Origin of the sequence: Lacrimispora sp., assembly GCF_032078915.1 — a bacterium.
GTDB lineage: Bacteria > Bacillota > Clostridia > Lachnospirales > Lachnospiraceae > Lacrimispora.
Window position 1 is genome coordinate 1 of record NZ_DAMAUN010000052.1, and the last position, 42,916, is coordinate 42,916.

Here is a 42,916-nt window from a genome sequence, read left to right on the forward strand (position 1 = left end):
CAGCCTATGCGGTCCGGTATTGGAATCAGCTTCCGGAAGCACTGGCAGAAATGGCTGTTAGGCTGAAAGGTGTGCAGATCGAAAACAGACCAGCGCTGGAGCTGATCAGAGCCTTTGATCATGAAAACGTCCTGATCTACCTGGATCCGCCCTATGTGTTATCAACGCGGGGCCGGAAGCAGTACCGGCATGAAATGTCTGATCAGGATCATGAGGAGCTACTGGATGTAAGTGTTCACAGCCGGGCGAAAATTATGCTTTCCGGATATGATTGTGAGTTGTATGAACGTTATTTGAAGGACTGGTACAAACTGCAGATGCCGGCCAGGGCGCAGAATAATCTTAGACGGGTGGAAACGCTGTGGTTAAACTTTGAGCCGGTGGAGCAGATGAGATTAGAGTCAGAGGCAGGCCAAGAAGCAGGAAGATCTGCGCTTATGCCTGCTACGTAAAATTAAGATTTCCTTGAGAAAGGTGGTATGAATTGAAAATAGTTGATGATTTTAAAATGATACGGAAAGGAGACACTGTCCGAAAATACACAGATAGCTCCATGACTACATATCGTGACTACGAAGTAATCCAGGGCGGTAAAGCAGCTATGGGAGGCTTAATATATATACAAGATATTAAAAGTGGCGGCCCAGAGTGGGTAAATATTTACGATATTGTAAAACTGGTAAACTGAGATTTCATGAGGAGGGTACAGATTGAGAAAATCACCAAAAGAACGCCGGAATCAGTATGTGCAAGCGCAGAGGATCACCACGGCAGAGGCTGCTATAGCAGTAAAGGCGCAGCCTGCCATGACCTTCTCTGCAACACATCCGGCTTATACATATACAAGCTTATGCCCGGATCCGGCACTGCGTGAGCCACCGGCGAAAGGAAAGAAGGTAGAATGTGAGACTAGAAGATAAAAAGAAAATCGTTGTCCAGGTTTATCCTGGCAGGAGGTTTGGGACTGTGATTGGCAGCAACGATGGCCTGATCGGGATCCTGCAGGACAACGGTGAGTACATAGATGTGCCTCAGGAGAGGTTGAGGATTATTTCAGAGGGAGAGGAGGAAAGAGATGAATAGTGTAAATAGCCTTGGAGATATTGGCAAAATTTTCCTATCCGAGCCTGTCAATGATCAGGAAATTAAAAGAGGCGATGTGTATTATATTGCTGCCTTGCAGAGTGAAAAAGATGGTTGTGTGCAGCAAGGTGGGAGACCTGGAATCGTGATAGGTAATAATACCGGAAATCTGCATAGCCCGGTAGCAATCATTGTATATACAACCACGCAAAGAAAATCAAGTCTTCCGACTCATGTCGCTATAAGCAGTTTGCCGGAGGTAAGTACAGCGCTATGTGAACAGATTATTACAGTTAGCAAGAGCCGCTTATGCGAATTTATGGGACGACTGACGGAAGAAGAAATGAAAGGCGTTGATAATGCTTTAAGAACCAGTATTGCCTTAAATCAAAATCAGCAGCTACAAGAAATAGAAGGTGTTCCCTTTTTTGAATGTGGAGAGGATAAGCTCCTACAGGAGGCGCAAAAGAAGGTTATATGCATATCTGAGACAGCAAACCGGATTAATAGGACAAATTCAGCCTTGAAAGCGGTTGTGAATAGTGAGGGTTTCTGTTTTATGGGGAATAATCTCATTGAGCTGGATTCCATTCTTTTTCCCGATGATTTGAGAGAGATTAAAACAACGGCCATTAACCAGATTAAGAAGCGTAAAAAGGCTGATGAGGATATATTGAAAGAGCTTATAGGGGGCTTTAGTTTGGTGCCGGAGAGCGCGCCAGATAAGCAGGACAAAACCAATATTAATACAAAGTCTATACTGCCTATAAAGCGATTAACCGTAAATGTAAAGGAGCAAGTGGGACAGCTTTATAAGGCCGGAAAAGAGATGGAAGAGATCGTGCTTGAAACTGGTATTGATATTGTGCGGATAAGCCGGTACATAAAAGAGAGTGGCCTTGGAGAAGAGAGGTATAAAGGCGAAAGTATACCGAGTGGGGGATCGGCTATGATTCCCACGGTAGGTGCTTTTAGGAAATAGGGAGTGAATAGATGAGTTTTGAGGATTATACCGGAGGAGGTAGAGAAGGCTGGAAAAGACAAGAGCCATATCAAATAACAAGAAATGTCTGTGTTGTGGCAAGTTATATCCTTCTGATACAGATCAGAAAAGGTGTACTTGTGAGCGGGCAGGGTGGCTGTTCGTAATTGGGACTTGGCACCTGCCGAAGATCCAAGGTAAGCATTGACAGCGGGGAGGTGACTGTATATTGACAGTAAAAGAGTATCTAAGCCAGTTGGACGATCTTAATAAAAAGATCAGGCATAAAAAGCAGGAGCTTAAGGAGGCAAAGCGTAACAGGGGAATTGTTATAGTCTCAGATGGAACAGACGGGAAGGTTCAGACCTCATTTACCGGATCCACGGGCAAGCAGACAGAATCCCAGGCGTTACGGATCGTGTCTCTGGAAGAGGATATTGAAAGCAAAATTATTGAATACATGGAATTGAAGCACGAATTAATAGATCAGATACATGACCTTAAGGACGGTTTGTGTATTGATATTCTGTACCACAGATATGTGCGCAGCGAGAAGAACTTTACAAAGATTGCCTGCGATATGGGGTACTCGTATAAATATATAATCAATAAGCACGGAGAGGCTTTACTGGCTTTTGAAAAGACTCATCAGGAGCTGTTTACTGATGAAAGTGGTAAATGATGGAAAACAGATGGAAAAGTTTTTTTAAAGGTATGTTATACTAATAGCGTGGTATTGGGCTTCCGAGAGGAGGCCCTTTTTAAATCCCGACAGGAATTTTGTTATCATCAATTGAAAAGGAGATGGTAACATGAATAGTTTTATTAGTTGGATAGGTGGTAAAAAGCTTTTACGCAAAAAGATCCTGGAACAGTTTCCGGATCCGGATTCCTTTAAACGATACATTGAGGTATTTGGGGGAGCGGGCTGGGTACTGTTTGCAAGTGATAAACATGCAGCAATGGAGGTTTTCAATGATGCAAACGGTGAGTTGATTAATCTATATCGAATTGTGAAGCATCACCCGGAAGCTTTACAGAAAGAACTGGAGTGGCTGCTGATGTCCAGGGAACAGTTTTTTGATGAACTCAGCCGTAATACAAGGGGTATGACTGATATTCAGAGGGCAGCGAGGTTTTTCTGCATGATTAAAGAGAGCTTTGGTGCTGATTGTAAATCGTTTGGTGTTAGAACCAGGGATATGCAGAAAGCGGTTGATTATCTTAAAGGGGTATCAGGCCGGTTAAACCGAGTTGTCATTGAAAATCAGGACTTTGAGCGATTAATAAAGACTTATGATCGTCCAGATGCATTATTTTATTTGGATCCACCTTATTACGAAGCGGAAAAGTATTATCCGGATCGTTTTAATCCAGAGGATCACAACCGGCTGCGTGAGTGCCTTGGTGGCATTAAAGGCAAATTTGTTTTGTCCTATAACGATTGTCCCCGGATCAGGGATCTGTATGAGGGGTATACGCTTGTTGAGGTAGAAAGGACGGACAATCTTGTTACCAAGAGCGAAAGCCGAAAATATAAAGAGCTTATTATCAAAAATTTCTAATTGCACAGGGCTGCAAGCTGTCACAGGTTTGCAGTCTTTTATTATACACAGATCGGAAGGTGAGGTGGTTGGCTCGTGGACATGAAAACCTAATCCCGTTTAATAAACGAACAGAGGTTGAACAGAGGAAAATTGCATCAGCGGGTGGAAAAGCCTCTGGTGAAGCCAGACGGAAAAAGGCAGACTTCCGCAAGACATTGAACGCCCTTCTCACCGCTGAAATAGATAGCCCTGAATGGTCCCCGGTCCTGGAAGCCCTGGGCCTTGATAGTACCCTGGAATCAGCGGTTAATGCTGCTATGATAAAGGAGGCCCTTTCAGGAAATGTAAAAGCCTATGAAGCAATTGCAAAGTATTCCGGCCAGTCTGAGAAGACGGACACAGATCAGGAAGAACAGCAGATACGAATGGCAGCGTCTAAGGCTAAGATGGGCGTTGATGATGAGGAAGAAGTGGAGGACGATGGTTTCCTTGATGCATTAAGCGGATCAGCTGCAACAGATTGGGAGGATTGGGAAGAAAATGAGGATGAAGAGGAAGAAGAGACCGATATTTAAGTTTCAACCCTTTTCTCGCAAGCAAAGAATGGTATTGAACTGGTGGACGAATAATTCCGTAGTTAAGAATATGGATGGGATTATCGCTGATGGAGCTATCCGATCAGGTAAGACGGTTTCCATGTCATTATCATTTGTCATGTGGGCTATGAGCTCCTTTGATGGACAGAATTTCATAATGGCAGGAAAAACGATCAGCTCCTTTCAACGTAACGTACTTACAACATTAAGAACGATGCTAAGCAGCCGAGGATATAAACATGTTTATCACTTGGCAGGCGAGCTACCTAATATGCTAGAGGTAACAAAAGGAGGCGTCACTAATTACTTTTATGTCTTTGGTGGTAAGGACGAAGGGTCACAGGAATTAGTACAGGGTATAACAGCGGCGGGTGTATTTTTGGATGAGGTCGCACTTATGCCAGAGTCCTTTGTCAATCAGGCAACCGGACGATGTTCTGTCAAAGGCTCAAAATTCTGGTTTAACTGCAACCCCGCAGGCCCCATGCATTGGTTTAAAGTTAACTGGATCAATAAGTCCATCGGATACCTTGGGAAGAAGAAAGCCGAAGAGTTAAGGACCTCAAACAAGGAAGTAAAGAACATATTGTACCTTCACTTCACCATGGATGACAACCTTTCCCTGGACGAAGAAATAAAGAAGAGATACCGCAGCATGTATGCCGGTGTCTTTTTTTTGCGTTATATCAAGGGTTTATGGGCGGTTGCCGAAGGGCTTATCTATACCATGTTTACCAAGTCGGCCAACATCTACAACGACGAGACACGGCCTAAGGGATTGGAGTATTTGTCTACCCGCACGATTTCTCTGGATTACGGAACGACAAACCCCTGTGTATTCCTGGATATATACGATGATGGTGATACGATTTGGGTGGATCGGGAATACCGATGGGACAGCCGGGTGGAGAAGGAAGGTCAAAAAACTGACAGCCAGTATGGTGATGCTATGGTTTCCTTTATGGGTGACAATCCGGATCTGCAGTGCGACGTTGTAGCGGATCCATCAGCGGCCAGTTTTATCGCAGAACTGAAAGGCCGGGGCTACATCGTAAAACCTGGGGACAATGAAGTGCTTGACGGAATTCGGGTGGTTGCAGCCCTGTTTCAATCTGGAAAGATTAAGGTGCATGAACGCTGTTCAGGATTGATCACGGAGTTACGGTCCTATGTGTGGGACGATAAGGCAGCACAGCACGGTGACGAGAAGCCGGTCAAGCAGCTGGATCACGGTCCTGATGCCCTAAGATACTATTGCATGACAAAGCTACCGAAATGGAGGAGGAATGTTCAATGATATTAGCTTGTTTGACTGGAATCTGGTTGTTTATTGATTTATTAATGGCATGGCAGTGTTGCAAAAAGAAAGATACTTGTGGAACCATACTCTGGTGTACTTTTGCGCTGCTTATGGCAAGGTTAGTATAGGAGGAGCTTATGGCAAGACCAAAACGAAACCGTCCGCAGAGAGAACGGGCAGAAAATAGAATACAGGTAAACGATGCCTTTTCAAACCCGATCGCACGGTTAGGCTACGGGACGCAGGATCTCCTGCAGGCTACCCAGTACCCGCTTACCCGCTTGACACAGAATTACCAGCTACTTACAAGCCTTTACCGAGATAACTGGATTATCCAGAACATCATATCGACCATTCCGGAGGATATGATCCGTAAGTGGTATACCGTGAAGAGCAACGTAGCACCGGAGTACATTGACGCCTTGCAGCGTCTTGAAAGAAAGGTGCATCTACGAAAGTCGATCCTGGAGGGAATGTACTGGGGCAGGCTTTATGGTGGGGCCGCAGCGATCATTATGGTAAAAGGCCAAGACGATCTATCACAGCCTTTGGACTACGGCTTGATTCTCCCCGGCACGTTCCTGGGATTGCAGATACTTGACAGATGGAGTGGCATCTACCCAGAGATGGGGATTGTAACAGATCCATCTGATCCTGATTTTGGGCTTCCTGCTTACTATACGATCAGGGACGAGGAAAGCGGGGTTCTGGTATCCAGGGTGCATCATAGTAGAGTGATACGATTCACAGGCAGGGAACTTCCCTACAATGAGAAGATAGCAGAGCAGTACTGGGGAGAATCGGAAATTGAAGCCATATACACCGAAGTTGTCAAGAGGGATAATGTTTCTTCCAACATTGCAGCGCTTACGTTCCGGGCAAATGTAAATTACATGGAAACAGATTCCATGGATCAAATGCTTGCGGTTAATAATGCAGAGGCCCAGCGCCGATTCTGGCAGACAATGCAGGCTCAGAGCGTACTAGAAAGCAATTTCGGAACCCGTTTGGTAAACAAAGGTGATGTTATGCACAATACCCAGTATACTTTCACAGGACTTCCCGATGTGTACGATCGGGTGATGATGGACGTTGCGGGAGCTGCCAGAACGCCAGTGACAAAGCTGTTCGGGCGATCCCCCGCCGGTATGAACTCCACCGGGGAAAGCGACATGAATAACTATTATGACTATATCGACGGACTAAGGGAAAATCAGTTCCGGCCATTGCTTGAAAAGATTCTTCCAGTTATGCTGCTATCGGCCTGGGGCGCTGTTCCTGATGATCTGGATATTGACTTCCCGCCACTGCAGACGCCGGATTCCAGCGAGATCGCTGATATAGCTGAGAAGAAAACTCAATCCATCATGTCAGTATATCAGAGCGATTTGATCGACGCTGCTACCGCTCAGAAGGAGCTTAAGGCCCTATCTGATGAGACCGGTATGTACAGCACCATTTCCGACGAGGCCATAAAGAAAGCGGAAGGAAAGACCTATTCAGACTACAAGGCAGTGCATGACCCCCTGGCAGGCTTCACGCTTCCGAGGACTTTTGAGGAGGGTGACGAGTAATGCCGCAGATGATACGCCCTCCCGGAAGTAAGGATGAAACGGCTTATCTTAGAGTGTTATTCCTAAAGACAGAGCAGCGTCTGATCGCAGAGATAAACCGGAAGCGGAGCCAAGGCTATGTTGATTATGCAGAGATGGCCGCCTTAAACAGGACACAGCAGATCCTCCAAGAAATGGTGGACGAGAGCTGGAGTTATGTCCCGGCTATGATCGAAAATATATTCTATAAATCCGAAGCTGCAGCCAATGGGTATAAGAATGCTGCAGGACTCACTGCTTCTCAGCTTGGAATCGTCCAGCAGTTATCTAATAACCTATTGGGTGACATTGTGGAAGCTTCTGTCACTGCCCAGAAGAACATCGAAGAGACGTTTCAAATCGGCAGACGAGAGGCTGACAAGGTAAGGGAAGCAGCCTTAAAGTCAGTAGCTGAAGCAAGGGCTGCAGGGTATGGCTCAGGCAAGGCAGCCGTCAGTATGGCCCAGGAGTTGCGATCCGCAGAAATAACAGCCTTTACTGATAAAGCCGGACGCAATTGGGGCCTACAGGATTATTGCAATATGGCTACCAGGGCAACGGCCAGACAGGCCGAAGTATCCGCGGTATTGACAGCAGATCCAGACCATGATTTATACCGTATCGTTAAGATCGGCAGCACCTGCCCTATATGTGCACCTCTTGAAGGAAGGGTTTACAGCCGATCCGGTACAAACCCGGATTATCCTCCACTGGCTTCTGCCTTTGGCAAAATTGATCCAAGCGGTAGCAATGACTTAAGCAATACATACTTGAATATCCACCCGAACTGTCTTCATGCTCTGGTTAAATACACAACCATTGGAAAGAGCGAGGCACAGATCCAGAAGGATAAGGATTTTTCAAGTTTCAGCAAAAACCCTATCACAGAGGATCCTAGAAGTAAAAAACAGATCGCAGCTTACAAGGAGAAGATCCGGAACCGGCAGAAACTCCTTAGCGATTACAAGCAGCATGAACGATACCGGGCGATACTTGGCAATGATATACCGAAAAACTTTGATAAATTCCGGGAGTTAAAGTATAATGATGGTGAGGGCTGGAAGAGTGCGCAGGCGCTTTACCGTAAGACCAACGCTTACAACAAGATAATTCTTAAAGAACCGGCGATCACTGCTGATCTGGCGCAGATATCTAAGGATACCGGAGTGCCTATGTCGGGTCTGGAATACCGGCTAAAAGCAAAAGATTCCTTCCTGCGTAAAGTGGGAACGGAAAGCGGGCACAGCCTTGATCCTCAAAGGATAAAGGATGTAATTACCTCCACGAATGATGTGATACGTTATACCTACCAGGATAATCCTTTAACGCTTGTAAATTCATATAAGAATATAACGGGAACATTGCAAGGAAAAGGATATGAACTTGTAAGAGTAAAGAATTTCTGGCACAATAAGGGGAATCCCTATAACGGCATTAATTGTACGTTTAGAATGCGAGATCCGAAAGGAAAAGGGTATCAAGACTTTGAGGTACAATTCCATACACCTGAAAGCTATGGGGTGAAGGATCGAATGCACAAGGATTATGAAGCGTGGAGGCTGTTAAGTGCTTCTTCTCCAGAAGCTATTGCACTTAGAAGAAAGATGATGGAGCAGTCACGAGGCATGGAGATACCAGCAAATATCGAAGAGGTGAAAAATAAATGAGTGTGACATATTATCGCATCAAGGATTTGGGTTTGTTGGGGAAAGAAGAGGATTACGTTCCCTATTTGTATAAGCCGGGCAAAGGCTGGGTTGTGGATATTGATAATATCTTGATGGATAGGGTTATGGGATTCGATGATTCAGAGCCGGATAATTCACCATACAAGATCGGTAATTCAAGCACTATGGACCTCGTGAAAGAGATCAGTCAAAAAGAAGCAGATAAGATCATAGCAGATTTGTAGGTACCATCAGTCAGAAAACGGCTGGTGGTATTTTTGTACCCTAAAAAGTTGTGATATCACAACAGAAAGGAAATTAAATGCTTGCATATTATGGATACACCATAAGCCCTAACCAGATTGAAACTGGCGAGGGCTTTTTAATTTGCCGGAATGTTCCTATTGCCCGAACCGGGAGTATGGACTACCTGGAAAGTGAATTGAATCCCGCGGGCAGCTCCACCAAGAGGGTTAAGGTGCTGCGATCTCCGGAAGAAGTGTTTTCCCCTGCGGCATTATCCAGCTTTGAGGGGAAACCCGTAACCAACGAACACCCTCCAGAGCTACTGACCCCAGAAACATACAGTCTTTATGCAAAGGGCCACGCCCAGAACGTAAGGAAAGGAGAGGGCCCGTGGGAGGGCCACATGGTGGCCGATTTACACGTTCAGGATGAAACCCTGATCCGAGAGGTGCAGGAGGGTAAGAGGGAGATCAGCTGCGGTTATGAATGCAGTTACTCTGATAATGGAGATGGAACCTATTCGCAGCACGATATCCGAGGGAATCATGTGGCAGTAGTCACAAAGGGGCGAGCCGGTAAAAATGTTGCGATTTTAGATTCAGTAAAAAAGATAGAGGCCGACCGGCCAGAAAGGAAAGATATTATGAAAAAGAGTTCATTGTTTAAGTTGTTTGCAAGAGCGGCTAAAGATGCCTCACCAGAGGAGCTGGAGTCCATGGCCGTCGATGCTGCAGAGGCATTAGAAGGAGAAACGAAAGCCGAACCGACAACAACTCCTGCAAAAGAAGAAGTAAAGGACTTTTCCAGCCTGGATGCAAAATTGGATAAACTTGTGGAATTACTGTCTGCTAAGAAAGAGCCGGAAGTCGATCAGGATCCACTGGAAGGCCTGATTAAGGCCCTTTCAGGTGAAGAGGAACCGGCTCCCAGTGCGGAAGCAAAGGTGATTCCTGCGGAGGAGCTTGACAAGTCTACCGGCACAGCAGATAAGGCTATCATGGCTGAGGTTATTAAACAGCTCCGCCCGGTAATTGCTGGAATTAAGGATTCAGCTGACAAAAAGGCTGTTACGGATTCACTTATCGCCTGTTTAACGGATAAGGATACTGTGAGCGATATTGCAAAGATTGCAGCCACTACCCAGAAGAATGCAGCCAGGCTGGCAGATAAGCAGCCAGGCATTGATCTGGACGCTTGCCAGTCTGCTTATGATGCTATGAACCCACACAAAAACGGAGGTAAGAAATAATGAGAGGACAGGTTATTGGTAAAAGTATGACACACGGTTATGCCGGAGATTATTCCAGGCAACCGGACATGATTATTGATACGCACCCGCTTGGTGGTGCTGTTGCCGTAAAGTTTGGTACACCTCTGGTCTATGATAGCGATAGCAATGTCGTAGCCTTTGGGGATAGCAATACTGCTGTTGACTTTGTAGGTGTTGCTTCCAGAGAGTTCAAGTCAGCGACGGCTTACCTTTCCCAGTCAGCCGGGCAATACGAGCCAGGAGAAGCAACTAGTACATTTAAGCGCGGTTGCATTAATGTGCTTTGCAATGTAGGCAGCCCCAAATTGGGAGGAAAGGTATATATCCGTACAGAAAAGAATGCGAGCATTCCTACGGGCGTTGTTGGTGGATTTGAAGCGGTTGAGGACACTGGAAAAACCGTGCAGCTTACTAATTGCGAGTGGCGTGGAGAAAAGGACGCAAACGGTGTGGCAGAAATCAGGATTTTATCCTGCAACAGAGCATAAGGAGGGCAATTAAATATGAAATATCAAAATATGGGAACATTCGATGCGGGAGTAGTAACTGCCCCATCAGCAGGAGCCGCGGCTCCCCAGAGATTCCAGGCGATGGATGCGGCAGCGATTGCAAACGGCGGGGCATTCCTGCAGTCTGAACTTGAAAAGAGAGATAATGTTATCAGGCAGCCTCTTACCAGTTTTACATACGGTCGTGATCTCCCGGTTCGTGTAGGGGGTGGCTGGGCTGAATACGTTTCTGCCATGAATGTGGAATACGGCGTCACCGGAGGCAGTGAGGACGGGCCTGTACACGCAGGTGGAGCCAACGGCGTTCCAATGGTGCAGGCTAATTTCGATAAGGAACTGTTTAAAACTCATATCTTTTCTGTTGGTATGAGAATTGGTTTCGTGGATATGCAGCGCGGAAATATGACTGGACGCAGCTACGAAAGCATTTTAAGGGACGGAATCCGAATGGCCTATGATAAGCACATGGATGCAAATGCTTATGTGGGTATTAAAAGGTATGGATCTACTGGAACTATTAATAACCCGAATGTAACAGTTGCAAATGCAGCCACTACAGGAACAGGGAGTTCGACGAAGTTTAGGGATAAAACCCCAAAACAGACCTTACAGGATATTAACGACGCAATTCTCGCGGTATGGAATGAGGCAGAAAATGATAGGAGTGCAATTCCTAATCACATCCTGATGCCATATGAACAGTTTAATTATCTCGCAACAACCGCGGTTTCCGAGTTGTCAGAGAAAACGATTCTTACATTTCTCATGGAAAACAACGTATCAAAGCAAAACGGAGTTGATCTTTACATAGGGGCAACTTCCTGGTGCAAGGGTGCTGGAGTAGGAGGCACTGATCGAATGGTTGTTTACATTAATACGGAACGCTTCATTGCCATGGATGAACTGGCACCGCTTAACAGGGCCATGACACAGCCGAATGCAACGAATCTCTGCTATGATACCGCATATCTGGCTAACATTTCAGAGGTGCAGATGTTCTATGATAACATCATGCGCTACGTTGACGGAATTTAAGGAGGGCTATCATGTTTATAAACAGTAAAAAGAACTTTGAGATCTGCGAGGGAGAGAAGAAATTTCTTATCCCTCGTGATTATATTGGAGAGGTACCGGCCTGGGTTGCTAAGCACTGGCTGGTGCTTGCCGCCATTAAAGACGGGTCCATTGCCACTCCTAAAGGAAAGAAAGATAAAGCACTAGAGCAGGCGGATGGAGAAGCCGAGGTAAAGGCGGACGCCGCCGACAAGCGGGAAGAATAAGGAGGATACGGCATGTGTGAGCAGTTTCATGGTTTAATATCCGCAGCGGCCAACATGCCGCAGCCGGGAGAGATTGGGTCTTACACGAAGGAAATGTTTCTGACTGATTTTCCTCAGTTCACAAAAAAGAAGAACAGCCAGGGAGAGGAAGAAGAGAACCAGATCATCAGTCTGGTTCCTGATCCTATGCTGCAGGTATTCATTAACAACGCTAATGCAAGTATTTTACCTAGCCGGTACTGTGAAATATGGAGATATGCCGCCGGGCTTTATGTGGCCCACTTTTCTGCGCTATACTTGAAAACTTACTCTGACGGATCCGTTACTCCGGCCAGAGCTGCTGCAACTGGTCAGCAGACCGGACTTGTGAAAGAGGCCACTATGGGCGATACGACCATAAGCTATGACAATGCGGCCATCACAGAGGCAAGTGCCAAATGGGGAGCCTGGAACGCTACCCAGTACGGCCAGCAGCTTGTGACCATGGCCCGCATGATCGGAATGGGAGGGATGTATGTTATTTGACAACCCAATCTTTGAAAACTGGTATACAGATTCCATGAGCATTTCCCGAAATGTTAGTTATAAGGTTGGTAATATTGATAAAAAGAGACGGGAAGAGATTTATAAAGATATTCCATGCCGGGTTTATAGTACAAAAAGAAACGGTCCTTCATGGAAAGAGACAGCCGCCACAGCTACCGCCACAGATAAAGTGGCCTGTGATGTGGCCGTGGACTTAAAGGCAGGGGATATGCTTATGATTGTAAGAGGCGGACTCTTAGGATGCAACCGGGAGCCTGAACGGTACTTTGCTGGTCTTCCGCAGCCTTATTTTGATCCGGTGGGCGGAGTTCTTTCCGGACTGGAGCATCAGGAAGCCGTTCTTTTAATGGACGAAGTGATCAAGTAAGGAGGAATTAAGATGTCAACCTTTGGTCAGGCAACCAGAAAGCGCCTGGAACAGCTCCGGAAGCAGGGGCAGAACGTACCTAAGATCATGGAGGAGGTTATGGAGGGGGCCACGATCGCAGCGGTAGAACGGGCTACGGAATTGACTCCGCCAAACGGATCCACTATATCCGGAACCGGAACCCGATCAGGAGACATGGCGCAGGCATGGGAGCTGGATAGCATTACAAAGCCGGTAATGACTGGTGGGAGCGTTCGAACCACTCTTGCAAACAACTTGCAGTACGCTTCTTATGTAAATGATGGCCATCGTATGGATCAGCACTTTGTACCGGGTCTAATCATAAATGGCAATATGCTTGAAAAGGTGGATCCCAAGTTGGGTGGTATTACGGTGGGAACTAATACGCCTTATGTAAAAGGAAAGTATATGAAGCAGGCAGCCATAGGGCGATATAAAAATGTTGTAAGGTGGGAACTTGATAAGCGAGTGAAGGAGAATTTTAAATGACATTTACGCTTACACAGTTAGTAGACTCCATAAGTGGAGCTTTGAAAGAAAGCTATCCAGATATCTCAGTATATAGTAATCAAAATCAGCAGGGGACGGATGTTCCTTGTTTTTTTATATTCTTCATGCCAACCGAGACAGAAAATCGGGTAGGTCGCCGTTTTATGCGGAACATTGGAATTGATGTGGTATATCTGGTTGAAAAAAACGATCCGGATGCGCATGATCAGCTGGTGTCTGTTGCTGATCAGCTGGACTATGCCCTGGAATTTATTCCCTATGAGGACGGAAAGCTACGGACCTATGACCGGGAATGGAAGATTGACGATGGGGAACTGCATTATCAGATCACCGTTAAGGCCATCGTTTCTCACCCGGACAACACACCCACGATTAAAGAAGTAGAATCCTATGAAGGAGGTATAAAACAGGATGTCAATTAGGAATATGCCAGTTAAGTATAAAACAGAGTCCCTGCTTAAGAGTAAAGCGTTCGCAAGCTATCAGCAGGATTTTGCCAGGGCGTTGCTCCCTGATCCGGAGTATGCCATAGAAGAAGCGAAAGAAATATTAAATAAGTTTTTTGGAAAGAAGGAGGGGAAATAGATGGCCGGAGGAACTTGGACCAGTCAAAACAAAAAGCAACCGGGCGTGTATATCAATGTTAAGTCAAACATGACACGGGGAGTCAATGTAGGAGATCGTGGTGTTGTTGCGATTTGCGAGCCGTTATCCTGGGGCCCGGAAGAGGAGCTCATGACGATTAATGTCGGTGATGATTTTGTCCCATTCATCGGATATGATTTTACAAATAGTAAGGCGCTGTTTTTAAGAGAGATTTTCAAAGGCAGCGGACACACAAGAGGGCCTGTTAAGGTCATGTTATACCGCCCAGCCACAACAGGTTCGGCAAAGGCAAAAGCAACTATTGCGCCGCTTACGGTCACTGCAAAGTACAACGGCGTAAGGGGTAATGATATCTCAGTTTCCGTTACTGCTGATCCAGATAGTGAGGGGAGCTTCACAGTTCAGACCATTGTTGGTGGAGCCGTCAAGGACACTCAGGTAGGAAAGGTTGTTACAGACCTGCATGGCAATGATTGGGTGGAGTTTTCTGGGATTGGGGATTTAGCAGCAAGTGCAGGAACAGCCCTTTCAGGAGGCGTAGATGGAACTGTGAACAGTGCGGCCTATTCTACATTTTTGACAATCTTAGAACCCCACACCTTTAACATACTGATCTATGATGGCTCTGACAGCACTGTACAGGCTGCTTATGTGGCCTTCATTAAACGGATGCGGGATAACCTGGGTAAGAAGTGTCAGGCTGTTACGGCGGGCGTCGAGAGCGATTCTGATGCTGTTATTTCAGTAAAGAATGGAGTGGTACTGTCAGATGGAACCACACTCACCCCTCAGCAGGCAACTTGGTGGGTTGGCGGAGCAGAAGCCGGAGCGAATTACAGTGAATCCCTGGTATATGCACAGTATCCTAACGCCGTGAATGTTTCTCCCCGTCTGACAGCTGCTGAGATTAATGATGCACTGAGCAAAGGCCAGATTGTATTTTTCGAGGAGTTTGGAAGCGTGAAAGTTGTTTCTGATATTAACACCCTTACCTCTTATGCGTCGGATAAGGGCGAGGCATTCAGCTTTAACCAGGTGATCCGTACCTTAGACACCGTTGCGAACGACGTTTACAAGAACTTTTCGCAGAATTATATAGGTAAAATCCCTAACAATGCAGCGGGAAGGGACCTGCTAAAGGCTTGGATCGTTGGATATTTGAATGAGATCCAGGCAAACGGAGGTATTCAGAACTTTGTTGCAGATGATGTAGTGGTGGAAGCTGGAGAGGCGATCAATGCGGTGGTCATAACGTTGGCGATCCAGCCGGTGGCAGCCGTTGAAAAGATTTATATTACAGCAACCCTTACAGATTAACAGGAGGTAGGATATGTCATTTTTATTAGAACGCGATGCCTTGAATGGTAAGGCCGGCCGGGCTTTTGCCGTGATTGCTGGTCGAAACGTGGAAATGTTCGGCCTTAAAAAGATTCAGGCAGATGCAGAGTTTCAGGAATCAGACTTTAAAGTGGTAGGAACCAATCTGGTACAGAAGAAGACTTCCGGTGTGACATTGACCGGATCGGCCACGATATATTACGGAACACCGGAGTTTTTAAATATGCTGAAAACGTATTTAAAGACAGGAGCACTTCCGTACTTTACAATTCAGATTACCAATGACGACGGGGGAAGCACCGTTGGAACTCAGACGGTAGCTCTTTACAATGTAAAGCTCCAGAAGCTCCCCATTGCCATGTTAGATGCAGACACAGAGTTTCTGACCATGGATATTTCTTTCAGTTTTACCAACGTAGAAATATTGAACGCATTTGGATCCCCAGCACAGCTGGGAGAATAGGAGAAAAATAAATGAGTAAGCTTAGCGCATTTTTAAAACCGGCAGTTGCCAGCGTTTCCAAGGAAGTAGTTGTGTCAGATCGCTTTCTTGATGAAAAAGGGGAGCCCGCAAAGATTACAATCAAGGGTATTACACAAGAGGAGAACAACAGATTAATTAAGCTTTGTACGCGTACTCAAAAAGATAAGGGTACCGTGTATGAAACTTTAGATAAAGTCTCTTATCAGAACAAGTTAGTCTTGGCCTGTGTTAGTGCCCCGGACTTTGCTAACAAAGAGATCTGTGATGCTTATGGTGTTGTAGATCCATCACTGGTTCCGGCTAAAATGTTTCTTAGTGGGGAATATGCTAAATTAGTTGATGCTATTATGGAATTGAATGGCTTCAAGGACAGTGATGAACTGAATGACGAAGCAAAAAACTTCTAGCGGGAGACGATCCCGAAGTTGGCCTTGCATATTATATGTTTGTCAACTTTGGAAAGCCTCCCGGATGGATATTACAATTTTCCATCGAGGAACGATCGTTAATGGCTCAAATGGCAATCAAAGAAATAAATTCAAGAAACAAGAAATAAAGGAGGTGGCGGCATGGCAGAAATTCGTGAAGAGTTAACACTGATAGATCGATTCACGCAGGTTTTTAACAATTTTATAAGCTTGGGCAATGCGGCTGCCACCCAGTCCGAAGCTGTGCAGGCTGCGGTAGATGGAGTGGATCAAGCTTCCTCCACCGCAGCCTCTAATGCATCTAATACCGTTGCTTCATACACCGCCGCTGCGGATGCGATAAGCTATTGGACTGATAAGGTAGGAAATTATGATAAATCGGCGATGGAGGCCACGTACACTACGCAAGAATTGGTAAAGCAGGGTTATAAAACAGCCGAAGCTTTGGTAGCAGAGCAGCAAGCAGCAGAAGCCGCTGCCGCAGCACAAGAAGCAGTTGCTGAAGCTACTCGTATGGACGCAGAAAGGCAACAAGCTCTCGCTCAAACAATTCAGAATGAAGCTGTAACTGCTTATGAAGCCGTAAATGAGGTTCTAAATGCAGGACTTACTCCAATGCAACAGTATGAGCGGCAAATAAAACAAGTGGAATCTGCTTTAAAGTCAAATGCAACAAAACTTCAAGAGGCTGCTACGTCCTATACGGATATAGTATCAAATCAGGGAGCCGCATCAGATGCGGCCGAAAAACAGGGACAAAAAGTTGAGCAGTTAACTGGTAAAATCAATGGGCTATTACGGCTACAAGATGAATTAAATAAAAAATTAAAGGAGGCCTCCGAGGGTCACGAAGAAGCTGGTGACAAAGCTAAGAAACACGGAGAAGAAGCTGATAAAGCTGCTAATGGTGGATTAAATAAGATGTTGGGTAAGCTCCTTAAGCTTGCAGCGATATATTCGTCTATAAGAAAAATGGGTGACTTGGTTTCCAATGCAATGAAGGAAAGCAATTATGAAGTCAAATTTCAAGCCACCTTTGGTGATGATGCCGTTGGTACTGCGGCTATGGATTACGCCCGAAGAACTGCGAATGAATATGGTAGAACCACAAGTGAAGTGGCAAAGGCAACATCTGAATTTATGAAAGTATCCACCCAGCCTGCAAACTTGGATAAGTTTAACGCCTTAACCGATAAGTTAGCTGTATTCAGTGAAGGAAATAGCTTTGGCCAAATGGGAGACGCATTGCAAAGAGCATTTATGTCTGGATCGACAGGTTTATTGGCTTCTACCACTAATATTAGCAAAGGTATTTTAGAAAAGTTTAAAGTCGAAGAACTGATTAAATCCGGCAAAGTATCTGAGGCTCTTGATGCCTTGGAAAAGGCAGCCGAGGCCGCGGGCATGACCGGAGAAGCTTATAATAAAATGCTGGATAGTCCGCAGAAAAAATGGGATAAATTTGTTAATGGCATGAAGAATGGAGCTGATCAGGCAGCTGGTGGATTTGTAAGAGCTTTCGCTCCAGCTTTTGATAAACTCGAGCAATGGGTAAGCAGTGATAAAGCACAAATTTTTTTCAAGGCTTTAGAGGAAGCGGCTTCTGTTGCGGCAATTGGCGTTGGCTATGTGGTAGATGGTATTATGTGGCTGGTAAACCTCGCAATGGATAATCTACCTATTTTAGCCGGGTTGTTTATTGCCTTAGGTGTTGCAGCATTAGTTGCAGGATTTCAAGCCTTTGCTGCCTGGGTGACGGCAACGTGGCCGATTCTTTTGATTATTGGAATAATCGTAGTTCTTGTACTTGCATTTTATAATTTGATTGACATCATCAACGAATGGACAGGATCAACGATTAGCGCCACTGGTATTATCATGGGAGCCATATTTGCATTAGCGGCTTTTATCTATAATACTTTTATCGTAATTCTTTGGAACGGTATTGCAGAATTTATTAACTTTTTCGCCAATGTATTCAAAGATCCGGTTGCGTCTATCAAGCTTCTATTCCTGGGGTTGTCTGAAACGGTGTTGGGATATATAGCAAACATTGCTCGCGGCATTGAAGATTTATTAAATAAAATTCCGGGCATTAGCGTTAACATGACTAGTGGATTGGACAATCTTCTTGAAAATGTTAAGTCCGCAGCGCAATCTGTTAAAGATGCTTCTGAATGGACAGAGGTAGCAAAGAAGTTAGACCAATGGGACTATAAAGAAGCAGCTACGCAAGGCTATGGACTTGGAGCGAAGATTGATAAAAAGCTGTCATCAATTAGCTTAGAGGGGCTCATGGGGAATATGGCATCCGGTTCAAATGATCCTTTTATGAATTACGACGGAATTGATAAAGTCGGGTCGATTGGTAAAGTTGGCGAGGTTGGTAAAATTAAAGATGATGTTAGCCTTGCTGATGAGGATTTAAAAATGCTGGTAGATTTGTCAGAACGGCAGTATGTAGCCTTGGTAAATCTTACAGTACCGCAGACTAATGCGACCGTAAATCAAAATAACTATGGTGGTGGAGGGCCGGATAATACTGATGCTATGATAAAAGCTTTAAGCAATGTATTGGGCACACAGCACGCTTCCAGTAGCAATGTTGCTATAGGATAGGAGGATTCATGAGAAATAAGTATAAATTTTTTGTTGAGATAGGTGGAGATACCATAGAGTTTCCCGTCAATCCAAAAGAATATTCCATCTCTTATCCCGCCGATCATAAGACCTATGATATTTTAGACATAGGAGAAATTGTTGTTCCCAGGCTGCCTTCCTTAATGGAAGTGTCCTGGGAATCTTATTTCCCGGGAAATGAAGATGATCCCCTTATTTATGGACATGACTGGACAGAACCTAGTGATTATGTCGAGTCAATATTGGAGGCCCGAGATAACAAGGAGATATGCGATCTTGTCATAAGCCGGTATGATGCCAGCGGAAGTCGCATGTATGATACAAATATCAGTGCAGTGATAGCCGGTTTTGAGACAACAGAAAAAGGCGGGGAAGCTGGCGACGTATATTACAAGATTAAATTTAAAGAATACCGGGATTATGCTCCTATTAGGATTGCACTTCCACAGCCGGAGCAACCTACACAGACGGTGCAGATCGAAGAACAACCGAGGCCACTGTCTACGGCTCCAGAGTTACGGGTAGGTGCTGCAGTTATTGCAAACGGTACTTATTTCAGCAGCAGTTATGGAGATAAGCCTACCGGTTCAGCTAACAACTTGTCAACAACGGTTTCAAGGATTATTCCAGACGCTTCAAGGCCTTACCCTATTTTGATAGGGGGGAGTCGTGGCTGGATTAAAGCAGATCAGCTGCAGGTGACAGGATGAGTTATAAACTCCTGGTATTTAATGCCGAGGCTAACTCAATGTATGACTATGCCCCAATTACTGAGAAGGTTACTTATACTACAAACCGGAACGGCAGTGCAGGGAAGCTGAATTTTTCTTATGTTCAGGAAAAACCGATCAATCTTACAGAAGGTGCAAAGGTCCAGTTTTATGTTGATGGAAAAGAAATTTTCCTGGGCTTTGTATTTATTACAGAGCAAGATCGCTGGGGTGTTGTTTCAGTTACTGCCTTTGATCAGCTGCGATATCTAAAATCCAATGCCAGTTATAGCTTTGTTGGAAAGAAACTGGGAGAGATAATTCAACAAATTGCAGCCGATATGCAGCTTCAGATAGGGACATTGGAGGATACCGGCTATACGATCCCTACACTTACAAAGGAAAATATAGAATGCCTTGATATTATCGAATATGGCTTACAGACAACTCAGTACAATACTGGAAGAACCTTTATTTTCTATGATGATTTTGGAAAGTTGAGCTTGCGGGAGGCTAAGAATATGATGTCTGATGTTTTGATCGGTAATGGCAGCGTTTTGGCAGAGTACACATATAAATCTGATATTAATTCCGAAACCTTTAACCAGGTGAAACTTGTTCGGCCTAACAAGGATACTGGACGGGGGGACACCTATGTATTCAGTGATAGCTCGACCATAAAGAAATGGGGCCTCCTGCAGAAGTATGAAAAGGTGGATGAGAATCTAAATGAAGCACAGATTAATCAGCAGGGTAATATCATGATGGCATATTATGACAGAGTGCTAAAAACAATATCGGTTGACGGCGCGCGCGGCGTAGTGGGCCTGAAGGCAGGATCAATGGCAATGTTTAAGATTAAGGACGTCCCAGAACTTTCCAAGGGATATTATTTACTCTTGGATAAAGTAAAGCATACTTTTTCAGACGGAGAGCATACCATGAGTGTTGAAGCTAAAATCATAAATATTTAAGGAGGGTGATATTGCATGGAATTAATTGAACAGTTAAAGATCATTATAAATGACACTGTGAAGGCCATGGATTTGTTATCTACTGGATATGCAACTGTGATTAGAACATCCCCCTTAACCTTAAAGATACTTGCCACTCAGATGGAAGTAATAGAGCCGGTAGCCGAGCTGACTGATAATGTGAGATACAAGACCGTTACCGTGCAAGGGGAAACAGTAGTGATCAATCCAGGGTTAAGAGCGGGCGATAAGGTTCTGGTTATGAAAGCTAATTCCGGACAGAACTATATTGTAATATCGAAAGTGTAGGTGATACTATGAAAACTTTACCGGAGTTTTCTGGAGCTGATGTTTATAAATTGGAATCAAAGGAGTATCCGACAGAAACCTTTTTAATTGATGAAAGTACTGGTTGTATTAAGAAAGTTGGTGGAGGACTACCAGCCATGAAGCAGGCAATAGATATCATATTGAATGTAGAGAGGTATCAACACCAGATTTTTACATCTAATTTTGGACGGGAACTTAACAAATTAATTGGGAAGCCGCCTGAGTACGTAACAAGCATGTTAAAACGACGTATCCGGGAGGCTTTTTCTATGGATTCAAGGATCATTTCCGTGGACAATTTTATTTTTGATATAAATTTGGGTACAGTAAAATGCTCTTTTGATGTAAAAACCGTATTTGGTACGGTACCAGCGGAGGTGGAGGTTTGATAGATTTTAGTAAAAAAACTTATGCAGACATTTTAAGATCTCAGCTAAATCGGGTGCCAGATACGCTCGACAAGAGAGAGGGATCCATTGTGCAGACAGCTCTTGGACCGGCCAGCTGGTACATGGAGGGTATATATTTAGATCTTGCATTTTTTCAGAATAATGTGTATGCGGATACTGCGGCTGGCACTTATCTTGATAGATTAGCCATGCAGGTTAGAATGGAGCGAAAAAGAGCCACGCCTGCTATTAAAAAGGGCGTGTTTGACATTCAAGTCCCTATAGGATCTCGGTTCTCTGTCTTAGCCAATCCTCAATATATGACTTACCGGGTGATGGAGTTGGTAGAGAAAAAGGCGGATGATTTTGTGTATAAAATGGAGTGTGAGATAGCAGGTGAAGTTGGAAACAACTATTCCGGACAGCTCATAGCGATTGATTATATTCCGGGGCTTACATCTGCACAGCTTACCGATCTATTAAATGCGGGATCTGATGAAGAGACAGACGATGCTTTGAGGAGAAGGTTTCTTACAAAGCTCCAAAAGCCATCTACCGGAGGAAATCGGTATGATTATTATAACTGGGCCATGGAATGCGAAGGAGTAGGAGCTGCAAAGGTATTTCCCCTCGCGAATGGCCCCGGAACCGTAAAGATAGTTATTGCGGATTCTAACCGGTCTGCAGCCGGCGCTGATCTGGTAAATCTGGTTGTAGCTCATATCGAAGGAGTTCGCCCGATCGGGGCCAGTGTATCAGTGGTGTCGGCGCGGGAAAAGGAAATTAATGTATATGCAGGAATTAAGCTTAGGAACGGGCTGAACCTTGGTGCGGTTCAAAATCTGTTTAAAGAGGCACTTACGGAATACCTACAGGAGAATGCTTTTGATGTTTCATACATTAGTTTAGCCAAGGTCGGAAACCTTCTGCTTAATACAGCAGGAGTGGAGGATTTTACAGGACTACTGATCAACGGTGTGGCCGAAAATCAGGAGCTGCAGGATGAGGAAATCGCCGTACCCGGCACTATTACCTTGGAGGTGATATAGGTGGAGATCAGTAAATTTTATGAAAAGTTGAATAAAATAGAAGGCAACATCTATGTAATCGAAGAAAAGGCAGAGCTGATAGGAGGCGTCTATGATGCCCAGCTACAGCACGATAATATTAATACCTCCACCCTTTCTGTGTATACCGGGCCAAAATTGACCGGGGAGAGGATCCAGACCTATGTACTTTCTACACCGAGTCTCACCCCTTGGAAGCGTACTATACGGATATATTCGGATGTGCCAGTAGCCTATATCAGTTACGAGGCCGAAGGGGATACCGTGGAGGCGGAGGACGTCAACCAGCTGCAGGAAGAAGTAGTCCGGACCCAGGAAGCAGTTAATGAAGAAGTATCCAGAGCACAGGAAGCAGAACAGAAGATTATCGGTGATCTTGGGAAAGAGGTTGCCAGAGCGAAAACGGCAGAGCAGACGGTATCCGGGAGCTTGACCGCAGAGATTAAACGGTCTACGGGAGCAGAGCAGGAGCTTTCCTGGGGCCTGACTGCAGAAATAAACCGGGCTAAAGAGGCAGAAAGGTCAAATGCTGATAATCTGGTCACGGAGACGACAAGAGCCCTGGCTGCAGAAGAATCCATAAGAAGCACCATTCAAAGCAACAAGTCCAACTGGGATGATAAGTACACCCGTAATGAGGTGGATAATAAATTTGCTACTCTAGAAAATGACATAGATTGGAAAGAAACAGTCAATACCTATGCAGATATTGCAGTAGCTTATCCAAACCCACAGGACGGGTGGACGGTCAATGTGAAGGACACTGATTACACCTACCGCTACAACGGTACGGCATGGGTAGTCATATCGGCTAACGCCATTCCCAAGGCAACTCAAAGCGTGGACGGCCTTCTTTCAAAAGAGGATAAGACGTTATATGACGATGCAAACAGTAAAAAGCATACCCACGGGAATAAGCCCACCATTGATAAGGTCACAGAGACACTGATAGGCCAGTGGAACGAAGCTTACGTGAAAAGGCATGAGCACGAAAATAAAGGAATTCTGGACACGATTGCGCAGACCATGCTAGATAACTGGAATGCAGCTTTTATGCATGTAAGTGATGCAGTGAAGCATATTACAGCGGCAGAACGGACTAATTGGAATGATGCGGATAGCAAGAAGCATTCCCATTCCAACAAGACTATTCTTGACGGAATCACTTCTACACTGATCGTAAACTGGAATGCTGCATATACCCATATTTCTGATGCAGTAAAACACGTAACGGCTGTGGAGCGTGCGGCCTGGAATACGGTTTCTGACAAGGTAGATACGGTACCAGGAAAGGGGCTTTCCACAAACGACTATACGAGTGCTGAAAAGAATAAGCTGGCCGGTATTGCTACTGGTGCCGAGGTAAACGTACAGGCAGATTTTAATGTAACGGATACGGCCTCAGATGCCTACATAAAAAACAAACCAACATCTATGCCAGCGTCTGATGTGTCGGCTTGGGCGAAAGCATCTACTAAACCGGGTTATGCTTGGAGTGAGATCTCCGGAAAGCCGACCAGCTTCTCCCCTGCAACGCATACCCATACCAAATCACAGATAACTGATATGTCAACCAAGGTGTCTGAATTCGAGAATGATACGGGGTACATAACGGCTGCTGATATTGACACCAGCCAGAATCACACTCATGCAAATAAGAGCGTATTAGATACCATCACTCAGACATTGCTTAACAATTGGAATGCCGCTTACACCCATATCAGTAATAAAAGCAATCCCCATGGTGTGACGGCGGCACAGGTGGGGGCATTGGAATCTTTACAATTAAGTAATAGTGATAATCTCGATGAAATTAAAATACCTGGGTTTTATTTTGCCGGCGGCGGTAATGCCGTTACAGGAAAACCTAGCGGAACAGATGCATTTGGATTGCAAGTTTATAAAACCGCTAGTGGGTACGTAACTCAGGACTTAATAGCTGGAACCGGGAATCCATATAAAAGATATACCAGACAATGGAGCAACAGTGTTTGGAGTGATTGGATTCCTTTGCCAACATTTACTTCGGCTCCTGTATCCGGCCAGGTTGTTATTTCTGATGGAGTAACGGGCGGAATCAAATCTTCTGGGTTTACTATTGCAAAATCTGTGCCATCAAACGCAGCGTTTACGGATACAGTCTATACGCACCCTAACAGCGGAGTAACAGCCGGCACTTACCGATCAGTGACAGTTAATACCCAGGGGCATGTAACCAGTGGCACCAATCCCACCACACTGGCCGGCTACGGGATCACGGACGCAGCAACCAAAACCCATAATCATGACAGCGCATACTTGAAAAAGACCGGTTTGACTTGGGACGATCTGAAAGGGGTGTTGTAAGCCATGTATGGAAAAAATCAATATGGCCTGATTCAGTACGCCCAGGAGAAAAACGCCGATGAGGGGCAAAAAGACTATTATGTGGACCTTGCCCGATATGCCCCTTCCTTCCTGGCGGAGGTCCGGGAGTTGAAAGCCATTTATGAAACGGAAGGCTATACGGTGGGACTGTTGGAGCATGAACTTTCTGATCTGCTGGATCAGTGCTTTATCTCAACCGCAACCTGGGGCCTGACCCGGTGGGAGCAGGTTTATGGGTTGGTGACAAATATGGCCCTTTCCTATGAGCAGCGCCGGGAAATCCTCATGGCAAAGCTCCGAGGGCAGGGCACTACAACTCCTCAGATGATACGGGAGACAGCGGAGACGTTTTCGGGCGGAGAAATCGAAGTGATCGAGGATAATCCCCACTATCGCTTTATCGTGCGGTTTATCGGAATCAAGGGTATTCCTCGAAACATGAATGCTTTCATCGCTATGTTGGAGGATATTAAACCCGCCCATCTTTCCTATTCTTTTGAATACCGGTATACCATATGGAATGAGTTAATAAATCGAAGCTGGAACAGCGTGGCAGAGATCACCTGGGACGGTATACGAACTTTGAAGGAGGCATGATCGAAATATGAAATATACAAAGAATCTAAACATGAAGATCCCGGAGGGTGTGGATCCGATTGATATATCAGATATTACAGGGAATTTTGAGACCCTGGATGATGAAATGTCTAAAAAGGCAAATTCAACAGGAGGAGATATCTCTAGTACCACAATTAAAACCTTGGATCCGGTAGTGGAGAAATTTCCTGTCCCGGTTGCGGGAGAATCCGCAAAAGTTTTTTTGGGAAAAGTTAAAAAGTTTATAGAGGACTCCAACGCCGGACGGAAAGTACAGGAGGTCACTCTCACCGCCGCAGGCTGGAGCAGTTCAGCTCCCTACACCCAGACGGTCAGTGTGGCTGGTATAACCGAGAATGATAGACCGACAGTAGGTCTTTACCTTCCGGCTGGCATTACGGCAGCGAATGTTGACTTACAGGAGAAAGCTTATGCCTGTATAAATAGGGCGGTTTCGGGTGCAGGGAAAATAACAGTCTATTGCTATAAAAAGAAACCAACAACGGACTTTCAGATTCAAGTGAAGGGGGCGTAAGAATGGCAGAATGTATTATCTTAAAAGGCGGCGGTAGTGGTGCCGATCTGGATGTCATAACAGCCGGGGCCGGTGATGTGCTGGCCGGAAAGGTTAGCGTAGATAAAGATGGAAATCCCTTACCTGGGACCATGCCAAATAGAGGTAGTGGATATCAAAGTCCAGCCTCTGGCCTTAATGAAAAAGGATTATACTATTACATTGAGCCGGGGTATTATTCTGAAGGATCAAATAATCCTTGGGTATATAGAACAAAAGCAAATGTTGCGGCAACCCTTGGTATCGAGCCGTGGAAAATGCGCGGTGATGTAAACATATGTGGAGTACAGGGTGGGATACCTTTGCAGGGAGCTGAAGTAGGTGGTGATCGGGCCTGGGCTACTAACATGAGTAATTGGGCAGGAACTATTAATTTGGGGGTTAGGAATGGACATTTCTTAAATGGAGTCAACTGGATTCAGCGAGATATTCCGAATTATCAACCATGGAATATCAAAAAAGGTGTGGACATTGGTGGAGTTGTTGGTACGTGGGAGGGATATGTCCCTACCCCTAATGATCTTTATTTAAGAGGTAACAATATTGCGGGATGGATCAAAGGTGGAAAAGGTGGCGGCTCTTCTTATGTAATTACATTTGATGCTGGACAAATTACATATGGGGTAATGGCCGCAGATGGGTATTTGACTACCAATAGTCCTATAAATTTAACCGGATATAGTGGGGTTGCAGTTGAGGGATATCGTCCGGGAAATGCAACTACTATCACTATTCAATTAGCAACGGGAAATGGTGATTATACTCATACTAATGGGGGAATAGCAAGGGCAGATACGGCAGTAGGTGATTACTCTAATTTTACAGCATATTGTAATGTTTCGACAATCAACGCTGCTAGATATATTCACATAACTTCTATAAACTCAAGCTTTTATGTTTACAGGATTTGGTTGTATTAACTACCAAATATGATACATATAAGTAGCCACAGTAGTAGGACCCTCTGTCACTATAGAAATCCAGCCAGTCATGCTTCCTGTTTGACCACGAATGAAAGGAGTATATGATATGAAAATTTATGTTAATGAGCAATATGAAGTTTTATCATTGGATGATAAACCACAGGAGTACAGTGAGGTGTTTGAAGTGTCACAGACCCGCGAAGAAATGTTTGGGAACTTTTGTGCTGCCTGCACTCAGGGCTATAAATATGAACCCCAATACGAATTACTGTTTAATGAAGACGGTAGCAATGCCAGGGATGAGAAAACCGGGGAATTACTTTATAAACTCGATGATAATGGAGAGAAAATCTGCCAAGGATATGTCTGTTATCCCTTTGTGGATTACCGGACCCTCTTGCTGATTCAGAAGCAGTACGAGGATTCTCAGCAGCGGGTTCAGGTCCTTAACGCCCAGGTAGAGTACCTGTCCATGATGTCTGGATATGAAATGGAGGTATAAAACGATGAATAAATTTGAAAAGGTGAAAGGATTTTATGAAGCAAGTCTATGGTCCGTTGGAATGGTATGGAATGCCGTAGGACGTTGGATCACCGAAAAAGAATACCTGGATATCACCGGGAAAGAGTATAAGAAAGAGTGAGGAATATGAGAATGAAAAAAGAAGCACTTTGTATGGTAGTGGGAACTGTGGGAAGCTTCATAGCGTCATTGTTTGGGGGCTGGGATACCGGGATCGGTACCCTGGTCCTTTTTATGGTCATTGATTTTCTTTCCGGATTGGCCGTAGCCGGAATCTTTAAGAGGAGCACTAAAACAGAGACCGGGACTCTGGAATCGAAAGCAGGCTGGAAAGGACTCTGCCGCAAGGGAATGACCCTTCTGTTTGTCCTGATTGCCTACCGTCTGGATTTGGCCATCGGGACCAATTACATACGGGATATGGTGATTATAGGATTCATGGCCAATGAGTTAATTTCCATCGTAGAGAATGCTGGACTCATGGGTCTGCCGCTTCCTACAGCCCTTATTAAAGCTATTGATGTGCTTAAGAGAAAAGCAGAAGTAACAGAATAACAAGTTGTAACATCACAACTTTTGGGCCTGGGTGAATCCTGGGCCTTTTCTTATGGATCGGAGGAACCTATGAACATAGTAAAAAATTTAATAGATAAGGCCATAAACTGGACAGGCTATCTTGAAAAGAAAAGCAATGCCAGCCTTGATGATTTCACGGCGAACGCAGGAAGTAACAATTACACCTGTTTTGCGCGCGATTATAAATTACATACAGGATTGAACTACCAGGGACAGGCGTGGTGCGCCATGTTTGTGTCAGAGGTATTTGTCCAGGTATTTGGCTTAGAGACCGCTAAGAAGCTATTAGGAGACTCTCTGTACCATTACTGCCCTGATGGAGTGAACCGTTTTAAAAAGGCTGGCAGATGGCATACAAAGCCAGAGCCGGGAGACGTGATTTTCTTCACGAACGGTACCAGGGCATATCACACAGGCATAGTAATTGAGGTAACGTCTACCAAAGTAAAGACCATAGAGGGTAACACTTCCGGGGCCAGCGGCGTGATCGAGAATGGCGGGGGAGTATGCCAGAAGTCCTATGGCCTAACTGAGAGCAGGATCATGGGGTATGGGCGGCCAGACTGGAGCATTGTACTGGTGAAGAAATCGGGGTGGAAGGAAGAAGATGGAGGCTGGAGGTTTTACAATGGAGATACCGGGGAATGTATACGGAATGACTGGCACCATGATATAGAAAAGGATTTATGGTATTGGTTTGACGGGGCCGGAATGATGGTCTCAAATACCTGGTATCAATACAAGGGTGGCTGGTATTACCTCAACGCAAATGGTGTTATGCTTAAAGGTACCTTGATCGCAGAATCCGGAAAGGTTTATTGTCTGGACAGCGAGGGGAAAATGGTTGTGGAACCGGTGACGCTCACGCCGGATCAGGATGGAGCATTGCAGTATCCGGGATTGGCGAAATAGGGTCCCAAAGGAATTTGTAAGATATAATTAATAGTATGTTCCAACTCAAGAACATATATATATACTAGCAGGTACAAACTGCTGGCAATCGTGAATAGGATGGTAGGCCTCGATTCTACATAGAATGGAGGTGTTGCTCATGAAGTATTTTGACTTTAAGGACTTAATGTCTTTTGGCGCGTTCTTTCTGGCACTGCTGACATTCGTCTTAAAGATGTGTCGCTAAATGCAAAAACCTTCCCTGTACTTTGGCCGGTTGGGAAGGTTTTGCTTTTCTAATTAGCCAACCACCCTGTGGCGATTGCCTTTTTTTATTATATTATACATACTGCAAAAATATTACAAGTACAGGATACTTTTATCAACAAATTACTGCGTGTATCTGGAAATCCTGGCCCACAGAAAGTCTATATAAAAAATGCGTGACGAACTATGTTGTTTATGTTATTATTCATTTAAGAAAAGCCCCTCGGAAACTATAATCCAGGGGCTTATTTAGCATACTGAGTTTTAGAAGTCCGGGGGCCCAGACTGTAAGAACTTATGATAAATAGTAATAAAAAGAAAAACGGCTGGATTTCCGGTCAAATACGATCTTTTTTACAACACCTCTCAGCAGGTTCCCTTTTGTTTCGTAGTCCACTTCCGGATCAGAAACCATTTCATATACCGCTGATATCCGTCGGAGAAGTTCCGCCTTATCGGGCATAGATTCCGGTTCGCAGGCAGCCTTTTCACGGAATTGAACAAAGTTAGCTTCCAATTCCTCACGTTCCATCTTCAGACGTAGCTTATTTTGCTTATATTCTTCTAAGGTGTCTATTTCACTTTCGTAGGCTTCCCGGATACGACGCTCCTTGATTTCCATACGGGCCATAGCTTCCTGAAAGGCAATTTCTTCTCCCTTGACCGCCTGATCTGTTTTACGAATGTATTCATATTCTACAACTTCGGTTGAGATGACTTTTTGTAGAGAGTCAAGTACTGCCTTTTCTGCAATATGGGCAGATACGCTGCAGGAGTCAGGGTGTATACCTTTGGCATATTTCCAGCATTGGAAGAAATCGGGGCGCTTTTTCTGGTCATTGGAGCGGTTAAAGCCCAGGCTGCCACCGCAGGTACTACACTTTAAAAGTCCGGAAAGCCAATGGGCATTGGAAGAAACGTCCCTGCGGTTTACTGGCCTGTATTCGGATCTAATCCGTTTTTGTACATCGTGAAAAATAGTGCAGACTGATGGACGGGTTTCATGGGTCCCCTGAAAGGTAATTCCATTCCAATTTACTTCCCCTATATAGAAACGGTTGGTAAGAATCCGGTAGATGGAGCGGCGGTCAAAGAAGTTACTCCGACGGCTGCGGAAACCATATTGATTCGCCTCTCTTGCAATGGCGTTCATATCCTTTCCAGAATAGTAGGCCTGGAAGATATATTCTACAACAGGGTAGTTCTTCTCATCTATGATAAAGGGCTTTCCATCTCCTACAGCTAAGTAGCCCAGGCAGGGTGTGGCCTGATAGCCTGAACGCAGGGCTTTTTCCGTCATGCCACGAAGAACTTCTCCGGAAAGATTAATGGAATAGTATTCATCAAACCATTCAATGATGGTTTCTATGAGCCTGCCGAACATGCCTTCCATGATGGGCTCTGATACACTTTTAATTTCTATACCGCATTTTTTTCGGAGAATTCCTTTATAAAACGTGCTTTCTTCCTGGTTACGGGCAAACCGGGAGAATTTCCATAAATAAAGGCGGCTAAAAGGGGCCGGCTTCTGGGATTTTGCAATGGCAATCATTCGCTGGAATTCGGGCCGGTTTTCGGCTTTTCGCCCTGAGATTCCTTTTTTTTCAATAAAGATAAATTCTTTTGGAATTATAAAGCCGTCCGCTTTGGCAGAATCCATAATGACACGGGCTTGAGCATCAGGGGACAGCTCTGTCTGATCATCGGTGCTTACTCTAATATATGCGGCACCAATCTCCAAAGGGTGTGATGTAGATAAAGGTTTCATTGTATCATCTCCTGTGTGAATATATGATTTTTGGGTATAAAAAATACGCCCCTTGTCAGGACGTTCCGAAAATGATATAATTCCATTGATGAAATAGGTTATATCTTTCCGGTTCTCCTGGTAAGAGAAAATCTATGTTAAGCCGTTCGGTGTTACCAGCACCGGACGGTTTTTGCGTTATGAGGATTCTATTTGCTTAAATCAGTTACGCTTACAATATTTTCATTCCCCAAATCAACTCCAGGGGTGGTATCAATTATTTGTGATTCTCTCCAATTATATAATGCTGCTTTAGCAGTTTCACCTCTGCTGATGGCATCCATGTTTTTCTTATAATCTTCTTGGCTCATATCTGTTCTATTGTAATTAGTACAAGCTCCGGCGGAATCAAATGTATAGGTATACCCGTCCACCGTCATGGGATCCGTTTGCATTGATCCATCATAATTAAGATAATAAAATTTCTGTGTATTAGAAATCTGGATCCATCCGGACATCATATATCCATTTGAATTGAAAAAATACCATTTGCCATTTGCATCTTGTAGCCAGTTACTTTTCATGTATGTTCCATCATCATTTTGATACCACCAGCCATTAGTATCCTGCTTCCATTCTCCAGCAAAGACCGCAGTGCTCATGACTGCTGAGAGAATGGCAGTCGCGATTATTAATTTCGCCTTTTTCATCCCATTACCTCCGTAATTATATTTTATTAAAAAGCCTTAGGCTATTTTAATCTATTATCACTTATTACATGACCAATTCTATAGAATCGGCATCTTTTTTACTAAAATCATCATTGGCAATATGTAAAAGAGCGTGCTGGTATGCGAGCATCTGCCGCTCCTGGTTCAGTCTTGAATTTATTATAATAGTAAAACTCCCATCACTATTTGAGATCACTTGTTCTTCAATTCCACTGTCCATATCTAAAAAGTACACCCCAATCGCCTCTGTAAGCAATGGATTATTCATTCATATCAACACCCTTCATCATTATGTTTATCTTCCTGTTGCTTTAAAGTTTGTATAAAATCTATGTGGGCTTTAAGGCGCTCTGGAGATAGTCCCCTTGTCGCATGGAACAGCGAACGAAGTTCTGGATTTTTGAAAATCTCCTGAGCGATTTCGCGAGTTTCGTCATTAAGATAGTAATATTCTTTCTCGTTATCATCTTCTGTATTTCCGTTCATAAGGTAATCAACTGTAACACCAAGGCGGTTGGCTATTTGCTGTATTTTTGTAGCATTAGGAGTACTTTTTCCAAGTTTACTTATATACCCTTTTCCAAAATCAAGTTCTTGTTCAAGTTGGTTCATAGAAATTTCATTCTTTTTACACAAATCTTTAATGCGTTCTTTTAAGTCCATTTTGCGCTCCTCCAAAACCCTCTGAAAAAATCGCAAAAAACCCCTTGACATTCTGAAATAATCGCGTATAATGTAAGCATAAGGTTCTGAAAAAATCGCATAATTATAGCGATGAAAAATGCCTGGAAATTTTTATTAATTTTGATTGACAGCCTAATTATAGAATATTTTCAGAAGTAAGTCAATACATTTTAGCGATTTTTTCAGAATGAAAATGGAGGTGATTTTACGAGACAGGAAGAAGATCAAATAATGGTGTACGACAACATTTGTTTGGCTGCAAAAAAGTCGGGTCTATCAATTAACTTTATTGAAATTGAAGCGGGGTTGTCAGTTGGAAGCTTGTGTAAATGGAATAAGGTAAGTCCTACGGCGAGAAGTTTAAAAAAAGTCGCAAAACTATTAGACGTAACCGTAGACAGTTTACTGGAAGATGGCCCGGACGCTTAACAACACATTGAAGAAGAGGAGGTGAGACATGGTTACGGTTACATATTCGCGCAAGTCCTGCCGATACCGCAACCGTTGCTTAGATCGGAGCAGGCGATACCCATGCAAGGATTATCGGAGAAGGGCAGAAACAAGTACAAACAGTTCAGCATACAATCTACCGAAAGGGGTGACTGTATGAAAAAAGAGCCAGTTATAGAGAACTATATAGAAATTGATGGTAGGGATGTTTTAATAGAATCGCTACCCGTCGAGGAACGTGAAAGAATTGGGATTCTGATTCAGGACAGAATGATGGAACTGGTGGGATACAGAAGAAAAAATGCTTCCGGCTGAGGCCGGAGCCAGTGGACAAGCTTACTACTTCGAAAGGAGGAACCCCATGCAAAAGAACTTTGATAAATTAGATGATTACACCGACACTCGCCCGTCGCGCTTGATGGAGGGATGGAAATGGCTTATGCCCCGGCTGATAGCTGCAGCGGCCATAGTAATAATACTGGCCTACTGTGCAGTGTTGGAAGTGATGTGAGAGGAGGTGAGAGAATCATGATGAAACCTGAGTTTGAAAAGCTCATCGGCAAAATGGTCAGTAATGAAGAATACAGCACCATTGAATACGTCTACACTTGGCACCCGGCCATAAGTGAAACAGAGGGCAAAGATCAGATCGTAAGGCTTTACACAGATTACGGTATGACAGTCATTGAGGATATGGTGGAGAGAGCTGGGAAGATGGAGAAGCTCGAAGGAGAGTTAATGGTAGCTCAGAATCAGGTTACCATTATACAGAACCGGATTAAGGTGTTGAGAGGAGAGGAACCATGAAAAATCCTAAAGCAGATTTGGAATCCATCATGGATTTGTTGGCAGAGTGGCGCAAGGAGAACGGCGTGGGTTATGTGAGTATGTGGATTACCGAAAATGGAGGTGGACGAGCCTTTGACCTCGATGACGGTCCCTCACGTTATGAAGTATCTAAAGACTATGAAGAAGCAGAATCCCCAGGAGCTGTAACTCCCAGGGAATCAAGGTAACACGAAAATATTTTACACCCCTATTATACATAGGGATCAGGAGGAAATCAAGATGGAAAACTTTTTAAATTTTATGAAATCTGTAATTGAGGCCGCAAAGAAAGATGCCGAGGCTCCAGTAGAGATCTGTTTTTGCAAAGAACCGGGCCTGAATGGAAAGAGATCCACTACAGTTAAAGGACCAGATGCCGCAATTTTTGGAAGTCTGTGCGAACTGGTTCCTGCGGCAATCAAGAAAATTCCGGATAAAGATATGCAGAGGATTGCCCTTGCTCTGCTATATGAAGAGTCTATGCGTGAATTAGGATTTAGCGAGGAATAAGCCTATGGGAGGCGGATTTTTAAGGAAGGCAGGTAGACCATGTGTGAACGTGTTAGGCTTACTCCACTTACCCCGGAGGAACGGGCCTTTGCGGAAGAGAATCACGATGCCCTAGATTGGTGTATGAGGAACCAGAAACTGAATCCGGATTTGTACGATGTAGCAGCGTTTGGGTATCTTCTGGCCGTGAAGAAATGGTTTGCCCGGCCTGATCTGCAGTGCTGGTCCTTTAAGACTATCGTTAGGCAATCTGTACGCAGCTCCCTCAGCAATGAACAAAGAAAACAGGATTGCCGCATTAAGACAATCAGCCTGGATGATGTGATCCCGGGTACCGATGAATTGACCTATGGCGACACAGTGACAGGGGAAAATATTAGGTATCTTACAGGAGGTAAGGAAAAGATGGGAATGAAGATAAGTTTTGATATAAAGATTCCGGAAACGGCAAGGCTTGGGCGTACTCCGAGTGTTGAGATAGAAACAGTTGTTGAGTTTCTCGCTTCCACCCATAGAAACATGTGCTTTGAGTATGACAACGCAAAACAGGCAAACAGTAAGTCCTCTACTTTGAGAGCATGGAAGAAAAAAGAAAACCGAAACGATTTTAACATCTATAAGATGGCAGAGCGGATTTTTATAGAAAAGGTTTCTGTAAAAGAGAGGAGAAAGTAAGAGAATGAATTTGAGATTAAAGAAGATCTATATCGAAAATTTTAAAGGAATAAAGCAGTTAGCAATTGACTTTCAAGAAAAGACCGTAATTTCTGGTCAGAATGCAACAGGCAAGACAACTATAATGGACAGCTTTACATGGCTGCTTTTCAATAAAGACAGTGAAGGAAAATCTGATTTTGATATTCGCCCTAATGATAGGGAAGGCAATCCCATTGACAATGTGGTAATTAAAGTGTCGGCTGTCTTGAAAGCAGATGGGAAAGAAGTTTTACTTACCAAAGCTCAGGAGCAAAACTGGGTTAAGAAGAAGGGGAGCGAGGTATCTCAGCTGCAAGGGAATATCAATAAATATGAAATAAATAAAATCCCTAAAACAGAGAAGGACTATAAGGCTTACATAGAAGAGCTAATGAACGAGGAGCTTTTCAAGTTGATCACCAGCCCTCAGGCTTTTACATCGCTGAAATGGAAAGATCAAAGAACCATTCTCCTGAGGTTGGTCTCCGAGGTGACAGATCAAGACGTGATTGCTACAGATGAAAAATTCCTTGTAATATCGCAGACCTTACAGGAGTTTTCAGTAGATGATTTGACAGCTAAAGCAAAAAAGGCATTAAAAGAATTGAACAAAAGGCAGGCAGAGCTTCCGGCCAGGATTGATGAAGCCAGTAAGGGATTGGTTCAAGCAGATTTTGAAGCGTTTGGGGTCAAAAAGGATGAGCTTGAAAAGCAGATCCGTAGTATCGAGGAGCAGGAAACCAATGCCGAAAAAGCAGGAGAGGCCATTGCTCAGGTAAACAATGCAATCATGCAAAAGCAGTTTGACTTGGGGGAATTAAAGCGCAAAGCAAACGAACAGTTAATCAATCAAAAGCGTGAAATTCAGAAGCAGATCGATGAGGCAGATCATTCTTTTCTGGTCCTGGTAAATAATTGTGAAAAGGCCGAAAGAGAGATCCGGCGGAAGAAGGAACAGGCGGAAAGCAACCGAACTTACAGAGAAGTATTGCTTAAAAATTACAATGAGCTCCAGGCCATGGAGCTGGATGAAAATAGTTTGAACTGCCCTATGTGCGGGCATGAGCTTCCGTCAGACCTGAGAAAAACCAAGCTGGAAGAATTCCAGGCCAATAAGCAGAAGCAGCTAAACGGCGTCGTCCAGAATGGAAAACAGACAGCGGCCAACATTAAGACGCTTGAAGATGAAATCGCCGTCCTGAAAAAGTCATTAGAAGATCATAAGGCACAAAAGGTGGAGCTGAACAAACAGAAAACGGCAGCCATGGAAACTTTGAACGCCTTACCTCAGCAGGTAGATCTATCGGACAATCAGGAATGTCAGTCCCTTTCAGTAGAGATTCAGAAGCTTGAAAATCAGGTCCGGGAAATGGGGACAGGCTCGGGCTATTTAACTCAGCTCAAACAACAAAAAAATGAACTGGTTGCAGCTCTGGACAAGGTTAAGGCTACCCTGATAGGAAAAGAGAACAATCAAAGAGTGCAGACCCGTGTAGCTGAATTACAGCAGGAGCAGCGGACTACATCGCAGCTGATAGCAGATCAGGAGAAGAAGTTGTTTCTTTTGGAGGAGTTCACAAAGGCAAAGATGGACCTGCTTTCCTCCCGGATCAATGCAAAATTTAAGCTGGTCAATTTCCGCTTATTTGAGACGCAAATCAATGGAGGATACAAAGAGACATGTGAATGCATGGTGAATGGCGTTCCTTTCAGCTCTTTGAATGCAGGACATAGAGTAGTAGCCGGGTTGGACATTATTACAGCCTTACAGGAGATTTATGAGGTAACGGCGCCTATTTTTATTGATAATGCAGAGTCAGTAAATGATTTTAATATTCCCGACATGGAGGGGCAATTGATTCTCTTAAAGGTATCAGAAAATAACACATTGGAAGTGGAGGCGTAAAAAATGAGTAATGAGATCTTAACACAACAAAAGGCGGGAATGGCAAGTTTTTTGTCAAGTGATAAAGTCAAGGCAAATATTTTGCAGGTAGTAGGCCAGAAGAACACGGCGAGATTTATTGCAAGTGTGGTTTCGGCAGTACAGAATACGCCAGCATTGCAGGAATGTAGCAATAACAGCATATTAAGTGCAGCATTACTGGGGGAGGCCCTGAACCTGTCTCCCAGTCCTCAACTGGGGCAGTTTTACATGGTCCCTTACAAGAAAAAAGATCGTGAGGGTAACGTTATTTCCGTAGACGCTCAGTTCCAGCTTGGGGCCAAAGGGTACAAGCAGCTTGCTATGAGAACAGGACAGTATCTTGATCTAGACGTCATTTTCGTAAGACAAGGGGAATACCTGGGCAGGGACCGACTGACAGGAAAGCATAAATTTGAATTTATAGAAGATGATGCAATCAGGGAAGAACTTCCGGTCATTGGGTATCTGGCATATTTTGAACTTCTTAACGGATTCAGGAAACAGATTTACTGGACCAAGACAAAGATGGAAAAACATGCAGACCAGTATTCGCAAGCATTTAACTTAAATGAGGTTAAAAACAAAAATCCGAAATACAGTCGGGTTTCCTATGCGGATTTTTTAGCAGGGAATTATCCAGAGAAGGATTCCTGGAAGTATTCCAGCTTCTGGTATAAGAGTTTTGATGAAATGGCAGAAAAGACAATGATCCGGCAGCTAATTAGCAAATGGGGCATTATGAGTATTGAAATGTCAGACGCATACGAGCGGGATATGGCCGTCATAAATGAAGATGGAAGTCCTCGTTACATTGACAATGAAGCAGTGAATCAGCATGAAAGTGACCTTAATCAGGCAAATACCGTTGATTTTGAGGAAGTTCAGGAGACCGTCAGCGGGGAAGTTATTGACCAGGAAGCGGCTGGGAAGAATGGTCGTGATCCATTTTGAAATTAACTTGTTTAGGGAGCGGATCTGCGGGTAACTGCTATCTGCTCCACAATGAGACAGAGTGCTTAGTCATTGAAGCGGGGATACCATTTAAGGAAGTTAAGAAAGCCCTGGATTTTAATATCAACAAAATTGTTGGGGTACTGGTATCACACGAGCATGGTGATCACGCTATATATCTACATGAGTACATTAAGGGCGGTATTCCTGTTATGGCCCCTAGCATGGAACGTGTAACGGGGGCGCTGTCAGCGGTCAGCAAGCCCTTTTCTGTCAGGACATTTCCATTGGTGCACGATGTACCATGCACTGGTTTTTTGATTGAACATTCGGAAATTGGTAGATTGCTTTTCGTAACCGATACCGAGTATGTCAGGTACAGGTTTAAAAGTTTGAATCACATCATGATAGAGTGCAACTACAGTCAAGATCTACTGGGTAAGTCCTATCATGAAGGATTGCAGGAGCGGATTAAGCTCACACACATGGAGCTTGATACCTGCAAGGATTTTATCCGGGCAAATAAGAGCCAAGAATTAAAATCGGTCTGCTTGATGCATTTATCGGACCGGACAAGTGATGAAAAATTATTTCAAAAGGAAATTAGTGAATTGGTAGAATGTCCGGTTTATGTAGCAAATAATGGGCTGGAATATGAAATATAGAGGAGGAATGACATATCAACAAAGTATTATTAATTGGCCGACTGACCAGGGATCCGGATGTTAGATATACAGATGGCGGTCTTTCCATTGCCCGTTTTTCGGTTGCGGTCGACAGGAGATTAAAAAAGGAAAATGAGCAAACAGCAGATTTTATCGGTTGTGTGGCGTTCGGAAAAACGGCGGAATTTATCGAAAAGTATTTCTTTCAAGGTAACAAAATTGTTGTTGAGGGACACATACAGACAGGCTCTTACACGAATCAGGACAATCAGAAAGTGTACACAACAGATGTGATTGTAGAGCAGGTAGAATTTGGCGAATCCAAAAATCAAAATAGTGTTGCTAATGAAGCAAGGCCCGCGCCCAGTAGTGCGATTGGTGATGGATTTATGAAGATCCCGGACGGAGTCGAAGACGAAGGGCTTCCATTTAACTAAGGAGGTTTTTAGATGGTAATACAAATTGATTCCAGAGAAAAAGCCAGGGCAATCCGTAAAATCGTGGATACTTTCGATCAGCAAGGAGTACAGCACTTTGTCAGCAAGCTTCATGTGGGAGATTACATGAATTTCGATAACCCACGATTAATCATAGATCGGAAGCAGAATCTGACTGAGGTTGCCTCCAATGTTTGTCAGGGACACAGGCGATTTACTGATGAATTGAAAAGAGCACAGGAAATAGGCGTAAAGGTGATTATTCTGGTGGAGCATAGTAACCAGATCAAGAGTATCGACGATGTTCATAATTGGAATAATCCTCGCCTGAAGACTTCTCCTAAAGCTGTTACCGGGGAGAAGTTGGAAAAGATATTAAAAACTATGGAGCGCAAGTATGATACACAATTCTTATTCTGTGACAAATTACATACTGGCGAAAGGATAATAAAGCTGCTAGGAGGTGTCTCTGGTGACCGTTGAGGAAATCAAAGATACATATAGCATGAGTGATATTGTGGAGCGTTATGGCTTCCAGCCCAACAGGAGGGGGTTTATTCCCTGCCCCTTCCATGAGGGGGACAGGCAGGCTTCCCTTAAGGTCTATGACCGGGATTTTCATTGCCACGCTTGCGGAGTTGGCGGGGACATCTTTACTTTTGTAGAACAGATGGAAAATATTTCCTTCAAGGAGGCGTTTCAAGTCCTTGGAGGAACCTATGAAAAGCCAACTTTTGCCTCCAGGTTGATTGTTTATAAATCCCAGAAACGCCGGGACATGCTGAGAAAAGAGCGTGAGAGACATGACAGAAAGAAATGGCTCAACTGTATGCTCATAGGCATCTACCGGGCATACATGAATCGTTCGGAGCCTTTAAGTGACGTTTGGTGCGATAGTTACAATGCCTTGCAATATCAGCTTTATGTACAGGCAGAATTAAATGAGATAGAAGCGAGGTGGTAGCATGGTGCCGTTGAATGAGCTCACGGTAGAAACAATATTATCCAATGAAGTTTTGACAGAAGTTTTTGACCAGGAAGATGAGCTGTATCGGGCGGAACTTCTTGCTTCCCTCGGCGTAAAAGCTACGGAGCTAAAAGTAAAAACAGAATTCAGGGAGATGGTCGCAGCTTACAAAAGGGTTGAAAAAGAAATGAAGCGCCAGAAACGGGAAGAGAGTAAGACCCCCAGCTACCTTGATAATTGGACGAACTTTTCAGGCCCCTATGACAATATGCAGTGCAAGGAATGGCTTGCCACAGAAAACGGGATTTGCCTAAGAAACCCGTCAACAGGATATACGGACATATTAGCCTGCTATCATCCGATTCTTCCGATCGAGCGTTTGAAGAACCTGGAAACGGGCGAGGAGCAGATCAAGCTGGCATATAAACGGAATGGCCGGTGGGAGGAGATCATTGTTCCCAAGACTATGGTTACATCTGCAAATAAGATTGTGTCACTATCAGGCCGTGGGATCTCCGTTACCAGCGAGAATGCAAAGTATTTGGTGAGATATCTGGCTGACGTGGAAAATGCCAATGAGGAGCATATAGCTGTTCAGTATTCAACATCAAAGCTGGGCTGGATCCGTGGAGGATTCCTGCCTTACGATACAGAAATTGTTTTTGATGGAGACGCACGCTTCCGGCAGATTTATGAAAGCATTGGACAGGATGGAAGCCGGACGAAGTGGTTTGACCATGTGTCAGCCCTGCGTAAGGCAGGAAGAATAGAGGTCAAGTTTATGCTAGCTGCGGCATTTTCCAGTGTACTGGTGCAGCCGCTTGGGGGCCTCCCATATTTTGTTGATCTCTGGGGAGAAACGGAAGGCGGTAAGACCGTATCCCTGATGGTGGCAGCATCGGTCTGGGCTGATCCGGACGAGAGCGCTTACATAAAGGACTATAAAGGCACGGAGGTAGGCCTAGAGGCTATTTGCGACTTGTTAAATAACCTTCCCTTGATTCTGGACGATTCCAGCAAAAAGAACCGGAAAATCGAAGATAACTTTGAGGGACTGGTATATGATCTATGTTCCGGAAAGGGGAAAACCCGTTCTAACAAGGACCTGGGACTGAATCGGGAGAATCACTGGAAGAACTGCATCCTTACAAATGGAGAGCGGCCTTTAAGCTCCTATGTGACCCAGGGCGGAGCCATTAACCGTATTCTTGAAATAGAGTGCGGGGAACGTGTATTTGAAAGCCCTGGCAATACTGCAGAGTTGGTTAAGCGGAATTACGGACATGCCGGCCGAGAATTTGTTGAGGTCATAAAGGAACTGGGTATTGAGAAAATCAGGGAGATCCAGCAAGAATTTGCAAGGCAGCTGGCCGATGATGAGAAGATGCAGAAGCAGAGCCTATCCCTCTCCATTGTCCTCACGGCGGATAAGATCGCCACGGATTACCTGTTCAAAGACGGAGAGTATATCAGTCTTGAAGAAGCCAAAGAGGTCCTGGTAGACCGTAACGAGCTGTCAGATAATGAACGCTGCTATCAATTCATCCTGGACAAGGTTGCCATGAATCCGGCTAGGTTTGACATTCAGAATGAGAATGTTGAGAAGTGGGGCGTGATTGAAAACGGTTATGCCATTATCTATACCACTGCTTTTACTTCATTGTGCAAAGATGGCGGGTTCTCAAAGACCTCATTTCTTTCATGGGCGGATCGCAAAGGGTTGATTCAGGCCGAAAATAGTGGGAAAAAGATGGACAAGCTTAAAAGTTTCAAGGGAAACAAGGTGCGTTGTGTATTTCTCAAATTAAATGATGATGCAGATAAAGACGGTTTTGTAAAGATGAATAAGGTAGAAGAAGGACAGGAGGAACTCCCATTTAGATAAGATAGTAACTTTTTTGGAGTTACTGCAAAAAGCTAGGTTTTATGCGGGTTTGCGGGTGTTTTTATGGGTGGGTAACCCGGTAACCGGGAAAAGCACGCTCCTATATATAGAAAAATAAAATTACAATCTTTGTATTTTATTTAACAAAGTTTTATAAAAATGTCTCTCGCGTATGGAACATTAAAAAGTAGGTTACTGGGTTACCGTAGCTTGAAAACCATTATTTTATGCGGGTTTGAGCGGTGACCATCAAAATAAAAAAGTTGGTTACTGTAACCTAAAATCTGGTTACTGAGGTGATGTTATGACAGAAGTGAGTTTGAATGAATACCGGTATTTACTAGATCGTTTAAAGCGAAACAAGGAGAACGTTCCTCTGGAGCTTCTTATAACGAAGTATCGGAATTCTTATGATCAGCTAAAGGAAGAGCTTAGGTCCATGACAAAAGAGATCATTCAGGACATAGTGCTTAGTGGTTTGCAGATTGAGCGGATCCAGGCAAAGGAGAAATACACGGAGATCAATTCAGCGATCAGGGAATCCGGATTCTTAGAAAAGGTTAGCCATGCAGTGTTCCTCCAACAGGATGTGGATCAAGTGCTGGAATATGCTGGTCAGCTGCGGGAGATCGTTCACCGGATTGTGAAAGGAGAGCAATGAAAGAATATTGTGGAAATTGTAGATATAAAAACAGGGGCAGTTTACGGTATCCGTGCAGTACCGGAGTGTACCAGCTTTATCACTCACATAGATGTTTTATGTGGAGAAAGAGAACATGGTGGCAGCGTTTTGCTGAGAAGATTATGAGTGGAAAAGGGTGAACAAATGAAATCATTATTGCATTATCCCGGAGGTAAGAAACGGATCGCTTCATGGATAATTGGGAATATGCCAAATCACCACAGCTATCTAGATCCTTACTTTGGGGGAGGGGCTATCCTTTTCGCAAAGCCTCCTTCCAGGATCGAAACGGTGAATGACCTTGACGGTGACGTGGTTAATTTCTTCCGGGTGATACAGAATCCGGAAAGCTGTCAGGAGTTGCAGAACTGGCTTACATATACGCCGTATTCCAGGCAGGTCTATGAGGATACCTTTACAAGAGAGCCTCAGTCTCCGGTGGAGCAGGCCGGATACTTTGCAGTAAGGTCCATGCAGAGTCATGGATTCAGATTAAATGGGGATTGCGGTTGGAAGAAAGATGTTTATGGCAGGGAAGCAGCCTATGCGGTCCGGT

The 42,916-nt window shown here is 44.3% G+C and carries 58 protein-coding genes; 54 read left to right on the top strand and 4 right to left on the bottom strand.

The features are described 5' to 3' along the window. The 39 genes from RT269_RS18735 to RT269_RS18925 all read left to right on the top strand — a co-directional run. A partial coding sequence (locus RT269_RS18735; protein WP_313184858.1) for a DNA adenine methylase occupies nucleotides 1-452 on the top strand: 452 nt, incomplete at its 5' end. A gap of 32 nt (nucleotides 453-484) precedes the next feature. Next, on the top strand, nucleotides 485-688 hold the full coding sequence (locus RT269_RS18740) for a hypothetical protein (RefSeq protein ID WP_313184860.1): 204 nt from the start codon (nucleotides 485-487) through the stop codon (nucleotides 686-688). 22 nt (nucleotides 689-710) lie between these two features. After that, nucleotides 711-920: a hypothetical protein gene (locus tag RT269_RS18745; protein WP_313184861.1), complete on the top strand. Its 210-nt coding sequence runs from the start codon at nucleotides 711-713 to the stop codon at nucleotides 918-920. Then, nucleotides 904-1,083, top strand: coding sequence for a hypothetical protein (locus RT269_RS18750; protein WP_313184863.1), 180 nt, complete (start codon nucleotides 904-906; stop codon nucleotides 1,081-1,083). The genes RT269_RS18745 and RT269_RS18750 overlap by 17 nt, the downstream gene beginning before the upstream one ends. Then, nucleotides 1,076-2,065: a type II toxin-antitoxin system PemK/MazF family toxin gene (locus tag RT269_RS18755; RefSeq protein WP_313184865.1), complete on the top strand. Its 990-nt coding sequence runs from the start codon at nucleotides 1,076-1,078 to the stop codon at nucleotides 2,063-2,065. Before RT269_RS18750 ends, RT269_RS18755 begins: the two co-directional genes overlap by 8 nt. An 11-nt stretch (nucleotides 2,066-2,076) precedes the next feature. After that, the gene (locus RT269_RS18760; RefSeq protein WP_313184866.1) at nucleotides 2,077-2,232 is read left to right on the top strand and encodes a hypothetical protein; all 156 of its coding nucleotides are present in this window, start codon (nucleotides 2,077-2,079) and stop codon (nucleotides 2,230-2,232) included. Between the two features lie 62 nt (nucleotides 2,233-2,294). After that, nucleotides 2,295-2,747, top strand: coding sequence for a hypothetical protein (locus tag RT269_RS18765; protein ID WP_313184868.1), 453 nt, complete (start codon nucleotides 2,295-2,297; stop codon nucleotides 2,745-2,747). 130 nt (nucleotides 2,748-2,877) lie between these two features. Then, nucleotides 2,878-3,630: a DNA adenine methylase gene (locus RT269_RS18770; RefSeq protein WP_313184870.1), complete on the top strand. Its 753-nt coding sequence runs from the start codon at nucleotides 2,878-2,880 to the stop codon at nucleotides 3,628-3,630. Between the two features lie 68 nt (nucleotides 3,631-3,698). Then, nucleotides 3,699-4,187 (top strand): hypothetical protein, encoded by a 489-nt coding sequence (locus tag RT269_RS18775; RefSeq protein ID WP_313184871.1) that lies wholly within the window; start codon nucleotides 3,699-3,701, stop codon nucleotides 4,185-4,187. Continuing rightward, a complete protein-coding gene (locus tag RT269_RS18780; RefSeq protein ID WP_313184873.1) occupies nucleotides 4,159-5,505 on the top strand; it encodes a PBSX family phage terminase large subunit in 1,347 nt (448 codons plus the stop codon). The genes RT269_RS18775 and RT269_RS18780 overlap by 29 nt, the downstream gene beginning before the upstream one ends. Before the next feature lie 140 nt (nucleotides 5,506-5,645). Further along, nucleotides 5,646-7,082, top strand: a complete 1,437-nt coding sequence (locus RT269_RS18785) for a phage portal protein (protein WP_313184874.1) — start codon at nucleotides 5,646-5,648, stop codon at nucleotides 7,080-7,082. Beyond that, nucleotides 7,082-8,767: a phage minor capsid protein gene (locus tag RT269_RS18790; protein WP_313184875.1), complete on the top strand. Its 1,686-nt coding sequence runs from the start codon at nucleotides 7,082-7,084 to the stop codon at nucleotides 8,765-8,767. The genes RT269_RS18785 and RT269_RS18790 overlap by 1 nt, the downstream gene beginning before the upstream one ends. Next, the gene (locus tag RT269_RS18795; protein ID WP_313184877.1) at nucleotides 8,764-9,012 is read left to right on the top strand and encodes a hypothetical protein; all 249 of its coding nucleotides are present in this window, start codon (nucleotides 8,764-8,766) and stop codon (nucleotides 9,010-9,012) included. The genes RT269_RS18790 and RT269_RS18795 overlap by 4 nt, the downstream gene beginning before the upstream one ends. A 77-nt stretch (nucleotides 9,013-9,089) precedes the next feature. Further along, nucleotides 9,090-10,262, top strand: a complete 1,173-nt coding sequence (locus RT269_RS18800; RefSeq protein ID WP_313184878.1) for a DUF2213 domain-containing protein — start codon at nucleotides 9,090-9,092, stop codon at nucleotides 10,260-10,262. Continuing rightward, nucleotides 10,262-10,771: a structural cement protein Gp24 gene (locus RT269_RS18805; protein ID WP_313184880.1), complete on the top strand. Its 510-nt coding sequence runs from the start codon at nucleotides 10,262-10,264 to the stop codon at nucleotides 10,769-10,771. The genes RT269_RS18800 and RT269_RS18805 overlap by 1 nt, the downstream gene beginning before the upstream one ends. A 15-nt stretch (nucleotides 10,772-10,786) precedes the next feature. Continuing rightward, nucleotides 10,787-11,827 carry a DUF2184 domain-containing protein gene (locus tag RT269_RS18810; protein WP_313184881.1) on the top strand — a complete coding sequence of 347 codons (1,041 nt, stop codon included), beginning with the start codon at nucleotides 10,787-10,789 and terminating at the stop codon, nucleotides 11,825-11,827. An 11-nt stretch (nucleotides 11,828-11,838) separates the two neighbouring features. After that, the gene (locus RT269_RS18815; RefSeq protein ID WP_313184882.1) at nucleotides 11,839-12,072 is read left to right on the top strand and encodes a hypothetical protein; all 234 of its coding nucleotides are present in this window, start codon (nucleotides 11,839-11,841) and stop codon (nucleotides 12,070-12,072) included. A gap of 12 nt (nucleotides 12,073-12,084) precedes the next feature. After that, entirely contained in the window at nucleotides 12,085-12,597 is a 513-nt protein-coding gene (locus tag RT269_RS18820) for a DUF4054 domain-containing protein (protein WP_313184884.1), read from the top strand. Then, a complete protein-coding gene (locus tag RT269_RS18825; RefSeq protein WP_313184886.1) occupies nucleotides 12,587-12,985 on the top strand; it encodes a hypothetical protein in 399 nt (132 codons plus the stop codon). The genes RT269_RS18820 and RT269_RS18825 overlap by 11 nt, the downstream gene beginning before the upstream one ends. A 12-nt stretch (nucleotides 12,986-12,997) precedes the next feature. Then, the gene (locus RT269_RS18830; RefSeq protein WP_313184888.1) at nucleotides 12,998-13,495 is read left to right on the top strand and encodes an HK97 gp10 family phage protein; all 498 of its coding nucleotides are present in this window, start codon (nucleotides 12,998-13,000) and stop codon (nucleotides 13,493-13,495) included. Continuing rightward, nucleotides 13,492-13,938, top strand: coding sequence for a phage tail terminator family protein (locus RT269_RS18835; RefSeq protein WP_313184890.1), 447 nt, complete (start codon nucleotides 13,492-13,494; stop codon nucleotides 13,936-13,938). The genes RT269_RS18830 and RT269_RS18835 overlap by 4 nt, the downstream gene beginning before the upstream one ends. Then, nucleotides 13,928-14,101, top strand: a complete 174-nt coding sequence (locus tag RT269_RS18840; protein WP_313184892.1) for a hypothetical protein — start codon at nucleotides 13,928-13,930, stop codon at nucleotides 14,099-14,101. Before RT269_RS18835 ends, RT269_RS18840 begins: the two co-directional genes overlap by 11 nt. After that, nucleotides 14,102-15,439, top strand: coding sequence for a phage tail sheath family protein (locus RT269_RS18845; RefSeq protein WP_313184893.1), 1,338 nt, complete (start codon nucleotides 14,102-14,104; stop codon nucleotides 15,437-15,439). It abuts the gene before it with no gap. Nucleotides 15,440-15,452: 13 nt separating this feature from the next. Continuing rightward, the gene (locus RT269_RS18850; RefSeq protein WP_313184894.1) at nucleotides 15,453-15,923 is read left to right on the top strand and encodes a phage tail tube protein; all 471 of its coding nucleotides are present in this window, start codon (nucleotides 15,453-15,455) and stop codon (nucleotides 15,921-15,923) included. An 11-nt stretch (nucleotides 15,924-15,934) separates the two neighbouring features. Beyond that, the gene (locus RT269_RS18855; protein ID WP_313184896.1) at nucleotides 15,935-16,351 is read left to right on the top strand and encodes a phage tail assembly chaperone; all 417 of its coding nucleotides are present in this window, start codon (nucleotides 15,935-15,937) and stop codon (nucleotides 16,349-16,351) included. Between the two features lie 162 nt (nucleotides 16,352-16,513). Next, complete coding sequence (locus RT269_RS18860) at nucleotides 16,514-18,991, top strand: hypothetical protein (RefSeq protein ID WP_313184897.1); 2,478 nt, start codon at nucleotides 16,514-16,516, stop codon at nucleotides 18,989-18,991. 8 nt (nucleotides 18,992-18,999) lie between these two features. Continuing rightward, nucleotides 19,000-19,722 carry a hypothetical protein gene (locus RT269_RS18865; RefSeq protein ID WP_313184899.1) on the top strand — a complete coding sequence of 241 codons (723 nt, stop codon included), beginning with the start codon at nucleotides 19,000-19,002 and terminating at the stop codon, nucleotides 19,720-19,722. Further along, on the top strand, nucleotides 19,719-20,696 hold the full coding sequence (locus RT269_RS18870; RefSeq protein ID WP_313184900.1) for an XkdQ/YqbQ family protein: 978 nt from the start codon (nucleotides 19,719-19,721) through the stop codon (nucleotides 20,694-20,696). Before RT269_RS18865 ends, RT269_RS18870 begins: the two co-directional genes overlap by 4 nt. 15 nt (nucleotides 20,697-20,711) lie before the next feature. Further along, on the top strand, nucleotides 20,712-21,005 hold the full coding sequence (locus tag RT269_RS18875) for a DUF2577 family protein (RefSeq protein ID WP_313184902.1): 294 nt from the start codon (nucleotides 20,712-20,714) through the stop codon (nucleotides 21,003-21,005). An 8-nt stretch (nucleotides 21,006-21,013) separates the two neighbouring features. After that, nucleotides 21,014-21,415 carry a DUF2634 domain-containing protein gene (locus tag RT269_RS18880; RefSeq protein ID WP_313184903.1) on the top strand — a complete coding sequence of 134 codons (402 nt, stop codon included), beginning with the start codon at nucleotides 21,014-21,016 and terminating at the stop codon, nucleotides 21,413-21,415. After that, entirely contained in the window at nucleotides 21,412-22,464 is a 1,053-nt protein-coding gene (locus RT269_RS18885) for a baseplate J/gp47 family protein (RefSeq protein ID WP_313184905.1), read from the top strand. Before RT269_RS18880 ends, RT269_RS18885 begins: the two co-directional genes overlap by 4 nt. Next, on the top strand, nucleotides 22,465-24,828 hold the full coding sequence (locus RT269_RS18890; protein ID WP_313184907.1) for a pyocin knob domain-containing protein: 2,364 nt from the start codon (nucleotides 22,465-22,467) through the stop codon (nucleotides 24,826-24,828). It abuts the gene before it with no gap. Between the two features lie 3 nt (nucleotides 24,829-24,831). Beyond that, nucleotides 24,832-25,446: a YmfQ family protein gene (locus tag RT269_RS18895; RefSeq protein WP_313184908.1), complete on the top strand. Its 615-nt coding sequence runs from the start codon at nucleotides 24,832-24,834 to the stop codon at nucleotides 25,444-25,446. Between the two features lie 7 nt (nucleotides 25,447-25,453). Beyond that, nucleotides 25,454-25,981, top strand: coding sequence for a hypothetical protein (locus tag RT269_RS18900; RefSeq protein WP_313184910.1), 528 nt, complete (start codon nucleotides 25,454-25,456; stop codon nucleotides 25,979-25,981). Between the two features lie 2 nt (nucleotides 25,982-25,983). After that, entirely contained in the window at nucleotides 25,984-26,940 is a 957-nt protein-coding gene (locus RT269_RS18905) for a hypothetical protein (protein ID WP_313184911.1), read from the top strand. A 109-nt stretch (nucleotides 26,941-27,049) separates the two neighbouring features. After that, the gene (locus RT269_RS18910; RefSeq protein WP_313184912.1) at nucleotides 27,050-27,445 is read left to right on the top strand and encodes a hypothetical protein; all 396 of its coding nucleotides are present in this window, start codon (nucleotides 27,050-27,052) and stop codon (nucleotides 27,443-27,445) included. 4 nt (nucleotides 27,446-27,449) lie between these two features. Continuing rightward, the gene (locus RT269_RS18915) at nucleotides 27,450-27,587 is read left to right on the top strand and encodes an XkdX family protein (RefSeq protein WP_313184913.1); all 138 of its coding nucleotides are present in this window, start codon (nucleotides 27,450-27,452) and stop codon (nucleotides 27,585-27,587) included. Between the two features lie 11 nt (nucleotides 27,588-27,598). Continuing rightward, nucleotides 27,599-28,021, top strand: a complete 423-nt coding sequence (locus tag RT269_RS18920; protein ID WP_442913830.1) for a phage holin family protein — start codon at nucleotides 27,599-27,601, stop codon at nucleotides 28,019-28,021. Nucleotides 28,022-28,090: 69 nt separating this feature from the next. Then, entirely contained in the window at nucleotides 28,091-28,954 is an 864-nt protein-coding gene (locus RT269_RS18925; RefSeq protein ID WP_313184915.1) for a CHAP domain-containing protein, read from the top strand. A gap of 541 nt (nucleotides 28,955-29,495) precedes the next feature. Here RT269_RS18925 and RT269_RS18930 read toward each other — a convergent pair. From RT269_RS18930 to RT269_RS18945, 4 genes are all read right to left on the bottom strand, one after another. Further along, nucleotides 29,496-30,968, bottom strand: a complete 1,473-nt coding sequence (locus RT269_RS18930; protein WP_313184917.1) for a recombinase family protein — start codon at nucleotides 30,966-30,968, stop codon at nucleotides 29,496-29,498. A gap of 188 nt (nucleotides 30,969-31,156) precedes the next feature. Then, nucleotides 31,157-31,657 (bottom strand): hypothetical protein, encoded by a 501-nt coding sequence (locus RT269_RS18935; RefSeq protein ID WP_313184918.1) that lies wholly within the window; start codon nucleotides 31,655-31,657, stop codon nucleotides 31,157-31,159. 64 nt (nucleotides 31,658-31,721) lie between these two features. Continuing rightward, nucleotides 31,722-31,946 carry a hypothetical protein gene (locus tag RT269_RS18940; protein ID WP_313184919.1) on the bottom strand — a complete coding sequence of 75 codons (225 nt, stop codon included), beginning with the start codon at nucleotides 31,944-31,946 and terminating at the stop codon, nucleotides 31,722-31,724. A gap of 5 nt (nucleotides 31,947-31,951) precedes the next feature. After that, nucleotides 31,952-32,341, bottom strand: coding sequence for a helix-turn-helix domain-containing protein (locus RT269_RS18945; RefSeq protein ID WP_313184920.1), 390 nt, complete (start codon nucleotides 32,339-32,341; stop codon nucleotides 31,952-31,954). A 552-nt stretch (nucleotides 32,342-32,893) separates the two neighbouring features. Here RT269_RS18945 and RT269_RS18950 point away from each other — a divergent pair. The 15 genes from RT269_RS18950 to RT269_RS19020 all read left to right on the top strand — a co-directional run. Then, nucleotides 32,894-33,127, top strand: a complete 234-nt coding sequence (locus RT269_RS18950) for a hypothetical protein (protein ID WP_313184921.1) — start codon at nucleotides 32,894-32,896, stop codon at nucleotides 33,125-33,127. A 46-nt stretch (nucleotides 33,128-33,173) separates the two neighbouring features. Then, nucleotides 33,174-33,323, top strand: coding sequence for a hypothetical protein (locus RT269_RS18955; RefSeq protein WP_313184922.1), 150 nt, complete (start codon nucleotides 33,174-33,176; stop codon nucleotides 33,321-33,323). A 17-nt stretch (nucleotides 33,324-33,340) separates the two neighbouring features. Then, entirely contained in the window at nucleotides 33,341-33,619 is a 279-nt protein-coding gene (locus RT269_RS18960; RefSeq protein WP_313184924.1) for a hypothetical protein, read from the top strand. Then, complete coding sequence (locus RT269_RS18965; RefSeq protein ID WP_313184926.1) at nucleotides 33,616-33,828, top strand: hypothetical protein; 213 nt, start codon at nucleotides 33,616-33,618, stop codon at nucleotides 33,826-33,828. Before RT269_RS18960 ends, RT269_RS18965 begins: the two co-directional genes overlap by 4 nt. Nucleotides 33,829-33,880: 52 nt before the next feature. Beyond that, nucleotides 33,881-34,150, top strand: a complete 270-nt coding sequence (locus tag RT269_RS18970) for a hypothetical protein (protein WP_313184927.1) — start codon at nucleotides 33,881-33,883, stop codon at nucleotides 34,148-34,150. Nucleotides 34,151-34,189: 39 nt separating this feature from the next. Then, complete coding sequence (locus tag RT269_RS18975; RefSeq protein WP_313184928.1) at nucleotides 34,190-34,825, top strand: hypothetical protein; 636 nt, start codon at nucleotides 34,190-34,192, stop codon at nucleotides 34,823-34,825. 4 nt (nucleotides 34,826-34,829) lie between these two features. Continuing rightward, nucleotides 34,830-36,752 (top strand): AAA family ATPase, encoded by a 1,923-nt coding sequence (locus RT269_RS18980; RefSeq protein ID WP_313184930.1) that lies wholly within the window; start codon nucleotides 34,830-34,832, stop codon nucleotides 36,750-36,752. A gap of 3 nt (nucleotides 36,753-36,755) precedes the next feature. Then, a complete protein-coding gene (locus tag RT269_RS18985) occupies nucleotides 36,756-37,724 on the top strand; it encodes a recombinase RecT (RefSeq protein WP_313184932.1) in 969 nt (322 codons plus the stop codon). Continuing rightward, nucleotides 37,721-38,389, top strand: a complete 669-nt coding sequence (locus RT269_RS18990) for an MBL fold metallo-hydrolase (RefSeq protein WP_313184934.1) — start codon at nucleotides 37,721-37,723, stop codon at nucleotides 38,387-38,389. The genes RT269_RS18985 and RT269_RS18990 overlap by 4 nt, the downstream gene beginning before the upstream one ends. Nucleotides 38,390-38,403: 14 nt before the next feature. Beyond that, nucleotides 38,404-38,826 carry a single-stranded DNA-binding protein gene (locus RT269_RS18995; RefSeq protein WP_313184945.1) on the top strand — a complete coding sequence of 141 codons (423 nt, stop codon included), beginning with the start codon at nucleotides 38,404-38,406 and terminating at the stop codon, nucleotides 38,824-38,826. Nucleotides 38,827-38,838: 12 nt separating this feature from the next. After that, complete coding sequence (locus RT269_RS19000) at nucleotides 38,839-39,309, top strand: ERCC4 domain-containing protein (RefSeq protein WP_313184936.1); 471 nt, start codon at nucleotides 38,839-38,841, stop codon at nucleotides 39,307-39,309. Next, nucleotides 39,299-39,790, top strand: a complete 492-nt coding sequence (locus tag RT269_RS19005) for a CHC2 zinc finger domain-containing protein (RefSeq protein WP_313184937.1) — start codon at nucleotides 39,299-39,301, stop codon at nucleotides 39,788-39,790. The genes RT269_RS19000 and RT269_RS19005 overlap by 11 nt, the downstream gene beginning before the upstream one ends. Before the next feature lies 1 nt (nucleotide 39,791). Beyond that, a complete protein-coding gene (locus RT269_RS19010) occupies nucleotides 39,792-41,678 on the top strand; it encodes a DUF927 domain-containing protein (protein ID WP_313184939.1) in 1,887 nt (628 codons plus the stop codon). A gap of 304 nt (nucleotides 41,679-41,982) precedes the next feature. Next, entirely contained in the window at nucleotides 41,983-42,339 is a 357-nt protein-coding gene (locus tag RT269_RS19015; protein WP_313184941.1) for a hypothetical protein, read from the top strand. Between the two features lie 165 nt (nucleotides 42,340-42,504). Further along, nucleotides 42,505-42,916 (top strand): DNA adenine methylase (locus RT269_RS19020; protein WP_313184943.1); only part of this gene is annotated, 412 nt, incomplete at its 3' end.

Excerpts from the sequence above, each read along its gene's own strand:
- RT269_RS19010 (WP_313184939.1), top strand. The coding sequence starts at position 39,792 with ATGGTGCCGTTGAATGAGCTCACGGTAGAAACAATATTATCCAATGAA.
- RT269_RS18960 (WP_313184924.1), top strand. The coding sequence starts at position 33,341 with ATGATGAAACCTGAGTTTGAAAAGCTCATCGGCAAAATGGTCAGTAAT.
- RT269_RS18800 (WP_313184878.1), top strand. The coding sequence starts at position 9,090 with ATGCTTGCATATTATGGATACACCATAAGCCCTAACCAGATTGAAACT.
- RT269_RS18915 (WP_313184913.1), top strand. The coding sequence starts at position 27,450 with ATGAATAAATTTGAAAAGGTGAAAGGATTTTATGAAGCAAGTCTATGG.
- RT269_RS18805 (WP_313184880.1), top strand. The coding sequence starts at position 10,262 with ATGAGAGGACAGGTTATTGGTAAAAGTATGACACACGGTTATGCCGGA.
- RT269_RS18825 (WP_313184886.1), top strand. The coding sequence starts at position 12,587 with ATGTTATTTGACAACCCAATCTTTGAAAACTGGTATACAGATTCCATG.
- RT269_RS18755 (WP_313184865.1), top strand. The coding sequence starts at position 1,076 with ATGAATAGTGTAAATAGCCTTGGAGATATTGGCAAAATTTTCCTATCC.
- RT269_RS18920 (WP_442913830.1), top strand. The coding sequence starts at position 27,599 with ATGAAAAAAGAAGCACTTTGTATGGTAGTGGGAACTGTGGGAAGCTTC.
- RT269_RS18975 (WP_313184928.1), top strand. The coding sequence starts at position 34,190 with ATGTGTGAACGTGTTAGGCTTACTCCACTTACCCCGGAGGAACGGGCC.
- RT269_RS18835 (WP_313184890.1), top strand. The coding sequence starts at position 13,492 with ATGACATTTACGCTTACACAGTTAGTAGACTCCATAAGTGGAGCTTTG.
- RT269_RS18935 (WP_313184918.1), bottom strand. The coding sequence starts at position 31,657 with ATGAAAAAGGCGAAATTAATAATCGCGACTGCCATTCTCTCAGCAGTC.
- RT269_RS18940 (WP_313184919.1), bottom strand. The coding sequence starts at position 31,946 with ATGAATAATCCATTGCTTACAGAGGCGATTGGGGTGTACTTTTTAGAT.
- RT269_RS18855 (WP_313184896.1), top strand. The coding sequence starts at position 15,935 with ATGAGTAAGCTTAGCGCATTTTTAAAACCGGCAGTTGCCAGCGTTTCC.
- RT269_RS18845 (WP_313184893.1), top strand. The coding sequence starts at position 14,102 with ATGGCCGGAGGAACTTGGACCAGTCAAAACAAAAAGCAACCGGGCGTG.
- RT269_RS18840 (WP_313184892.1), top strand. The coding sequence starts at position 13,928 with ATGTCAATTAGGAATATGCCAGTTAAGTATAAAACAGAGTCCCTGCTT.
- RT269_RS19000 (WP_313184936.1), top strand. The coding sequence starts at position 38,839 with ATGGTAATACAAATTGATTCCAGAGAAAAAGCCAGGGCAATCCGTAAA.
- RT269_RS18880 (WP_313184903.1), top strand. The coding sequence starts at position 21,014 with ATGAAAACTTTACCGGAGTTTTCTGGAGCTGATGTTTATAAATTGGAA.
- RT269_RS18760 (WP_313184866.1), top strand. The coding sequence starts at position 2,077 with ATGAGTTTTGAGGATTATACCGGAGGAGGTAGAGAAGGCTGGAAAAGA.
- RT269_RS18815 (WP_313184882.1), top strand. The coding sequence starts at position 11,839 with ATGTTTATAAACAGTAAAAAGAACTTTGAGATCTGCGAGGGAGAGAAG.
- RT269_RS18865 (WP_313184899.1), top strand. The coding sequence starts at position 19,000 with ATGAGAAATAAGTATAAATTTTTTGTTGAGATAGGTGGAGATACCATA.
- RT269_RS18810 (WP_313184881.1), top strand. The coding sequence starts at position 10,787 with ATGAAATATCAAAATATGGGAACATTCGATGCGGGAGTAGTAACTGCC.
- RT269_RS19015 (WP_313184941.1), top strand. The coding sequence starts at position 41,983 with ATGACAGAAGTGAGTTTGAATGAATACCGGTATTTACTAGATCGTTTA.
- RT269_RS18860 (WP_313184897.1), top strand. The coding sequence starts at position 16,514 with ATGGCAGAAATTCGTGAAGAGTTAACACTGATAGATCGATTCACGCAG.
- RT269_RS18985 (WP_313184932.1), top strand. The coding sequence starts at position 36,756 with ATGAGTAATGAGATCTTAACACAACAAAAGGCGGGAATGGCAAGTTTT.
- RT269_RS18980 (WP_313184930.1), top strand. The coding sequence starts at position 34,830 with ATGAATTTGAGATTAAAGAAGATCTATATCGAAAATTTTAAAGGAATA.
- RT269_RS18965 (WP_313184926.1), top strand. The coding sequence starts at position 33,616 with ATGAAAAATCCTAAAGCAGATTTGGAATCCATCATGGATTTGTTGGCA.
- RT269_RS18950 (WP_313184921.1), top strand. The coding sequence starts at position 32,894 with ATGCAAGGATTATCGGAGAAGGGCAGAAACAAGTACAAACAGTTCAGC.
- RT269_RS18850 (WP_313184894.1), top strand. The coding sequence starts at position 15,453 with ATGTCATTTTTATTAGAACGCGATGCCTTGAATGGTAAGGCCGGCCGG.
- RT269_RS18925 (WP_313184915.1), top strand. The coding sequence starts at position 28,091 with ATGAACATAGTAAAAAATTTAATAGATAAGGCCATAAACTGGACAGGC.
- RT269_RS18895 (WP_313184908.1), top strand. The coding sequence starts at position 24,832 with ATGTATGGAAAAAATCAATATGGCCTGATTCAGTACGCCCAGGAGAAA.
- RT269_RS18900 (WP_313184910.1), top strand. The coding sequence starts at position 25,454 with ATGAAATATACAAAGAATCTAAACATGAAGATCCCGGAGGGTGTGGAT.
- RT269_RS18785 (WP_313184874.1), top strand. The coding sequence starts at position 5,646 with ATGGCAAGACCAAAACGAAACCGTCCGCAGAGAGAACGGGCAGAAAAT.
- RT269_RS18780 (WP_313184873.1), top strand. The coding sequence starts at position 4,159 with ATGAAGAGGAAGAAGAGACCGATATTTAAGTTTCAACCCTTTTCTCGC.
- RT269_RS18795 (WP_313184877.1), top strand. The coding sequence starts at position 8,764 with ATGAGTGTGACATATTATCGCATCAAGGATTTGGGTTTGTTGGGGAAA.
- RT269_RS18930 (WP_313184917.1), bottom strand. The coding sequence starts at position 30,968 with ATGAAACCTTTATCTACATCACACCCTTTGGAGATTGGTGCCGCATAT.
- RT269_RS18870 (WP_313184900.1), top strand. The coding sequence starts at position 19,719 with ATGAGTTATAAACTCCTGGTATTTAATGCCGAGGCTAACTCAATGTAT.
- RT269_RS18970 (WP_313184927.1), top strand. The coding sequence starts at position 33,881 with ATGGAAAACTTTTTAAATTTTATGAAATCTGTAATTGAGGCCGCAAAG.
- RT269_RS18875 (WP_313184902.1), top strand. The coding sequence starts at position 20,712 with ATGGAATTAATTGAACAGTTAAAGATCATTATAAATGACACTGTGAAG.
- RT269_RS18910 (WP_313184912.1), top strand. The coding sequence starts at position 27,050 with ATGAAAATTTATGTTAATGAGCAATATGAAGTTTTATCATTGGATGAT.
- RT269_RS18770 (WP_313184870.1), top strand. The coding sequence starts at position 2,878 with ATGAATAGTTTTATTAGTTGGATAGGTGGTAAAAAGCTTTTACGCAAA.
- RT269_RS18830 (WP_313184888.1), top strand. The coding sequence starts at position 12,998 with ATGTCAACCTTTGGTCAGGCAACCAGAAAGCGCCTGGAACAGCTCCGG.
- RT269_RS18820 (WP_313184884.1), top strand. The coding sequence starts at position 12,085 with ATGTGTGAGCAGTTTCATGGTTTAATATCCGCAGCGGCCAACATGCCG.
- RT269_RS18955 (WP_313184922.1), top strand. The coding sequence starts at position 33,174 with ATGCAAAAGAACTTTGATAAATTAGATGATTACACCGACACTCGCCCG.
- RT269_RS18790 (WP_313184875.1), top strand. The coding sequence starts at position 7,082 with ATGCCGCAGATGATACGCCCTCCCGGAAGTAAGGATGAAACGGCTTAT.
- RT269_RS18905 (WP_313184911.1), top strand. The coding sequence starts at position 25,984 with ATGGCAGAATGTATTATCTTAAAAGGCGGCGGTAGTGGTGCCGATCTG.
- RT269_RS18945 (WP_313184920.1), bottom strand. The coding sequence starts at position 32,341 with ATGGACTTAAAAGAACGCATTAAAGATTTGTGTAAAAAGAATGAAATT.